The sequence below is a fragment of the Sandarakinorhabdus sp. genome (assembly GCF_987265915.1).
In genome coordinates this window covers 920,972-974,339 of sequence record NZ_OZ503948.1, presented here as the reverse complement: position 1 = coordinate 974,339, position 53,368 = coordinate 920,972, and the positions used below count along the sequence as shown (strand labels likewise).

The following is a 53,368-nucleotide window of genomic DNA, read 5'->3' as shown; positions in this document are numbered from 1 at the left end:
GCGCCGCATCGAGAAGCCGACCATGCCAAAGCCAGCGAGCAACATGGCCCAGGTTGCCGGTTCCGGCACGGCGCCAATGCCGCCACCACCACCACCACCGCCACCGCCACCACCACCGCCACCGCCACCACCACCGCCACCGCCACCGCCACCGCCACCGAAGCTGGCGAACAGTTCACGCGCGTTGTTGACAGCAAAAATCACACCTTTGCCGCTGTCGGTGAGGTACAAGCGGTCATTCTTGCTATCATAGGCCGTGCCGGTGATCAGTGTGTTGTCGCCAATCAGGTCGCTGAACACATAATTCACATCGGAGAATTCGCCCTTTTCGAAATTAAACGCCTGATTCACCAAGCCTTGCTTCGATGATGCGCCAGTGTACAGCGTGCCGTCCATCATGAAGGCAAAGCCCAGGCTCTTGGCTTCAAATTTCTGGGTGTTTTCGATGTCCAGGCCCTTCATCTTGAACAGCAACCAGGTGTTGCTGTCGTGGGAGCCCAGAACATAGGTGCCCGTATTGTCCTGAAGCCAATTGAGCGAAGTAAGACCGCCCCAATCAAAGGTTGCGGCCTCCTTGTTGGCGCCGAGATCGGGCATGCTGTCCCGAAACCCGTTCAATTCGCCGCCTTTGCCGCTCCATGCGGCCACGGCGCTGTTGCCTTCCGCCTTTTCACCAAGGGCGTAGCCATAAAGCTGATAGTCCTGCGCAACCATGTAGGTGCCCGCCAGGCCCGCACCCTGCAAGTCGAAGCCGACGGTCGGCTTGTTGGCATCGAAATATTTGGCGCTTTCGTAAACATCAACTTTGCGGTCTTCCGGCAAGTTGCCGTAACGCTGATACACAAGGCCCGTTGCGCTATCGAAGGCGATTGCCGCTGTCTTGGCGCCGATTTCACGCACCTTTTCAACAGCAATTTCCTGACTTTTGCCCGCATTTTCTTTTACTGCTTGCGCCGCAGCCGCTTCAGCTTTCTCAGCGTGCGCTGGTGCCAGAGCAAATTCCTGAGCGAGCGCTGGCATCGCCAGCATGACTGTGGCGAGGCTGACCATGGCAAACCGCGCGCGCTGATACCGTGTGTTGATCATCGACTTGAACCCCTGGAGTTGCAGGCAGCGCCTGTGGCCATCGTGAATGTCGCCATGTCGCCCGCCCGCGCCAAACAGCGCTGCCCCGGAGCGTCATGTCTTTGTTAACGATTTGTTAGGGAGAAATTAAGTCAACGTCAAGGAATTTTTTACGATTCCGTCATTTTCAATTCACGGTGCCGGTCGACCAAAACGTCGCAGCCGGGCGCGCGCCGCAGCGGCACCCGCTGCGGTTGGGGATATGATCGATCATGTTCGTGGATCAGGCGACGGCCGGTGCCGTGGCAGTGGCCTGCGGATCGGGCGGCGCCGGGCTGCGGATGTTCCTACCCGCCAATCAGCGCTTTCACGGCCAGGAACAGCACCGACGGCCCCATCAGGCAGCCGAGGCCGGTGTAGAAGGTGGCCGTCATCGCGCCATAGGGCACGAGCTTGGGATCAGTCGCGGCCAGGCCGCCGGTCACACCGCTGTTGGTGCCCATCAGCCCGCCATAGACCATCGCGCTGGCTGGATTGTCCAATCCGATGCGCCGCGCCACCAGCGGGGTGGCAATCATCACCAGCACCGCCTTCACCAGGCCGGCCGCAATGCTGAGCGAAATGATGTCGGAGGCCGCCCCCAGCGAGGCGCCGGTCACCGGCCCGACGATATAGGTGGCAGCGCCGGCGCCAATCGTGGTGATCGCCACCGGATCGCGCACGCCAAAGCCATAAGCCACCACCGCCCCGCACACGAACGAGACCACGACGCCGAGCGGGATGGACAGCGCCGCCACCCAGCCGGCGCTGCGCAGATCGGACAGGCGCACCCCAAAGGCCGTGGCGACGACGGCAAAATCGCGGAACATCGATCCGCCCAGCACACCGACTCCGGCCAGCAGCGGCCAATCCGCCACGCCCTTGGCGCCGCCGGTCTGTTCGCCGGCCACCCAGGCCAGCAGCAGCCCCATGGCAATGGCGATCGCCGATCCGTGCAGCAGCCCGCGGGTAAGATGGCGGGCGATCGTATAGGCCAGCGCCATCACCAGCCCGACGAACAGGAATCCGACGAGCAGGCCATTGGCGGCAGCGAATTTTTCCAGCCCGATCATTTGCGAGACAAGCGCGCCAGCACCGGCACCAGCGCAAAGCCGGCCACCACCGCCGCCACACCCGCCAGCATCGCCATCGCCCCGCCCGACACCGCCGCCGCCACATTCTGCTGCGCCGCCATGGCGACGATGATCGGGATATACATCAGGCTCCAGAAATCGACGCCGCTGCCCGCTGGCGTGCCCGGGCGCAGTGGCGCACCGCGCACATTGGTGCAGGCGATCATCAGCAGCATGGCGATGCCGACGCCGCCGACATTGGCTTGCAAGCCCAGCGCCGCGCCGAGCAGATCGCCGACATAGAGCCCGACCAACGTGCAGCCGGCCAGCACCGCCACGCCATAGACGACCATCAGGCGAGACCCGGCGGCAGGCGGCTGAGCACCGGCCGCATCGCCTGTTCATAGGCATGCGCCAATTTCAGGCAGGCCAGATCGGCGCCGCGGCGGCCGATGATCTGGATGCCGGCGGGCAGGCCATCGGCAGAGAAGCCGGCCGGTGCCGCCAGCGCCGGCAGGCCGGTCATCGTCACCAGGAAGGTACCGAGCATCCATTCGTGATAGGTGCGCATCGTCTGCCCGTTCACCTGCGTGGGCCAGAGCTGCTCAACCGGGAAGGGCAGCAGCTGCACCGCCGGGGCGATCAGGAAATCATGGTTTTCGAACAATTTGTCCACTGCGCGCGTCCAGGCGGTGCGCACCGTGGAGGCATTCAGCACAGCCGCGCCGGTGATATTGCGGCTGTTGGCAATCTCCCAATGCGCCTGCGGCCCGATCAGATCGCGCGTCGCCGGATTGTCGGCATAGCGTTGCAGGCCGGTGCCCGATGTCCAGCTGCGCAGCAACATCAGCGCCTGCCACACCGGCTCGATCGCGTGATCCACGCGGGCTTCATCCACAACGCAGCCCAGGCTGCGAAACGCCGGCAGTGCGCCCTCGCAGATGCGCATGACGGCCGGATCATGCGGCACGCGCCCGCCCCAATCGCCGAGCCAGCCGATGCGCGTGCCCTTGTGGTCTGCCCCCAGCGGCGCGGCAAAGCTGCTTGGTTCCACCGGCAACGACCCCAGCACGCCGGGATGCGGTCCGGCCATCACCGACAGCACCAGCCCCAGATCAGACACATGCCGCGCCATCGGGCCGGACGTGCTCATCTTGGAAATCCACTGCTCGCCGCCTTCCGACGGGATGGTGCCCAGCGTGGTGCGAAACCCGAAGACATTGTTCCACACCGCCGGATTGCGCAGCGAACCGCCGAAATCCGATCCATCGGCGAGCGGAACCATGCGCAAGCCCAGCGCCACCCCCGCCCCACCGCTGCTGCCACCGGCGGATTTCGCCGTATCCCAGGTGTTGCGGGTGGGGCCATAGACGCGGTTGATGGTGTGCGATCCCAGGCCGAATTCCGGCGCATTGGTCTTGCCGATGAACAGCGCGCCGGCGCTGCGCAACCGCTGCACCATGATGCCTTCGCTGGTCGGGATCATGTCCTTGTTGACCAGGGAGCCATTGGTGGTGCGGATGCCGATCACGCCGGCCAGATCCTTCACCGCCCAGGGCATGCCGAAGAGCGGCCCGGGCTTTTCACCAGCCACCAGCCGCGCATCCATGGCGCGGGCCTGGCCCAGCAATTTGTCCCCGTCCTGCAGCGCCACCACCGCATTGTGCGCCGGATTGTGCCGCGCGATCTGCGCCAGCACCGCCTGCAGCGTCTCGACGGCGCTCACCTTCTTCGCCGCGATCATTCCGGCCAGATCGCGCCCTGGCATGGCCAGCAGCGGATCAAGCGGCGCGGACTTGGCCTGCGCCACCCCCGGCGCCAGTGCCAATGCGCCCGCGCCACCCGCAATCTGGGCCAGAAACTGCCGCCGCGTACCGGAAAATCCGCTCATCTGCCCCTCCTCGCGCCCCCCGGCGCTCCACCCCAACTTGTTGCCGAAGCCCGGCGGGCTGGCAAGCGGCCCGAATGACGGTGCTGCATCACTTCGCCGCCGCTTCGATCGCCTCCATATCATCATCGCTCAGCCCGAAATGATGGCCGACCTCGTGCACCAGCACATGCGTCACCAGCCCCTCCAGCGACTCTTCGCCCTCCGCCCACAGGTCGAGCAGCGGCCGGCGATAAAGGAAGATCATGTCCGGCAGCGCGCCCGACGGCTCATCGCCCTTCATGCCGACAGGCCGGCCCCAATAGAGGCCGAGCAGGTCCCACGGCGTTTCCAGTTCCATTTCGGCCATCACGTCATCGTCGGGGAAATCCTCGACGCGCAGGATCAGGCTGGCGAGATGCTGGCGGAACAGCAGCGGCAGGCGCTCGACCGCGGCTTGTGCGAGGGCTTCGATGTCGGCAAGGGACGGGGCCATTTGCATCTGCCACCCTTAGAAAGGATCATTGCCATGGTCGAGAGACTGGACTCTGCCGCACGCGCCGCGCTGGCCATCGATGTGCCCGGCTGGCGGCTGGACGGCGAGCATATCCGCCGCAGCTATCGGTTTCGCGATTTCAGCCAGGCCTGGGGGTTCATGAACCGGGTGGCGCTGTTGGCCGAGGCGCAGGGCCATCACCCGGAATGGTTCAACGTGTACAACAAGGTCGATATCGCCCTGACCACCCATGATGCCGGCGGGCTTTCGGCGCGGGATGTGAAACTGGCGCAGGCCATCGACGCGCTGGTGGGCTGACGGGGGGTCGGCTGAAGCGCCATACCCCGGAAACAGGAAGGCCGGCACCTTGCGGTACCGGCCGGCCCATGGTCAGGCTGCTCGGATCAGCCTTCGGCCAAGCGCTTGTTGCTCAGCCTTCGGGCTCGACGGTCGGGGCGCCGGGACCGTTTTTCTTGATCGATTCAATGGCATTCACCGCCGAGGCCTTGGATGAATAGCCCTGGGTCGAGAACATCACTTCGCTGTTGTACATGAAGCGGACCCGATACTCGCCGGCCTTGTCCTTATAAAGTTCGAACTTGTGGGCCATATGCCGCTCCTCCCCTGTTTCAAGCAAAGGCTATTACGCGATTCCGGCGGCGTCAACCGGGTCCGGCGAGGCCATGGATCACGCAGGCCTGCGCGGTCAGTTCACGCAAGGGGGGCTGCAACGTCACCTGCACGGCCTCGGCGCGATCTTCCAGCGACGGCGGCGCGGGCGGCGGCGGCGCGGCCATGGCCATGCGGCTGCCGGTGACCATGATCGGCGGCGCGTCCACATCGGTGGCCGCTGCGGCGCCGCCATAGCTCGGCCAGCCGGCGAGCACCTGCGTGGTACAGACGCTGCCCGACGGATCGATGATCTTCACTGGCCCCAGCCGCGCCCCGGCCGCAGCGCTGGCCTGCCGGGCCCGGCGGGCGGCATCCTTGACCGCCGCTTCATAGAGCCAGCTTTTCAGCTCGTTGTCGGGTTGCAGACTGAAGCTCGGCCGATCGATGGCGGACGGTTGCGCGGCCACCGCCAGCCGATAGGCGCGCTCCAGCAGTGCCATGTCGCGCACTTCGATGGCGAGGTCAGCGGTCACCTCATAGGCATCGATGCGGTCGGCGCGTTGATTATCGACCAAAGTGCCGTCCTTCTGGCGATATTGATCATAGAGCGGCCGGGTCGAAAGGCTGGTGTTCAGCCGCACCCGCTCTGCCCCCAGCGCGGCCAGCGCCGCATCAAGTTCGCGGGCCTTCGCGGTGGCGGCACTGGTCGCGGCCGCCGCGGTTTTTTCCACCACCGAGAATCGCACCGCAAAGCGCGCGCGATTCGCGGGCACCTCGGTGCGGACATGGCCCATCGACGCAATCACCGGCTCCTTCATCCACCACGGGGCGGGGATATAGGGCTGGCCGATGGTGGCGGGCGGGGTCTGCGCCAGCGCAGGCGCGGCGATCAGGGCGGCGAGGAGGAGGGCGTGTCTCATGCGGGGCAGCATGGCGCGGGGATGGTTGCGCTTTGATGAATGAATATCCCCCCTCCTCTTCAGGAGAGGGGCCGGGGGTGGGGACGTGCCGCCGGGACCGAATTCAGGCCTGACGAGCGCGGCCGGCGGCAAAGCCGCCGAGTCCGCTGGGATGGTCAAGGAAGAAAGAAAGAGCGCGGCAAAGCCGCGCCGTCAGACGACACAAAAAAGGCGGCTGGGGGGCCGCCTTTTTCGGTCGCTGGCCGATCTTGCCGGAGTCGGAAAATAGCTGCGCTATTTTCGCGCCCGGCTGCGATTATCGCGGCGCCATCCTTATCGCCCCGTCCAACCGCACATCCTCGCCGTTGAAATAGGAGTTCCGGCACATCTCCACCGCCAGTGACGCATATTCCTCCGGATTGCCCAGCCGCTTCGGGAACGGCACCTGGGCGCCCAGCGCGTCCTTCACCGGCTGCGGCGCACCTTGCAGCAGCGGCGTGTTGAAGATGCCGGGCAGGATGGTGTTCACCCGGATGCCTTCGCTGGACAGATCGCGGGCGATGGGCAGGGTCATGCCGACAACGCCGCCCTTCGATGCCGAATAGGCGGCCTGGCCGATCTGGCCGTCTTCGGCGGCGACGCTGGCGGTGTTGACGATGGCGCCGCGCTCGCCATTTTCCATCGGCGGCAGGCTCAGCATGCCGGCAGCCGATTTGGCGATGCAGCGGAAGGTGCCGACCAGGTTGATCTGGATGATGCGGTCAAACGCTTCCAGCGGGAAATGCTTGATGCTGCCATCTTCCTTCGACCGGCTGGCGGTCTTGATCGCATTGCCGGTGCCGGCGCAGTTGATCAGGATGCGTTCCTGGCCGATGGCGGCGCGCGCCTTGGCGAAGCCGGCATCGACAGAAGCCTCATCCGTCACATTCACATTGCAGAACACACCGCCCAGTTCGGCGGCGACCGCTTCGCCTTTTTCGGCGTTCATGTCGAAAATCGCCACCTTGACGCCATGGCTGGCCAGCAGCCGCGCCGTGGCTGCGCCCAGGCCAGAGGCCCCGCCGGTGATCACGGCTGACAAACCTTGCAGATCCATTTCAAACTCCCCGTTTTGTTGATCCCCCTGGTTATGGGCAGCAGCGCCGGCCCACGCAACCTTTCCAAACCGCCAGCCCGATCAGTGCCGCGCCTGCCGCCTGATCTGCGCCTCGCGCACCGCAAGATAGATGGTGGAAGCCAGAATCAGGGCGCCGCCGGCCAGGGTAAGCAGATCATAACGCTCCCCAAACAACAGCACGCCAGCCGCGGTGATCAGGCCAAAGCGCACGAAATCCAGCGGCAGCACCGCCGAGGCTTCGGACAGCGAGAAGGCGCGGGCCAGGGTCAATTGGCCCGCCGCCGCCATCGCGCCGATGCCGGCCAGCAAGGGCCACACGGCCGGCGGCGGCGGTGTCCACACGAACAGCGCAACGCCCAGACTGGGCAGGGTGGTGAGGATGAAGGTCCAGGCGGCGACGGCGCGGCTGTCGTCCACGCCGACCAGCGTGCGCATGGCGACAATCGAATAACCGGTGGACACTGCCGAAATGATCGCCGCAAGAATGCCGGCGGTCATCGGCACCGAACCGGGGCGCAGCACCAGCAACATGCCGGCAAAGCCCACCGCCAGCGCCGCGACCCGCCGCGCGCGGATGACTTCGCCGAGCATCAGCACGGCCCCGATCGTGCCGAACAGCGGCGCCGTGTAGTTGATGGCCAGCACATCGGCGAGCGGGGCATTGGCCACCGCATAGAAGGTGCCCATGGTGGCGATGAAGCCCGATGTCGCGCGGCCGAGATGCACGCGCAGCCGATCCCGGCGAATCAGGCCAGGCGTGCCGAAGATCATCGGCATCAGGAACAGCAGGCCCAGCGCGTTGCGGAAAAACACGATCTCGAAACTGTGCAACTGGCGCGCGGCATAACGGATCATCACCCACATCGCCGCAAAGGCGAAACAGGACAGGACGAACCAAAAGGGACCAGAACGAAAGAGGCGCTGCACCCAGCCGGGTTAGGCCGCGAAGTCTCAGCCGTCCAGCAGGCGTGCCAGGGTGGCGACGTCGCTGTCGATCTCCGGGTCCTTGCCGCGCAGCTCCTCCACCTTCTTCACTGCGTGCATCACCGTGGTGTGATCGCGGTTGCCAAAGCGGCGGCCGATTTCCGGCAAGGAGCGCGGCGTGAGCTTCTTGGCGAGATACATGGCGATCTGGCGCGGCCGGGCGACTTCACGCGACCGGCGTTCCGACAAGAGGTCGGTCATCTTCAGCCCGTAATAGTCCGCCACCTTGCGCTGGATCTCATCGATGGTGAGTTTCTTTTCGTGGGCGCGCAGAAGATCGGCGAGGGTTTCCCGGGTGAATTCCAGCGTGATCGGCTTGTTCACCAACAAGGCGAAGGCGGTGACGCGATTGAGCGCGCCTTCCAGCTCGCGCACATTGGCAGTGATCTTGCGGGCCAGAAACTCGATCACATCATCGGGCACCGCCACGCGATTGGCCAGCGTGCTGACCTTGGCGTGCAGGATGTTCAGGCGCAGCTCGTAATCGGCCGGATTGATATCGGCGACCAGGCCCCAGGCCATGCGCGACAGGATGCGATCCTGAATGCCTTCCAGGTTCTGCGGGCTACGATCGGCGGTGATCACCAGGCGTTTCCCGGCGCCGATGATCTCGTTCATCGTGTGGAAAAATTCTTCCTGCGTCGATTCCTTGCCGGCGATGAACTGCACATCATCGATCATCAACAGATCGACCGAGCGCAACCGCTGCTTGAAGCTGATCGTGTCCTTGGCGCGCATCGCGGCCAGGAATTCCACCATGAATTTTTCGGCCGACAGATAGGCGACCTTGGCGTGCGCGTGGCGCGCCAGATAGGCATTGCCGATGGCGTGCATCAGATGGGTCTTGCCCAGCCCGGTGGTGCCATGCAGGAACAGCGGGTTGAAGCCCGGCGCACCCGGCTCGGCCATGGCCAGCGCCGCATTGTAGGCGAGCTCGTTCGATTTGCCGACGACGAAATTGTCGAAATTGTAGCGGGGATCGACGGGCAGCGCCTGGCGCACCACCGCCGGCGCGGCAGGCTTGGCGGCGGGGGCGGCAGGCGGTGCGGCGGCGGCAGCGCCGCCAACCTCGATCAGCACGCGGCGAAGCGCCGGGCGCTGGACGGCCCAATGGCGGCGGAGCAGATCGGCATAATGGCTGGTCACCCAATCGGCGGCAAAGGCCGTCGGTGCGGCGAGCCTCACCGTGTCGTCATCGGCAGCCAGCAGGGCCAGCGGCGCCAGCCAGGCATCGAAGCTGTGATCCCCGGCATCCTGGCGCAGCGCGATGCGCACGCGGCTCCAGAGCTCGCCTGCCAGCGCACACGGCAGATCGCGCGCTTGCAGATCCACCGCGTCGCCGTTGCCAAGCGCGGTCGACTCACGCCCGGCCGGAACCACCGGCATGGCAGATGCAGACGTTGCTGATGCAAAAGACGACAACACGCATTCCACCCTTCTGCCGCCTCCGGCCCTGCCAACCAACTGTTCGGGGCACCCGTTGGGGCACCCGTTCGTTTCATCGTCCGTCCGCACACTGCGCCATAGCTTGCAGCGAGGGCGCAAACCGCCATCCGCGCCCGGATCGGGGCACAGCCGATATCATGTCCATGCGATTGACCCTGATGGCGATGGGGACGCCGGCCGGGTCAAACCGAGGGTCAATTAAGCAAGCGTCCGGGGTGCCGGCAAGCAGCCAATTTGCATCCGGCTCCAAATAAAAGGATTGACAGCCATGTGACAGCCCCTCCTTCGAGAGGCTTCCAAGCATCTGGAATCACGCGCCGAATCGGATGGACGGCGCGGGCTTCGCCGGGCTGTCCGAACCGCCAAGTGCTTGGTTTTTTGTGTCAAAGCAATGACGCTTTCGTGACAGGCAATTTGTCGGCGGCGGCGGCGCCCTGCGGGGGATCATCAGCGCAGCAGCGCGCCCGTTCCGGGAACGTTCCGGCCTTGGCCACCACAAAGGCGATCAGCGCGGCGCGAATCGGCCAAGCCGGCCAAACCCCCCGTAGCGATTCGGGCGGCGGTGCGCCGAAACGACAACGGGGCCCGCCGCAATGGCGAACCCCGTCATGGATCGATGTGGCCGCAGCGCTGCGTGCGCTGCGCGCACGTCAGGCGGTGAGCGCCTTCACCCGGCTGGCAAGCCGGCTGATCTTGCGCGACACGGTGTTCTTATGCAGCACGCCCTTGGCAACGCCGCGCATCATTTCGGGCTGGGCCGCCTTCAACGCTTCGGCAGCGGCAGCGCCATCGCCGGCGGCCAGGCTCGATTCGACCTTCTTCACGAAGGTACGGATGCGGCTGACGCGCGCCTTGTTGATGGCGGCGCGGCGGTCGTTGCGGCGAATGCGCTTTTCAGCCTGAGGCGTGTTGGCCATTGGTGTCCTGCAATATCATCTGTGAAACTTGGTTCTGCGGTTGGCCCATACCGGACAGACCGCATCGACGTTCACCACACGGGTACACGCCGGAAGCCGAGCGCAATAGGTGAGGCTTGCCACATCGTCAAGTGATTCACGCCGCAGGCTGGCAGGCCGGGCAGAAGAAGCTGGACCGGCCCGATTGCACGATGCGCGCCACCGGCGCGGCGCACCCTGCGCACGCTTCGCCTTCGCGGCCATAGACGGCAAAATCCTTCTGGAAATAGCCCAGCGTGCCATCGGGCGCCGCATGATCGCGCAGGGTGGAACCGCCGGCTGCAATCGCCTCCATCAGCACCGCCGGAATCGCTGGCGCCAGCCGCTGCAGCTGCGCGGCCGTCACCTTGCCGCCCGGCGTTTCGGGGTGGATGCCGGCGCGGAACAACGCCTCACACACATAGATATTGCCCAGGCCCGCGATCAGCCGCTGATCGAGCAATATGGCCTTGGCCGGAGCCAGCCGGTCGGCAAAGATGCGGGTGAGCAGCGGCAGACCAAAGTCCGGCCCCAGCGGCTCCGGGCCGATCCCGGCCAGCAGCGGGTGCGCGTTCGCCATCGCCGTTTCCACCAGATCAAGGCTGCCGAAGCGCCGGGCATCGTTGAACGCCACGACGCGGCCATTGCCGGTTTCGAAGACGATATGGTCATGTTTGCCGATCGCATCAGGATCGACGCGCATGCGGCCCGACATGCCCAGGTGCAGCACCAGCGTGTCACCGCGATCGGTCTCGACCAGCCCATATTTGGCGCGCCGGCCCAATCGCACGACGGTCGCACCGGTCAGCCGCTGGCCGAGCGCCTCGGGCAGCGGCCGGCGCAGATCGGGGCGGTGTGCGACCACCCTTGTGAAGACCTGCCCCTCCCACACGGGTGCGAGGCCGCGCATGACAGTTTCGACTTCAGGGAGTTCCGGCATCCCCGCGACATAGGCGGCGTTTGCATGGCCGCCAAGCCTCGGCTAAGCCGCGCCTTCGAAAAGGACAGGTGATGAGCGAGACCGTCAGCTTCGGTTACGAAGAAGTGCAACCCGAGGAGAAGACCCGCCGGGTGGGCGAAGTCTTCCGATCGGTCGCCAAGCGCTATGACATCATGAACGATCTGATGTCGGCGGGCATGCACCGGCTGTGGAAGGATGATTTCGTCCGGCTGGTGAACCCGCGCGCTGGCGAGGATATCCTGGACATGGCCGGCGGCACCGGCGACATCGCCTTTCGCATGGAGGCATCGGGCGCCAATGTCACCGTCGCCGATATCAACCCGTCCATGCTGGACGTCGGCATGGAGCGCGCCGCCGAGCGGGGCCTGACCAGCCTGATCTGGCGCGAGCAGAATGCGGAAAGCCTGGATTTTCCGGATCGCAGCTTCGATGCCTATACGATCGCCTTCGGCATCCGCAACGTCACCGACATTCCCGCCGCCCTGGCCGAAGCCCACCGCGTGCTCCGCTATGGCGGGCGCTTCTTCTGCCTCGAATTTTCCACCACGACCTGGCCGGGCTTTGCCGACATCTATGATGTCTATTCCGAAAAGCTGGTGCCGCGCATCGGCGAGCTGGTCGCCAAGGATGGCGATTCCTATCGCTATCTGATCGAATCGATCCGCCGCTTCCCCAAGATGCCGGAATTTGCCGCGATGATCCGCGCGGCCGGCTTTGCCCAAGTGAAATATCGCCCGATCCTGGGCGGTGCGGTTGCCATCCACAGCGGCTGGAAGATCTGATTACCCGATGCTGAAGGCCATCAGGCATCTCGGCCGGCTCCTTGTCTGGGGCCGGCGCATGGCCCGCCACGGTGCGCTGCGGCCCTTCGAAGACGCGCGGCTGCCCTTTGCCATCCGCCTTGTCGCCCGCATCGCCCGATTTGGCAGCGGCGCACCCACAACGGCGGATTTTGCCGGCGGGCTGGCGGCCGTGGGCCCCGCCGCCATCAAGCTGGGCCAGGCACTTGCCACCCGCCCCGATCTGATCGGGCTGGAGGCGGCCGCCGATCTCGCCCGTCTGCAAGACAATCTGCCGCCCGTGCCGTTCAGCGCCATGGAAGCCCAGATCAACGCCGCATGCGGCGGCCGCTGGCAGGACAAGTTCCAAAGCATCGAGCCGGTCGCCGTCGGCGCGGCCTCGATTGCACAGGTGCACCGCGCCGTCACCAGCGACGGCCGCGCGGTTGCGCTCAAGCTGCTGCGCCCCGGCATCGAAGCCGATGTCGCGTCGGCGCTGAAAACCTATGAATGGGCCGCCGGGCACCTCGAATCGCTGGGCGGCGAATTCGCCCGGCTGCGCCCGCGCGCCATCATCGCCACCTTCAAAGGCTGGATCGACGCCGAACTCGATCTGCGCCGTGAAGCCGCCAATTGTTCGGAAGTGGGCGAGATCCTCGCCGGCGAAGTCGATTTCGTCGTGCCCGCAGTCGATTGGCAGCGTTCGACGCGCAAGATGCTGGTCATAGACTGGATCGATGGTGTCAAAGTGTCGGATCGGGCCGCCATGGCCGCGCTCGACATCGATCGGGCGCATCTGGCGCGGGTGCTGGTGCATGGCTTCCTGGCCCAGGCCATCGCCAAGGGCTTTTTCCACGCCGATCTGCACCAGGGCAATTTGTTCATCATTCCGCCAAGCGAGGCTTGCGACCATGCCCGCATCGGCGTGATCGATTTCGGCATCGTCGGCCGCATCAACCGCCGCGCCCGGCTGTATCTCGCCGAAATCCTGCACGGCCTCGTCACGGGCAACTATGCCCGCGTCGCCGAAATTCATTTCGAAGCCGGCTATGTGCCGCCGCACCACAATCCGGCGGCCTTTGCCACCGCCCTGCGCGCCGTGGGCGAACCAATCCGCGGCCGCCAGGCCAAGGACATCGCCATCACCGGGCTGCTCGAAGGCCTGTTCTCCATCACCCGCAGCTTCGAAATGCCGGTACAGCCGCACCTGCTGCTGCTGCAAAAGACCATGGTGATGGTCGAAGGCGTCGCACTGACCATCGATCCGCAGGTCAATATGTGGGAAGTCGCCGAACCCTATGTGCGGGATTGGGTGCGCGACGAGATGGGCCCCGAGGCGCTGATCGCCGATACATTGGTGCTCAACCTGCGCGCGCTGAACCAGTTGCCGCGCCTCTTCCGGCAATGGGTCGCCGCCAACCCCATGCCCGGCGCCGCGCCGCCACAGGCGCCGCTGCCGCCACTGCCGGCGCGAACGCCGGGGTGGAGCACGGGCTGGCTGCTGCTGGCGGCGGGCGTTGGTGCGGCGGCGGTTGTGCTGCTTGCCTGACCGGCCGGCTCGGCGTATGTCGCCGGCCATGAAAGCGACCGTCACCGTCACCCTGAAAAATGGCGTGCTCGATCCCCAGGGCCGGGCCATCGAATCGGCCCTGAAGGGGCTGGGCTTTGACGGCGTGGGCGATGTTCGCGCCGGCAAGATCATCGAGCTGGAGCTGGCCGACGGCACCAGTCGCGAGACGGTGGAGGCCATGGCCAGGCAGTTGCTGGCCAACACGGTGATCGAGAATTTCCGGATCGACATGCCGTGAAGGCCGCCGTCATCGTCTTCCCCGGCTCCAATTGTGACCGCGATCTGGCCGACGCCATCGCCAAGGTGACCGGCCGTGCGCCCGCCATGATCTGGCACCGGGAAACCACCCTGCCCGATGGCCTCGATTTCATCGGCATCCCCGGCGGTTTTTCCTATGGTGATTATCTGCGCTCCGGCGCCATGGCGGCGCGCTCGCCGGTGATGAAGGCCGTCGTCGCCGCTGCCGGCCAGGGCCGCGCCGTGCTGGGGATCTGCAACGGCTTCCAGGTGCTCACCGAAACCGGCCTGCTGCCCGGCGCGCTGATGCGCAATGCCGGGCTGAATTTCCTTTGCCGCGATGTGCGGCTTACGATCGAAAACAGCCAGTCGATCTTCACCAGCCACTATGCCGCCGGGGACGAGATCGTGCTGCCGATCGCCCATCATGATGGCAATTATGTCGCCGACACCGCCACGCTCGACCGCCTCGAAGCCGAAGGCCGCGTCGCCCTGCGCTACGCCGAGCCGGTCAACGGCTCGGCCCGCAACATCGCCGGCATCCTGAACGATGCTGGCAATGTGCTCGGCATGATGCCCCACCCCGAACGCGTCATCGAAGCCGAACAAGGCGGCACCGACGGCCGCCGCCTGTTCGAAGCCGCCCTGATGGCGCTGGCATAATCACCTCTCCCCCTGGGGGAGAGGTCGACTCGCGCGAAGCGCGGCGGGTGAGGGGTAGGAAGCAAAAGGGGCCTCCGGCGGGCAGGGGTGACCCCTGCACCCATTAATTGGAACAGACCAAACTCTGTTCCCCAATTGACGGTGTACGTTCTTTACCCACTGTTGTTTACCTTAAGATTTCTCTGCGAAATCATACAGTTGTTTTCAGTTTTTAGTATTGGGGAACGCCGGCGCATTTGCATTGTGGTTGACAGAGATCTAAAGTGGCATCATATTTCGTTGGATTCGGGAGTATGTTATGAAAAGAAAATCACACTTGATGGCCGCATTGTCTTTCGCAGCTTTCTCGGGCCTTCAATGCCCAGCTCAAGCTGTTACTCTACAGCTCTCTTCTTCAGCAATTCTCTATCCGCGTCAACTTGGTCAGCCTGCATCTCCAGTAAATCCTCTTTCAATTTCGTTCGATATTTCTTTTGACGAAAATTTGAATTACTCTCCCACCTCAACTGGACTCATTGTAAACAGTTTAAATATTCAAACTGGATATCCCATAAAATTTTCATACGGTATAGTGAACTATATAACGAACGATGAAGGTAATCAAGTTGCAGGTCTAGGCTTATTGAATGTTGGCAATGTCGATATACAGCAGTTCGGTTTATCCAATTCTTTTCAATTTAGCTACTATACGGATCGCGGCGTGCCGTTTCAACTTTTTATAGCTACTTTTGGCACTGTTGCGAATTCCCAGTATCCTTCTGGCTACCTGTACTCGTCAGAGAATCTTGGCCTTCCCACCGTTGGGGTACCGGAACCCTCAACTTGGATGCTTATGATTTTAGGCTTTGGGCTGACGGGTGTGCAGATACGGCGTGAGAATCTGCCGCGGATGCTACGCAAATACTCCCTTTAAGCGTATCACGCTCTACAGTATTGTGGAGGTTGTTATTCGTAACGCGAATATTCGTCGTTCGGGTAGCATGAATTTAAAGCGCAGGTTGCAGAACCCAATTGTTGGGCGTTCTGCTGTTCATCAAAATACGGTTCTTGAAGCATAAGGATCATTTACCCGTCACCCTGGCGAACGCCGGGGCCCATCGCCCCCGCTTTGACCATGACGGCTTGTTGGGGCGATGGGTCCCGGCTTGCGCCGGGATGACGAACATTGGATGTTCGCGGCAACTCCTGCCGGCAGAGGCCTCCATGCATACCCGCAGACAAATGCTCGCCCTCACCGCGGCCGTCGCGATCGCCCCGCGCGCTGCCGCGCAAACGCCGCCTGATCAACTGGTCCTGCTCGGCACCGGCGGCGGGCCGACGCCAAAGGCGCTGCGCGCGGCACCGGCGATGGCGCTGATGATCGGCGGACAGTTGCATGTGATCGATGCCGGCAATGGCGTCGCGCGCCAAGCGGCGCTGGCCGGGCTGCCGCTGAAAAATCTCGCCCATGTGTGGATCACGCATCTGCACAGCGATCATGTCGCCGACGCCTTCACCATGCCCTGGCTGGCGTGGAGCGGGGCCTTGACGACGCCGGTGACGGTGCATGGCCCCAAGGGCATGCAGCAGATGGCGCGCGATTGGCTGCGCTTTGCCCGTGTCGATATCGAAACCCGCATCGCCGATGAAGGCCGGCCCGATCTGCGCAAGTTGATCAGCGTTGCCGAGGTGGCGCCCAAAGGCAACGACAGGAAAATCATGTTGCTGGATGCGGGCGGCCTGAAGGTGACGGCGGCGCGGGTGGAGCATCCGCCGCTGTTCGACAGCTTTGCCTATCGCTTCGACTGGGCCGGCAAATCCGTGGTGTGGTCTGGCGATACGCGGCCGTGCCAGGCGCTGATCGATCTGGCGCGCGGCGCGGACATCCTCGTGCAGGAGGTGCTGTATCTGCCGGCGATGGAACGGCTGATCGCCACCGAATCGAATGCCCCCAGTTTGCGCGCCCACCTGCTCGCCAGCCACACACCGGTGGAGCAGGCCGGCGAACTGGCCGCGGCGGCCGGCGTCAAGCGCCTCGTGCTCAGCCATTTCGTGCCCGGCGGCGACGCCAGCGTGCGTGATGAAGACTGGGCGAACGCGGCCAGGCGGGCCTTTTCCGGCGAGGTGATCGTGGGGCGCGATCTGCTGCGGGTGGCGCTGTAGGCCGGCCAGCGTCTGTCCTACACCGCCGGATGCTGCCATCATGGCGCTGCCCGGTGATGGTGTGTGGGCGAGGTTTTTTGGTCAAGCCAGCAAATTCAACGCTGAAACCCGCCGGATTCGGCAAATCGGTCAAAACTGCCGACCGGAAACCGGCCGCTCTTTCAAAATCGAATATGGTCAGGCGCGGTCAAACCCGCGTCTTGAACGGCGTGAAATCCGTGCCGGTATCGAACACATCGAGGCCCTCGACCGCCTTGAACCACGCCACCACGCGATAAGTGACCGGGGTGAGCAAAATCTCCCACACCACTTTCAGCACATAGTTGGTCAGCAGCACCTGGATGACCAGCGATGTCTCCCAGATGCCGGCGAAGGCCAGCGGGTAGAACAGCAGCGAATCGACACCCTGGCCGACCACTGTTGACCCGATGGTGCGTGTCCACAGCATCTTGCCCTTGGTGAGCAACTTCAGCCGGGCCAGCACGAAGGCATTGGCCATTTCGCCGGCCCAGAAGGCGATGATCGAAGCGATGAAGATGCGCGGCACCTGGCCGAACACTTCGGCGAGCGCACCCTGGCCCTTCCAGGTCGGATCGGGCGGCAATTCCACCACGACGAAGCTCATGGTGGCGGCAAAGATCGAGGCGGCAAAGCCTACCCACACCACGCGGCGGGCGCGGGCAAATCCATAAACTTCGGTGAGCACATCGCCGAGCACGTAACTCAGCGGAAAGAACAATATGCCCGCCCCGAAGGTGACCGTGCCCCAGACCGGCAGATCGAGCTGCGCCGGTTTGCCGGCGCCGATCAGGTTGGAGCAGATCAGGATCACGGCAAAGGCCGCCATCGCCAGATCATAGTAACGCAATTGCCGCCCCGAAATGGCATCGGCCGATACGGCGCGCACACCGGCGGGTTCTTCGGCCTGCGCCAGCAAGGCGCGATCATCGGGGCTGGTCGTCATGGCCCTGCACCATACAGGCTGGCGCGGCGGGGAAAACTACGCATGTGACGCAGGCACGATGTTCTAATTATGTTCTGCTTGTGTTATGCGAAGCCATGGGTGAGTCGCTCCCTCTCCGCTGGCTCTATCTCGATCTCAACAGCTATTTCGCCAGCGTTGAGCAGCAGTTGAATCCGGCGTTGCGCGGGCGCCCGGTGGTGGTGGCGCCGGTGATGACCGACAGCACCAGCGCCATTGCCGCCAGTTACGAAGCCAAGGCCTATGGCATCCGCACCGGCACCAAGATCTGGGAAGCCAAGGCCAAGTGCCGCGACGTGGTGATCGTGCCGGGCCGGCATGATGAATATGTGCGCTATCACCACAAGATCATCGCGGAGGTGAACCGGCATGTGCCGGTGACCAACGTCTGCTCCATCGACGAGGTGGCCTGCCGCCTGATGGACAATGAAAACAGCCCGGACGCCGTGCGATCCCTCGCCGCGCGGATCAAGGCCGGGCTGGCCGCCAATGTCGGGGCGTGCCTCACGGCGTCCATTGGCGTTGCCTCCAACCGGCTGCTGGCCAAGATGGCGGCCGACATGAAGAAGCCCGACGGGCTGACCATCCTGAGCGAGGATGTGCGCGCCGCCCGCCTGTCGGCGCTGCCACTGTCCGACATTCCCGGCGTGGGGCGCGCCATGGAAAAGCGCCTCGCCGCTGCCGGGCTGGTGACGATGGCGCAATTGCTGGCGATGACACCCGCCCAGGCCCGGCAAGCCTGGGGCAATGTGTGGGGGGAACGGCTGCACCTGTTGCTGCATGGGCACGAAGTCGCCGATGTCGTGCACGACCAGAAAAGCATCGGCCACAGCCATGTGCTGGGGCCGGAGAAACGGCCGCTCCCCGTGGCGCGATTGGTGGCGCGGCGGCTGGTGATGAAGGCCGGCACCCGCCTGCGCCGCGCCGAACTGCGCACCAGCTGGATCGGCCTGTATGTGAAGGGGGAGACGCGCGGGACGAAATGGAAGGCCGGCCGCAAGCTGCCCCAGGTGATGGACAGCCTCAGCCTGGTCGAGGCGATGGACGGTCTGTGGGCGCAGATGGAACGCGAATTTCCCCATCATCGCCTGTTGCAGGTGGGGGTGGTGCTGGCCGATCTGTCCCCGGCGGCGGCGGCGCAGGCCGATCTGTTCGATGCCGGCGCCTTGCTGTGCGCCCGCACCGACGAACGCCGGCTGGCGCTGTCCCGCGCCATGGACAAGGTCAACACCCGCTTCGGCCGCGATGCGGTCACCCTTGGCCACGACAACCGCGGCGTCACACGATCGCGCGGGCCGGCCATCGCCTTCACGCGGATTCCGGACATCGCCGAATTTCATGAATAATTAACTTGATTTATGATTAACAACTTTTAAGGTAACGATCGTCAATACTAAAGGAGCGTGCGGCAGATGATGAAGCATATTCGGCTACTGGCTGGCGTGACAGCGGTGGCGACGGTGGCACCGGCGCAGGCGGCGGTGATTCTGGACCAGTTCATGCCGATTGTATCAAATCAAGTAAATTTTGGGGCAGTCTCGGGCGTGTCCGACGAATGCACGGCGAACTGCTTCGTTCCGGATGGCTGGCTCCTTGATGATTTCACGCTGAGCGGCACGAGGGTTCTGACCAGCGTTTCGGCGCTGATCTTCAGGCAAGGCGCCCCAAATCTGGACGGCATCGATTCATGGCAGGTCGGCTTTTTCACATCGCCATCGGCAGCGCTGACCAGCAATGTCGGCGATGCCGGCCACGCATCGGTGGCCGCCGGCAATTATCTGACCGTGGCTGGCTTCGGCTCACCCTATTTCAATCAAGGCGTCCTTGGCGAAGTGACCCTGCCGATCAATGTCACTCTGGGGCCGGGCAGCTATTGGCTGGGGGTCAGAGCCCGGAACAGCGATCCTTCCAGCCCGGTCTCTGTTGTGAACAACTTGGGTTTGGTGGGCCAATCCGGCAGTTCCGTGGCCATCCAGGCCGGCTTTCAATTCAACGTGGGTGGTAACGCCTTTTACCGATTGTCTGGCACGGCCGTGCCGGAGCCGGCCAGCTGGGCGATGCTGATTGCCGGGTTCGGCCTGGTGGGCGCGGCGGCGCGGCGGCGGCGGATCAGTGGAGTTTCAGCTTCGGCCTGACCACCTGGTTGACGTGGCCGACCAGCATCAGGAACAGGCCCTTGAACCAGCCGTGGATGGCGACCAGGTGCATGCGGTAGAGTGAGGTATAGACGAACCGCGCCAGCCGGCCCTCGATCGCCATCTTGCCGCCGACCAGATTGCCCATCAGGCTGCCCACGGTGGAATAGCGGGCAAGGCTGACCAGCGAGCCTTTGTCTTGATAGACAAAGGCCTTCAGCGTCCGGCCCGCCACCAGTGCCTTGATGTTGTGGAACACCGTCTGCGCCATCTGGTGGGCGGCCTGGGCGCGCGGCGGGATCGGGCGGGCGGCACCCGGCGGCGTGTAGCTGCAGCAATCGCCGATGGCGAAGATGCAGTCATCGCGCGTCGTCTGCATCGTGTCCTTCACCAGCAACTGGTTGTTGCGCGTCGTTTCCAGCCCGCCGATCTCGTGCAGGAACGCCGCGCCCTTCACCCCGGCCGCCCACACGCGGATATCGGCGGGGATGATGGTGCCATCCTTGATGTGGATGGCATCCGGCGTGGCGGCGACGACCTGGGTGCCGGACAGCACCTTCACCCCCAGATTCTCCAGCTCGCTGTGCGCCGCCGCCGCCAGCTTTTCCGGCAACAGCGGCAGGATGCGCGGGCCGGCCTCCAGCAGCGACACCTGCAAGCGATTGCGATCGAACACCTCCAGGCCATAAAAGCCCAGCGCATCGGCCGCCGAATAAAGCTCCGCCGCCAGTTCGACCCCGGTGGCGCCGCCGCCGACGATGACGACCTTCACCGACGCATCGCACGCCGGATCGGCCACCATCATCCGCGACACGCGCAGGCACTGGTTGAGCAATTTGCGGCGGAAGCGATCGGCATCGGGCCGGCTTTCCAGCGCCAGGCAATGATCCTTGACGCCGGGGATGCCGAAATCGTTCGACACGCTGCCGACGGCGAGCACCAGATAATCATAACGGATGCGGTGGCGGCCGATGACTTCGCTGCCATCGTCATCCTTGATCGGCGCGATGATGATCTGCTTCGCTTCGCGGTCGATGGCTTCCAGCGCGCCATCGAAATAGCGGTAGCCCCAGCGATAGGCGTGGCCGCGATAGCCGACCTCATCGAGATTGGCATCGAGGCTGCCAGCGGCGACCTCGTGCAGCAGCGGCTTCCAGATGTGGGTGGGGTTGCGATCGACCAGGATGATATCGAAATCGGCGCGTGGGAAATGCGCGCCGAGCTTGGTCACCAACTCAAGCCCGCCAGCGCCGCCGCCAACGACAACGATCTGCGTTTTCTTTCCGTCTGCCCGTGTGCGCGGCATGGCTGCCCTTCATTGCTGCTGCACCGCGTCTTAGCGGCCACAAGCGCAGAGCGGAAGGTGCGGATGGCGCAGACAGGCATTGGACACGACCACGGTCGCTCGATAGCTTGCGGCAATGACCGTTGCACAAAGCCAGACGCATGATGAAATCGTTGCAACCGGCCGTTGCTTGTGTGGCGCAGTGCGCTTTCACCTGCGGGGCGCCTTACCACCGGTTGGATTTTGCCACTGTTCGCAATGCCGTCGCGTTTCAGGCACGGGGTCCAATGCAGTGGTCAACATCCGCCGGGAGCGTTTTGTTTGGGAGGCTGGTGAGGTGGAGCTTAGGCGCTTTGCCACCGTTACTGGCTGGAGCAACGTGTTTTGCGGCCAATGCGGGTGCCCGATGCCGCAACCCACAAGCGATGGCAAACGCATGTTCGTGCCCGCCGGTGCATTGGACGGCGATCCGCCGCTGACCATATCGGGCCATATCTTCACGGACTCCAAACCGGCATGGGTAACCATCTGCGATGACGCGCCCCAGTTTGCCGGGAAGCCTGCCGATTAAGCGTTCGTCATGGAAATCATGCCATGCCGGCATGACAAATCGGCGGGCGGCCGCTATGCGCCGGCCATGAGCATGATCACCGCCGAAATCGTCGCCGCCCATGGGTTCACGCCGGACGAATATGACCGCGTGCTGGCCGCCATGGGCCGGGAGCCCAATCTGCTGGAGCTCGGCATCTTCTCGGTGATGTGGTCCGAACATTGCAGCTACAAATCCAGCCGCATCCACCTCGCCAAGCTGCCGACGAAAGCCCCGTGGGTGATCTGCGGGCCGGGCGAGAATGCCGGCGTGATCGACATCGGCGACGGCGACGCGGCCATCTTCAAGATGGAAAGCCACAACCACCCGAGCTTCATCGAGCCGTACCAGGGCGCCGCCACCGGCGTCGGCGGTATCCTGCGCGATGTGTTCACCATGGGCGCGCGGCCGGTGGCCAATCTGAACGCCTTGCGCTTTGGCGCCATCGATGCGCCGCGGATGCGCCACCTGGTGAAGGGCGTCGTCGCCGGCATCGGCGGTTATGGCAATTGCGTGGGCGTGCCGACCGTGGGCGGCGAGACAATTTTTCACCCCAGTTACAACGGCAACATCATCGTCAACGCCATGACCGTGGGTGTCGCCAAGGCCGACAAGATTTTTTACAGCGCCGCCGCCGGGGTCGGCAATCCGGTGGTCTATGTCGGCAGCAAGACCGGACGCGACGGCATCCACGGCGCCACCATGGCATCGGCCGAATTCGACGAATCCTCCGAAGAAAAACGCCCGACCGTGCAAGTGGGCGACCCGTTCACCGAGAAATTGCTGATCGAGGCCTGCCTGGAACTGATGGCGTCGGATGCAATCGTGGCCATTCAGGACATGGGTGCCGCCGGCCTGACCAGTTCGTCGGTGGAAATGGCCAGCAAGGGCGGGGTGGGCATCCGCCTCGATCTTGATCGCGTGCCTTGCCGCGAAACCGGCATGACGCCCTATGAAATGATGCTGTCCGAGTCCCAGGAACGCATGCTGATGGTGTTGAAACCCGGCCGCGAGGATTTCGCCGCCGCGATCTTTCACAAATGGGAACTGGATTTCGCGGTGATCGGCGAAGTGGTGGACGCAAAAGCGGGGGGCGGCGATCTGACCATGACCTTCCATGGCGAAGTGGTCGGCCGCATCCCGCTGGATCCGCTGGCCGATGCCGCGCCGAAGTATGACCGCCCGCATGTGCCGACGCCGAAGCGCGAGCCGCTGGCTGATGTGCCCGAAAGCGCCGACATCGCGGCCGATCTGCTGACATTGATGGGTAGCGCCGATCTCTGCTCGCGCCGCTGGATCTGGGAGCAATATGACAGCCAGGTCGGCGCCGACACGCTGCAGCGCCCCGGCGGCGATGCCGCGGTGGTGCGCGTGCACGGCACCAAGAAGGCGCTGGCCATCACCACCGATTGCACGCCGCGCTATTGCTTTGCCGACCCGGTCGAGGGCGGCAAGCAGGCCGTGGCCGAAAGCTGGCGTAACCTGATTGCCGTGGGCGCCAAACCGATGGCGATCACCAATTGCCTGAACTTCGCCTCCCCGCAGAATCCGGTGATCATGGGGCAATTGGTCGGCTGCATCGAGGGCATGGCCGAAGCCTGCCGGGCGCTGGATTACCCGGTCGTGTCGGGGAATGTGAGCCTTTACAACGAGAGCCGCGCGACCGGCGGCGGCAATGCGATCATGCCGACCCCGGCGATCGGCGGGGTGGGGCTGCTCAGCGATTATGCCGGGCAGATGACGATGGGCTTCAAGGCCGCGGGCGAGGCGATCTGGCTGGTCGGCCCCACCGGCGGCCATCTGGGCCAATCCCTGTGGCTGCGCGAAATCCATGGCCGCGAAGAGGGCCCGGCGCCGCCGGTTGACCTCGCTGTCGAACGCGCTGCCGGCGATCAGGTCGCAGCGCTGATCGCAGCCGGCACGGTGACGGCGGTGCATGACTTGGCAGACGGCGGCCTTGCCGTGGCGCTGGCCGAAATGGCCTTGGCCAGCGGGCTGGGCGCCATCGTGGAGTTGACGCTGGCAGCAGCCACGGCCTTTGGCGAAGACCAGGCGCGCTATCTCGTCACTGCGCCGGCCGGTGTGGCGATTGCGGGCGCAGCGCGCATCGGCACCGTGGGCGGCGACGCACTTGTGCTCAACGGTTCGGCCGCGCCGCTGGCCGCGCTGCGCGGCGTGCACGAAGCGGCGCTGCCGGCAATGATGGCGGGCTGATTTCCCTCCCCCGTTGGAGCCGCCTCTTGCATCGCAGCGCAGCGGGGCCAGATTCAGCCCCATGAGCACACTCGCCCTTGCCGCCCCCAACGCCGCCGCTGCAAGGCTCCGAGTCGCGCGGCTGGAACAATTGCTCGAAGGCTTGATCCGCCTGCCGGTCATCGGCCGCCGCATCGGGCTGGACGTGCTGGTTGGCCTGATCCCCGGCATCGGCGATCTCGCCGCCGGTGCGCTCGGCCTCTATCTGATCTGGGAAGCCCGCAATCTCGGCGCGTCGAATGCCACGCTGCTGCGCATGCTGGCCAATGTTGGTATCGATACGGCATTGGGCAGCGTGCCCGTGGTTGGCGACGTGTTCGATGTGGTTTTCCGGTCAAACACCCGCAACTTCAAGCTGATCAAGCGCTTGCTCTGAGAGCTCGTCCTTGGGAAGTCGCCTTACCGACGCCCGGGGAAGCGCAGCAGCAGGGTGGCGGCCAGCGCCAGCAGCAGGATCGCCGAGGCTTCGAAGATGATGGCCTGAGGGGCCATTTCCTTACCCTGGAGGACGATCAGCCGGGCCAGCGCGGTGATGGCGATGAAAATCGGATAAACGACCGGGGCCGATTTGCCGATGTAGAAGGCGGCGATCATGCCGATCACTTCGGTATAAAGGAACATCAGCAGGATATCGGCAAGATTGACCGACTGCACCTGCCAGACGCGGAACAACTCGATGGCGACCGCGCCCAGCGTCAAAATGGCGATAAGGAACAGCAGGGCACGCTCGATGAAGCCGAAGGTCTGCAAGGCGCGAGTGCGCTCTTGCGCGGTCAGGCTTTCGGTGTGGGGCTCTGGCATGGTGGTATCATAACCCGGTGCGTTGGCAGCGCCTAACCGAAATCCAGCCCGATATCGGCGGCCGGCGCACTCTGGGTGATGCGCCCTACGCTGATGAAGGTCACGCCGGTCTCGGCAATCGCCCGGATCGTGTCCAGCCGCACGCCGCCTGAAGCTTCGGTCGGCACCCTGCCCGCTACGAGCGCGACCGCGGCCCGCAACGTCGGCACGTCCATATTGTCGAGCAGCAGCCGATCGGCGCCGGCATGCAGCGCCGGCTCGATCTGGTCGATGCGGTCCACCTCCACCACCACCCAGTGCAGGCCCGCGGCCTTGGCGGCGCGCACGGCCGACTCGACGCCGCCAGCCACCGCGATATGATTGTCCTTGATCATCACGCCATCATCCAGTCGCAGCCGGTGATTGGTGGCGCCGCCCATCCGCGTCGCATATTTCTCCAGCGCACGCAGGCCGGGCAGCGTCTTGCGCGTGTCGAGCAGCACCGTGCCAGTGCCGGCAATCGCCTCGACATAGGTGCGGGTGACGGTGGCGATGCCGGTCAGATGCTGCACCGTGTTGAGCGCCGAGCGTTCGGCGGCCAGCAGCGCGCGGGCATTACCCGAAATCCGCAGCAGCGCTGTGCCCGCCGGCACCGCCTTACCATCTGTCACCAGCCGCTCCAGCCGGCATTCGGGATCGAGCGCCCGGAAAAAAGCTTCCGCCAGCGCGATGCCGGCCAGCACCACGTCATCGCGGCTGGCCATCACCGCATCCAGCCGCGCATCAGCCGGAATCACCGCGTTCGACGTGATATCACCGCCAGTGCCAAGATCTTCGGCAAGGGTGGCGGCCACAAAGCCGGCAAGATCGAATTCAGCGATCATGGACAGCGAGTCTCAGCGGCATCACCGATCGACTGGCCGCGCTGGCGCAGGGCAGAGCCGCCGGCAGCATCAACGCCGTAGCGGGCGAGCAACGCCGCATAGGCTGGACCCTGATCGGGATCGGGCAGCCGGGTCAGCATGATCATGTGGAGGACATAGCGCCCGCCAGCATCCGCGGACAACGCCGCCGCCACACAGGCGCAATGCGCGGCGCTGCGCGCCTGGCGGCAGGCCGCGACAAAGTGCGAAGCTGGATCAGCACCAACAGCAGCGGGCGCGGCAGCCATTGCGAGGAGCAGTGACAGCATCAATCGCCCCTGATGGGAACAGCCGAAACTGCAGCGGACATTGCCAGCATCCGGTCAAGCGACAGCTTGGCGCGCACGCGCACGTCTTCCGGCACGTCGATCTGCGGGGTCAGATCACGCAGGCTCAGATAGAGTTTGTCCAGCGTGTTCAGCGCCATGAACGGGCACATGTTGCAGCCGCAGTTACCGTCGGCACCGGGGGCGCCGATGAACTGCTTGTGCGGCGCCGCCTTCTGCATCTGGTGGATGATGTTGGGCTCGGTGGCCACGATCACCGTGGGCTCGGGCGAGTTCAGCGCATAGTTCAAGATGCCGCTGGTCGCGCCGACATAATGCGCCAGCTCCAGGATCGGCGCCGGGCATTCCGGGTGGGCCAGCACCGGCGCCGCGGGGTGCAGCGCCTTCAACTTGAGCAATTCCGTCACCGAAAACCGCTCGTGCACGATGCAGGTGCCATCCCACAGCAGCATGTCGCGACCGGTCTTGCGGTTCAGCCAGGCGCCGAGATGCTTGTCGGGCGCGAACAGGATTTTCTGATCCGCCGGCAACTGGTTGATGATCTTTTCCGCCGAGGAACTGGTGACGATGATATCGCTTTCGGCTTTTACCGCCGCCGAGCAATTGATGTAGGTCAGGCTGAGATGATCGGGGTGAGCGCGGCGGAAGCGGGCGAAATCGTCGGGCGGGCACGAATCCTCAAGGGAGCAGCCAGCCTTCAGATCGGGCAGGATCACTGTCTTTTGCGGCGACAAGATCTTGGCGACTTCCGCCATGAACTTCACGCCGCAAAAGGCGATCACATCGGCCTCGGTGGCCGCAGCCTTGCGCGACAGATCGAGGCTGTCGCCGACGAAATCGGCAATGTCCTGAATTTCGGGGGCCTGGTAATAATGCGCCAGGATCACGGCGTTGCGTGTCCGCTTGAGGCGCAGGATCTCGGCCTTCACATCCAGCACTGGGCCCCCACCTTTTCCGTCGGCTCCCAGCAAATTCAAACGGGCATCCATCACGCGTCTCCTGTGCGGGACCAATTTTCGCCGCTGCGGGTCACCTGCCCGCGTGTTTCCAGATCGATCAGGTGCGCCAGCACGCTGCGCCCCGCCGCCGGGTGCAGCCGCTTGTCCACCATGGCATACATGGCGGCGACCATCTGCGGGATGGTCACCAGCCCTTCGCCGATCGCCCGCAAAATCTGCGTCTCGCGCTGGCGGCGGTGGGCGAGCAGATGCTTCACGAAACGCTGCGGTTCAGTCACCGGTTCGCCGTGCGTCGGGTGATAGATCGCGTCGTCGCGGCCGATCAGTTTCTGCAGGCTCGCCATATAATCGGCCATATCGCCATCGGGCGGGGCGACCACCGTGGTGCTCCAGCCCATGACATGATCACCGGTGAACAGAGCCTTTTCCTGCTCCAGCGCAAAGCACAGGTGATTGCTGGTGTGGCCCGGCGTTGCCACGGCGGTCAGGGTCCAGCCGGGGCCTGAGACGCTGTCGCCATCGCCCATCACTTGGTCAGGCGCATAGCTGGCATCGAACCCGGCATCGGCGCGCGGGCCGTCATCGCTGAGCACCAGCGGCGCACAGCCGACGATCAGCGCACCCGTGGCGGCCTTCAGCGCTGGCGCGGCCGGGGAATGATCCATATGCGTGTGGGTGATGACGATGTGCGACACCGTCTCGCCCGCCAGCCCATCCAGCAAGGCCGCGACATGCGCCGGATCGGCCGGGCCGGGATCGATCACGGCCACCGTGCCGCCGGGCTGCCCAACCACGAACGTGCCGGTGCCGGTGAAGGTGAACGGCGACGGGTTCTTGGCCAGCAGCCGGCGCACCAGCGACGATCGCGGCACCAGCAAGCCATAGGCAGCGCTGTCGGGGTGGGCGGCAAGATCCATACCCATCATGTGGCAGCGGCGGGCGGCAATTGGAAGAGGCCGCAACAGCCCGGCTTGATGCCGCAGCCTGCTTGCCGCATGCCTGCACGCACGAAAGGATTGGGCCATGCAGAGTTTTGATGTGGTGATCGCGGGCGGCGGCCATGGCGGCGCAGCACAGGCGGCGCAATTGCGCCAGCGCGGCTTTGCCGGCAGCATCGCCATGCTTACGGCCGAACCGGAGCTGCCCTATGAGCGGCCGCCCTTGTCCAAGGAGTATCTGGCCGGCGAAAAAAGCTTTGATCGCATGTTGCTGCGCCCGCCGGCCTTCTGGGCCGAACGCCATGTCAACATCATGACCAGCACACGCGTCACGGCGGTCAATCCGGCGGCGCAGCTGCTTACGACCAGCGCCGGTCCGATCCACTATGGCAATCTGATCTGGGCCGCGGGCGGCGATGCGCGGCGTTTGACCTGCGCCGGCCATGATCTGGCCGGCATCCATGCCATCCGCACCCGCGCCGATGTGGATGCGCTGAAGGACGAGTTGCAGGCCGGCCCACGCCATGTGCTGGTCATCGGCGGCGGCTATATCGGTCTCGAATCGGCGGCCGTGCTGACCAAGCTTGGTCACCACGTCACCCTTTTTGAAGCGCTCGACCGGGTGCTGGCGCGCGTCGCCGGGCCGGAATTGTCCCATTTCTATGAAGCCGAGCACCGCGCCCATGGTGTGGTGATTGAAACCGGTACCAGCGTCACTGAAATCACCGGCAGTAACGGGCGCGCCACCGGTGTCACGCTTGGCGATGGCCGCCATGTTGCGGGCGATCTGATCATCGTCGGGATCGGCATCGTGCCGGCCGTTCAGCCGCTGATCGCGGCCGGCGCGCGCGTTTCCAACGGTGTGTGGGTGGACGATCATTGCCGCACCAGCCTGCCCGGCATCTTCGCCATCGGCGATTGCGCGCTGCATGCCAATGCATTCGCCGGCGGCGCCGAAATCCGCCTCGAATCGGTACAGAACGCCGCCGACATGGCCGCCACCGTCGCTCGCGCCCTCACCGGCGATGCCGCCCCCTATCATGCCGTGCCGTGGTTCTGGTCCAATCAATATGATCTGCGGCTGCAAACCATGGGCCTCAGCCTGGGCTTTGACGCCACCGTGCTGCGCGGCGACCCCGCCACCCGCAGCTTTTCGCTGATCTATCTGAAACAGGGCCGCGTCATCGCGCTCGACTGCGTGAATGCCGCGCGCGACTATGTGCAAGGCAAGGCATTGGTCGAACAGGGGGTGGTCGTGCCGGCTGATGCGCTGGCGGATACGACAACACCGCTGAAAAGCTGGCATCCTTGAGCCCGCAGGTCGATATCGTGGCCGCGGGTGTCGAGGCGCAACCGGCCATCGAAAATCTGATGCAGCTGTATATACACGACATGTCGGAGCTGTTTGCCGGCACGCCGCGCTGTGAAATCGAAACGGATGGGCGGTTTCGCAGTTCCACCGACCTGGACAAATGGTGGCAGGATGTGGATCACATCGCCTTGCTGGTGCGTGTCGATGGCCGATTGGCGGGCTTTATCCTGCTGAATGCAGTCGCGCACAGTGGAACGCTGGCTGATCACAACGTGGCAGAATTCTTCATTGTGCGAAAACATCGCCGGTCCGGGGTGGGCATTGCGGCAGCCCACGCGATGTTCAGCCGCTATCCGGGCAAATGGGAAGTCGCCGTGATGCGCGCCAACGTCGGTGCCTTGGCGTTCTGGTCACGCTGCATCGCCGCCCACCCCGCCGCCAGCGCGATCACCCGTGAAGATTGCAAGGATGAGCGCTGGAACGGGACCCTGTTTGGCTTCAAGATTGTTGCGGACTGATCGTTCCATGCGCCGCAGCCTGGGCCATGACGTCGCCGTACTGCGCGGCGGCCCGGCCACCCGCAGCTTTTCCCTCATTCGTCTGAAACAGGGCCGCGTCGTCGCGCTGGACTGCATGAATGCCGCGCGCGATTATGGACAGGGCAAGGCGCCGGTCGAACATGGGGTGGTCGTGCCGGCTGATGCGTTGGCCGATGTGACGGTGCCATTGAAAAACTGGTATCCGGCATGAGGGAGAGCGGGCAGATGGCGATTTCACGGCGGGGTGCATTGGGGCTGGTGGGGGCAGCAGCGGCCGCAGCGCCGACAAGCGGCATCACGATCAGGCCCATGCTTGCTGATCCCGCAGGTTTTGCGCCGGCACCGGGGATTGCCCATCTGAAATACAATGAAAACCCAATGGGTCCACCGCCATCGGCATTGCAGGCCATGGCCGATCTGGCGCGCAGCAGCTGGTATTATGCCGATGATGCGGAGCCGCGGCTGGCGGCGATGATTGCGGCGCGGTTTGGCGTGACGCCATTGCAGGTGGTGCTCGGCCATGGCAGTTCGGAGGTCATCACGTCGGCGATGCTGGCCTGGGGAAAACGCGGCACCATCCTCATACCGGCGCTGCAATTCGATGAGCCGCTGATCTTTCCCAAGGCCCAGGGGCTGAATTTTCGCCGGGTTGCCATGGCGCCCGATCTGGGCATTGATCTTGCGGCCCTGGCCCGCGCCGCGGCCGCGCCCGACGTGGCGATGGTCTATCTGTGCAATCCCAACAACCCGACCGGCATGGTGTTGCCGGCGGCCGAGCTTGCAGCCTTCGCGCGCAGCCTGCCGCCGCGCGTCACATTGCTGGTCGATGAAGCCTATATGGAGCTTGCCGATGATCCGGCCGGCACCAGCATGCTGCCGCTGGTGCGAACGGCCGCAAACATCATCATCAGCCGCACCTTTTCAAAACTGTTCGGCATGGCAGGGCTGCGCATCGGCTATGCCATTGCGACAGCCGAAGCCGCGACTGTCCTGAAACAACATCGGCTGACCATCAGCCTGAATGCGCCAGGGCTTGCCGCCGCCATAGCGGCCTGGACCGACACGGATTTCCAGCAGCGGAGCCGCACGCAGATCATCGCGGCGCGGAAGCTTTTGCAGGACGCCGTGATGCGCGCTGGCACGGTTGCCCTGCCCAGCCAGACCAATTTCCTGTTTGTGAAAGTGGCCGATGCAAATCGCTTCGCCACCGCCATGGCGCAGCGCGGGATATTGGTGCGCGGCGCGTGGGAACCGGATTGGCCGACCTGGTCACGCGTGTCGACCGGGCGGCTGGCCGATGTCGAACGCTATGCCAAGGCGCTACCAGAGCTGGTGAACTTCTAACGCTGGCGCAATGATCCTCCCCAAGCTGGCGGTTTGCGCGACGTGCCAAGCCGGGATAGCGTGAAACAAACTGGTCTTGGGAGTTTTCGCCATGGGCGAGCCATATGATTTCATCATCGTCGGTGCTGGCTCTGCTGGCTGTGCGCTGGCCAATCGCCTGTCGGCCGATCCCGGCACGCGGGTGGCGCTGCTGGAAGCGGGCGGTAACGACAACAACATGCTGATCCAGATGCCGGCCGGCATTGCCCAGATCATCCCGCCTGAAAAGCCCAGCCCCTATGATTGGGGCTTCTGGACCGAACCGCAGGCGCATCTGGACAACCGGGCGCTGTATTGGCCGCGGGGTCGCGCGCTGGGCGGATCATCCTCGATCAACGGCATGGTCTATATCCGCGGCCATGCCAGCGATTATAACCGCTGGTCCCAACTCGGCCTGACCGGCTGGGGCTGGGACGATGTGCTGCCCTATTTCCGCAAAAGCGAAGACAGCGAGCGCGGATCGGATGAATTTCACGGGTCCGGCGGCCCGCTGCACACCAGCCGCAAGGGCGCGCTGCCCAACATACTGAATGAAGCCTTTGCCCAGGCCGCGGTGCAGGCCGGCTATGGCCGCACCGATGATTTCAACGGGCCGCAGTTCGAAGGCGTCGGCCAATATGATGCCACCATCAAGGGCGGCGAGCGTTTTTCGGCGGCAAAGGCCTATCTCACCGACGAAGTGCGCAAGCGGCCGAACCTGTCGATCATCACCAGCGTTCAAGCCCGGCGCGTGCTGTTGGAAGGCAAGCGCGCTTTGGGGGTGGAGTATAGCCAGGCGGGCACGACAAACCGCGCCCTGGGCCGGGAGATCATCCTGAGTGGCGGCGCCGTGAACAGTCCGCAGCTGCTTATGCTGTCCGGCATCGGTCCGGCAGCGCATCTGCGGGAATTCGGCGTGGATGTGGTGGTGGACAGCCCCGATGTCGGCGGCAATCTCCAGGATCATCTGGATGTGATCGTGCAATGGCATTGCAGCCAGCCCATCACGCTCAACAGCAATTCCAAATTCATCAACAAGATGCTGGCGCTGGGCAAATGGGCCTTCGCGCGCACCGGCAATGGCGCCCACATGCCCACGCCCATGGGCGCGTTCCTTTCCACCCGTGAAGGGCTGGCGGCGCCCGATATCCAGATGCATTTCATGCCGGTGATCGGCAATCCGCACGGCCGCGGCACCATGGGCGGCGGCCATGGCTATCAGCTGCACGTCTGCCAGCTGCGCCCGGAAAGTCGCGGCACTATCCGCCTGAAATCGCCCGACCCGCTGGCGTACCCGGCCATCGATCCCAATTATCTCAGCGCGCCGGAAGATGTTGAAACGCTGGTGAGCGGGGTCGAAATGGCACGGCGCATCGGTGGCCAGCCGGCGTTCGCCCCCTATAATGCCGGCGAGGCCTGGCCAGGCCCGGACGTGACCGATCGTGCTGCACTGCTGGCGAAAATGCGTGGCTGGGCCGAGACCATCTATCACCCGGTCGGCACGTGCCGGATGGGCGTTGACGATACTGCCGTGGTCGACGGCCAGCTCCGCGTCAACGGCGTGGAGGGCCTGCGCGTGATCGATGCCAGCGTGATGCCCTATCTGGTATCGGGCAACACCAACGCGCCGACCATCATGATCGCCGAAAAGGCGGCCGACATCATCGCCGCGCGCACCAAGCTGGAACGCAAGCTGGGCCTCGCCGCATGAGCGGCACTTTCAAGGCTGCCGGCGTGAGCGATTTCACCATCCCGGTGAACGAGGCCGAATCGCAGTGGATTCGCGAGCGCGTCGCCGCCTATCGCTGGTTTGAAGAACCGCCGAACGCCGGCTGGCGGCACGGTGCCAACCGCGATTATATGCAGCGATTGCAGGCGCATTGGCTGGAGCGCTTCGACTGGGTCGGGGCCGTTGCGCACCTCAATCGCCTGCCGCAGGTGCGGGTGAAAGTGGGCGAAGATGGCGGCCAGCCCTTTCACCTGCACGCCGTCCATCGGCGATCCAGCCGGCCGGACGCGCAGCCGCTGTTGATCGCCCATGGCTGGCCGGGATCGATCCTGGAGTTTGATGCCATCATCGAACGGCTGGCCGAACCGGAGGATCCGGCACAACCGGCCTTTCACGTCGTCGCGCCGTCGCTACCCGGCTATGCGTGGTCAGACCGCCCGTCGGCGCCGATCGGCCCGCGCGAAGTTGCCCGCCGCTATGATTCCCTGATGCCGGCGCTGGGTTATGACCGCTACATTTATCAGGGCGGCGATTGGGGCTGTGTGATCGGCGGCTGGATCGGCCTTGATTCGGCGCGGGTGGAAGCGATCCATCTGAACGGCTTCGGCCTGCGTCCGGCCAACATGGCGCCCACCACCCCCGAAGAGGCGGCATGGCTGGCCAAGGCCGTGGCCGTGCGCGATACCGAAACCGCCTATCTGCAGTTGCAGGGCACCAAGCCGCAAAGCCTGGGCTTTGCGATGATGGATTCGCCGATGGGCGTCGCGGCCTGGTTTGCCGAAAAATTCGTTGGCTGGAGCGATGTGACCGGTGACTACACCGATCCGCCCTTCACCATGGATCAGCTGCTTACCAACATCATGATCTACCTGACGACGCGCAGCTTTCTTACCGCGACGTGGATCTATCGCGGAATGTTCCTGGAAGGCGGCTTTGCAATGCCGGCCGGGCGTCGTGTGGAAGTACCCACAGCTGTGGCGGCTTTCCCGCGCGATCTGCTGGCCTTTCCGCCGCGCGCCATGGTGGAGCGCGGCTATAATGTCGCGCACTGGACGACGATGCCACGCGGGGGCCATTTCGCCAGCCTGGAGGAACCGGAGCTGTTCCTGGCGGACGTTCGCGCCTTTGCCGGGGCGCTGTGAACCCGATCTGGGAGGTTTCGCCGGGGCTGACCGACTATCCGGCGGCGCTGGCACGCATGCAGGCGATTGCAGCCGGCATTCGCGCTGGCACCGAATCCGAACGCATCTGGCTGGTCGAGCACGCATCGATCTATACCGCCGGCACCAGCGCCAATCCGGCCGAACTGGTGGAACCTTCGCGATTTCCAGTGTTCGCTGCCGGGCGTGGTGGCCGCTATACCTACCATGGGCCGGGGCAACGCGTGGTGTATGTGATGCTGGATCTGGCGGCGCGCGGCCGCGACGTGCGGTGCTTCGTCGCTGCGCTGGAACACTGGCTGATTGACGTATTGGCCGATTCTGGCGTGCTGGGCCGGGTCATTTCCGGCAAGATCGGCGTGTGGGTGGACACTGAAGCTGGCCCTGCCAAGATCGCCGCCATCGGAGTTCGCGTGCAACGTTGGGTCAGCCTGCATGGCGTGTCTATCAACGTATGCCCAGATTTGGCTGATTTTTCAGGTATTATCCCGTGCGGTCTGTCAGATCCGGTCACCAGTCTCGCGGCACTGGGCCGCCCAGCCAAACTGCCGGCCATCGACGCCAGCCTAGCCCGACACCTTCCGTCCTTGCTGACGCGGCTCGTCGCATGATCAACTTCCCACGCAACGTCTCTCTTGCAGGATTTCGCAGGCCTCGCTAATGCATACCTCAGTTGGGGGATTAAGGCCGTGCCAACCCAACTCGTCCTGGGTTCAGGCGACACCGTCCAAGGAGTTTGAACATGACCATCATCGAAAAGCTGAAGACTGCCTCCATCATCGCTGGCGCTGCCCTGCTCGTCGTCGCTTGCGGCGAAAAGAAGGCTGAAGAAGCCGCTCCGGCCGCCGAAGCTCCGGCTGCTGAAGCTCCGGCTGCTGACGCCGCCACTACGGAAGCCGCTCCGGCTGCTGACGCCATGGCGCCGGCTGCTGACGCCGCTGCTCCGGCCGCTGACGCCATGGCGCCGGCTGCTCCGGCCGCTGCTCCGGCTCCGACCGAAGCCAAGTAATTTCGCCTTTTCTGGCAAATTGCTATAGGAAGGGCCGTCCCAGTCGGGGCGGCCCTTTTTCTTTGCAAAGGATGACAAATGAGCCTGGAACAGATCACCGAACAAATGACCACGCGCATGGGCGCCGGTGGGCAGTTCAAAAAATCGGTGAAGTTCGATTTCGGCAGCGACGGCCTGGTGCGGATCGATGACACGGTCAGCCCGGTCGTGGTGACCAACGAAGACGGCGCGACCGCCTGCACGATCAAGGTCACCATGGCCGATTTCATGGAAATCGCCACCGGCAAGCAAAATGCCCAGATGGCCTTCATGATGGGCAAGCTGAAGATCGAGGGTGACATGTCGGTTGCCCTTTCGCTGGGCAGCATTCTCGGCTGATTCGCGCGCCGCCGGGCTGGCCCCAGGGCATGGCCCGGCAGCACTGCTCCCACAACGGAACCAAGATGACCCATCGATTTACGCTGTGGTTGACCGGATTGAGTCTGATACTGGCCGGGGCCGTTGACGCCGCGCCAGCCAAACGCCGACCAGCGCGACGACCGGTCCCTAAGGTTACGCCGAAAACGGCTGTTACCACGCCGTCCCTGCCTTTCACCCCGGGGATCATGGTGCCCAAGGCGGTGGTGTTGACCAAGCCAACCCCAATCGAAGCCCGTGCCCATGCAGTCTGGATGCTGCGCGCCGCACTGAATGTCGCCGCCCTGCAGTGCCAGTATTCGCCGTTTCTGCGCACTGTGGACAATTACAACCAGATGCTACGCAAGTTTGGGCCCGAATTGACTGCGGCGCAGGCAACGGTGCTCGGCCATTTCAACCGCACGGCGAAGCGTGGTGGCGCGGCCAGCTTTGATCGCTACAACACCCGCAGCTACAACAGTTTTTCAACGCTCGATGCGCAGTATAATTTTTGCTGGGCAGCAGGCCAGGCAGGCGCGGCGTTGCGCGTTGCCAATGTCGGCAGCATGGCCAGCGTGGCCGAAGCCTTGGTGCCGCAATTGCGCGCCGCCTTGCAGTTGGTGCCGCCAGCAGCGGGGCTGATGGTGCCGCCGCAGCCACCTTTGCCGGATTTCCGTATCGCCGAGAGCTTGGCGACAGAGGCAACTGCCGGCCAAGATTGAACCCGCAATTCGAAACGAAGCACGGCCGCGCTCAACCAGGCGCGGCCGTTTTCATATCGGCTCGACCACCGGATCTCATGTACATATGAAAAAGGGGCGCGACGATTGCTCGCCACGCCCCTGATTCTTGTGCCCGTGGGCCGCTTACTGCGGCTGGCAGGGGCCAGTCGGAGCCGGAGCCGGCGCACCACTGAAGCTGATTTCCACGCGACGGTTCTGCGGTTCACGCACACCATCGGCGGTATCAACCAGCGGACGGCCTTCGCCGAACGCTTCGGTCGCGATCGCATCGGCACCAACGCCCTTGCCGGCCAGATAGGCCTTCACGGCATCAGCACGGCGCTGCGACAACGCAACGTTGTATTCGTCCTTACCCGACTTGTCGGCGTGACCGGCAAGCGCAATCCGGGTCTGACCGGTGGCCGCATATTGCTCAGCCGCACGATCCAGGATCGTCGCTGCTTCGGCGGTGATTGCCGATTTGTCCCAATCGAAGAAGACCAGGAACGGACCCGGAGTCACAGCTGCAACCGGGCACGGCGGCAACGGCGGCGGGGGCGGCGGCGGGGGCGGGGGAGCCGGCGGCGCTGGCGGCGGCGGCGGCGGGGGCGGCGGTTCAGCTTCGAAGAAGTTGTAGGTCAGCGTCAGCAGCACACTGTGGCTGCGGAAACGCGTATCGACCGGACGACCGTTTGTGGTGAACACATTCACGTCGGTGACGTTCATGTAGCGATACTTCAGGCCGATATCGACATTGTCGCTGATCGGCTTGTACACGCCGGCCAAGAAGTTCCAGGCAAAGGCCGTGTCAGAGTCGTTCACAAACACTTCGCCGGGCGAGCGGATGCGGCCGAATTCCTTGATCCGTGCGATACCGGCACCGGCACCGACATAGCCGCCGGCATCTTTGCCCTTGCCGCCGAAATCGACGAGGCCGTTCAGCATGAACGCCAGCGCCGTCGCCGAACCACCGGCATTCTGGTACGTGCCGATCGGCGGCGCGCCCAAGATGCTCGCGCCTGCCGCGTTGGTGTAGCGGATCGGCGGCGTGGTTTCGTTGACGAAGGTGGTGCGGTTCTTGCCGCGGATGTAGTTCAGAGCGAATTCGGTGCGGAAGCCACCGAAATCATAGCCGATGTTGCCGCCGGCGTCGAAACCGGGGAAATAGACCTGCTTGATGGCATTGCGGGTGGGCGCAGCGCCAGTGGCAGTTGCAATATCCAGATCCTGATTCTGAATCAGGTTCACGCCTGCTTCCAGACCAATATACCAAGCCTTGTCCTTCGCCGCGGCTGCGCTGGACAGCGCCGTTGCCGCGAGAACGAGGCCGATCGCAAACTTGCGCATCGTTTTCCCCTTTTGCCTGCCAGCACCATACCGGCTTCCCATTTCCTCTACTCTAGCGTAGCAATGGCATGCAAGTAGGGATTGCCCCCCAGTGTTGCCGCGGGGCCACAGGTAATAGCGGAAAAACCGCCGCTTACCGCGGTTCAGATCAGCAGCCCCTGCTGTTGCAGGGCCGCCACGAGCTCAGCAAACGCCGATCGCACTTCACTGTCAACCATCGCACCACCAATGGGCAAAGCAGGAGCAACCGACGCATTCACGCGCCGCAGCAATTGCCAGTCATCCGCGTGCACCACCACAACGGCATCGTCGGCAACCAGTGCAATCTGCCCATCGCGCGGTGCCTGCGCCAGCCAGCCACTGCCTTGCCAGTGCATCAGCGTGCCGGCCGGTTGGCCCCATGCGACCGTGCCCGTGGTCGGTACGATATGGCATTCACCCACCATCGGGCTGGCCGGCGGTGTGGCAGCGCTGCGCGAAGCAACCACGAGCGCTACCAGCCGATCAATCGCCAGCAGCGCATCATTGTGGGTCACATCCTTCTGGCTTTGTCCGGCCGCCAGCAGCGGCAGCGCCAGGCGCGGGGTATCAGGCATGTCAGTCTCCCGATCAGCTTATGGCAAATGTGGCCGTGCGGCCCGGTGCGGTGCCAAGTTGCGTCACCGCCAGCCACAAGGGCCCTGCCCGATCCGGGCAGTTCCAAGCCGGCGCGGCCACCTCGGCCTCTGCGACCACACCGCCGACATCGCGCAATTGCACCCGAAATGCGCTGCGCACCTCGCCGGGCGGAACGTCCACCAAATCGGGCCAGCCAAAGCCGGCGCGGCTTTGCGCGATCCAGGTGAATTGCAACGCGCCATCACGGCGCGTAGCGCGCAGGTGCACCGGCGCCAGCGGCTGCAAGCCAGCACCGCCCACCATCACGCCGACCGGTGCAGTCGCTGCATCGCCAACCCCGCCAGCACGGAGCAAAACCGTCTGGCCCAATTGTTCCAGCGACAAGGGCAGCGCCAGCAGCGCAGCGGGATCGAGCATCACAAAGCGCTCGCCTGCCACATGCCCGGCAACTGCCCATTCTGTACCGCGCCGGCCGCGCAGCAAGCCCGACAGGCGAAACCGGCGCGGGGCCAGCGCCTGCACCGTGCCGAACTGGATCAGCTCATCGCCCAACAACGCCAGATTGGCACCGGCCAGCACGGACGGCTCCGGCCGGCTTTCCAACCACATTGTGTCATTCAGCAATTCGACGTCGATGCTTGAGCTGCGGTCCCAGCCGGCGGGCAGTACCGAGGGCAGCAAACTCACCGCTTGCCCCATCACCGCCGGCATCGGCAGCATGCCGGCATCCTGCCAGCTGATTCCGCCATCCAGGCTGATCAACACCGCAGCGCGGCGCCAGCCGGCACCTTCGGCGGCCCCGGCCAGCCACAGCCGCGGCGATAGAGGCAGCTCTCCGGGCAACGGCGGCAGATCCAGCGCCATCAGGCGCGTCGGCCCGGCCGGCCGATCATCATGATCAAGCACGCGGCCGGCATCGCCAGGAAGCAGTGGCGCCGGCATGGCCGGCACCCGCACCAGATCAATCGACAGCACAAAGCCAGCAAAGCGCACTTCGCTCACCCGCCAATCGCTGGCGTCGATGCGCAACACATCGCCCGGCTGCACCCCCAGAAACCGCCACGGCAGATGCAGCGTTCGGCGCTGGCGGGAGGCCGTCAGCCGCAGCAACCGATCCTGGCCCAACTGCTTCGCCGCCGACGCCGTCAGCACCAAGGGCAGCGCCAGACTGTCCACGCGCGCGCCGGCCCGATGACGGGCGCGTTGCAGCCCAGGCTGATAATCGCGGGCCGCATCGAAATAGCCCAGTTCCACGGCATCGGCCGCTGCGTGGCTGGCCGCACGGCGCTGGCGATCGCGGGCCTGATCGCTGCCTGGCGCGCGGGCGTTGGCGGCATCGCTAGGCAGCATCACCACCGACGGCAGGCCCGGGCCGACAAGGGCGCTACCCGCCGCCAATACCGCGCCGGCCGCTTGCACCGCCGGTGCCAGCGCATCAGCAAGCGGACCGGACTGGCCGAGATAAAGGCCTTCCACCGCCGGAAAATCACCCTGCGCCGGCAACGCCAGCCCGGCCAGCGCCGCGACATCGGCCATGGCCGTGCCAAGATCGATCGGCTGCGCATCGGCAAACACTTCGAACGCCAGATTGGGCAGACGATTGCCAAATTCGCCCAGCAGCACATCATCGAATACCGCCACGGCCAGGCCGCGAAACGCTGGCGCATCTTCTTCTGCCGCGGCAATCAGCGGATCAGGCAGCTGCCGTTCACTACCGGTCATCAGGCGCATGGTAACGGGTTGCAGCCATTGCCCGCCGGCATCGCGCAGTAACTTGCCATCGGCCCACACCCGGCCAATCCCAATGATCGGCCCGCGCGCCAGCAGAACGGCAAAACTGGCCGAATAGCTGGGGCCGCTGTTGCTCGCGCTGCGCTTGCCACCACGCGCCGCCGTTTCCCGAATCGGGGCCGCCCAGATGATGTTGCCGGCCAGGCGCATGCGACCGCGCACCACGGCGATCGGTTCGCCATAGCTGGCGGCCTGCACTTCGGGCGGGGCGGCGCGCGCACCGCTCCGCTGCCGACCACCCGCCAACCGCGTGTCGATCACGCCGCCCAGCAATGTGCCGATGATGCCGCCCACCGGGCCGAGCACGGCGCGGCCGACCACGCCAAGCACCAGACTGGCCATCAAACGCCTCCTTCAACGAACGCCGGGAAAGGCCCAGGCCGCCACCACGGCCCAATCATCTGGTGCCGGGCCTTCCACCACGCGTCCCAGCCCGGCGTGGGCGTGAATGATGCCGGTATCGCTCATCACCGCGAGATGGCGGTGGCCGGCGGCGAGGCGATATTCGATCAGATCGCCCGGCCTGGCGCGCTGCATCCCGCCCCGCACCCGGCGCAAGCCGAGCGCGCGGCAGGTGGCGGCCAGCAACACGCCATGATCGCCGCCCAGTGCATAGGCCGGCAACGCCGGCAGCATGACACCCGCACCCGCCGCCGCCAGCAGCGCGACACCGATGCAATCCAGGCCCAGGCCGGACACACGGCCCTGCGGGCGGAAGCGCGTGCCAAGGCCAGCGCGGGCCGCGACCAGCGCCGCGCGGCGGCGGCGGGAGAGGTTTGCGGGCGCACGCATCACAGCTGATACCGGGTAAGCAGATCGGCGCCCGGCACATGCGGTTCGCCGCGGAAATTGACCGCGTTGCCAAACCGGTCGCGGCAGGTGGCAAAGCGCTTGTCACACCCCTCCCGCAGCAGCGCACGCGTGCCGGTGGCCAACCCAAGTGGTTCGTCGAGCAGCAGCCAGCCATCATCATCGGCAATCAGTCGGCGTTCCAACCCGGCCGCCGGGCCATCCAGCACCAGCAGCGTGCCCTGAGCCTGATCGCCGGCCACGATGCCATCGGCGCGCACGCGATCGGGCTGGGTGCCAGCCAATGTCACGATCCGCTCACGCCCGCGCAGGCTGACCCGGCAGCGCGCGTCGCCCAGCTCGGCACGGCATTCCGGCGAGCAGGTTTCGACGGCACTGGCCGCCAGCGCGGCGCCGGGGCCAACCAGTTCAGCGGTGAATCCGGCATCGGCGCCGTCGCCCACCGTCACCTCGCCCAGCGTGCCCGCGGCGAGGCTGTGACGGCCAGCGCCGGGGTCACGCCAATCAACGAGCAGCAGCTGAAGCCGCGCACCATCCCAGCGGCCGGCCAAGAGATCGGCGGCGGTGAGCGCCCCGGCCGACAACGCGCCCGCCACCTCCATGGCGTCGGCCTCCAGCCCGTCGCCCAGCACCACGGCCGATGGCGTCATGCCCGGACGCGCCTGATGCAACAGGCCATCAAACTGCAACGGCCGATCGTGGCTGGTGAAGCCCAAAGCCACGCCATCGCGGCGGACCAGGCGCCAGCACAGGGCCAGATGGGTGAGTTCAGCGTCAAGCATCGCCATCCTCGCGCAGTTCGATCAACGGCACGCCGGGCAGTTCGCCCGCGCGCCAGCCAGCGATCGATACGACCAGCCGATCGCTGGCGAAGCGCACCGGCACGTCAAAGCGATACCCGGCGGTCACCACCGCGCCGCCCGGGGGCGGCGCTGCAAAATCGATGTGGCCGCCGGCCTGCAGCGTCCACCCGGATTGTGCCACGCCGTTGACGGCCACCACGACCGATCCGGGCCACGGCCGGGTGATGCGGCGGCGCTGCGGCGGGTCATCGGCCAGGCCATCATCGCCATAAAGTTTGACCAGCGCAAAACGGGTGGTGGCGCCATCGCCGCTGCCCAGCGGTTGATCGGTCGCCGCCGGATCGCCGCCGTCGGCCGCCGAGCTGTTGTCGAGCGGATCCAGGAAGCGGAAACCGTGTGCCTGGCCGCGTCTGGCCCGGAAAAAGGCCAGCAGCTGCGCCAGATCCGCTTCGGATCGCACCCCGAGCCCGGCATCATATTCCAGCCGCGCATCGGCCCACTCGGCATTGCGCTGCTCCGCGCCCGATCCCGTCACCACCACCTGCGTGGAAAAGGCCGGGCCGCCCGCCGCCCCGAAGCCGAGTTGCAGGGGAAAGCGCACATCGTGGAACGCCGGCATGGCCTCGTCTCCATAGGCAAGGGTGAAAGGCGTGAAACCGTCGCGCGCCACCTGCGGCCAGGCCCAGATGAAGATTTCAGCGGCGGCTGACTGTGCGGCTGCGGCCGAAATCAACGGCCACTGCGCCGGCGCATCAGCAACGTTCAGCACAAAGCCCGCCAGATAATGCTGGCTCGATAGCGGATAGGCGAGGCGCGCGTTCACCGCGCTGCGCGCGCGCACCTGCCCAGCCTGGTTGGCGCTGGTGACGAATGTATAGTCTTCAAGCTGCAACACGTCGAAGGCCGGGTACGCCCAGGCCGCCGGCAGATTGGCGCGCGCCAGATCGGGGCGATCATCGAGCAGCACCTGAGGCGCATAGAAAAGCAGATGCGTGCGCACATCGGGCGCCAACGCGCGCGCCGCGCTGACCATGCCGGCAGTCGCTTCGGCCAGCCGTGCCCCGCACCAATCCAGATAGGCCTGCTCGGCCGGTGATTTTGCGCCCCTGATATCGGCGATGGCCGGCGGCGGCTGCCCGGTTTCAGCCTGCCAGCGCGCGGTGGTGGCGGCATCATAAAGGCAGGGCCGTGCATCCGGGCCGACCCACCACCACGGCTCCCCCACCTGAAAGGCCGGCCCCATGCCTGCCGGCACCAGTGCCACCGCCGCGCCCACCACGCTGCGCAGCCAGTCTTGCGCCGCCGCGCTGCACGGCGATAGTAGCGCCGACGGTGGCACCCAACCGGTCAACCCGATGTTGCCATCGCTGTCGCGCTGCGCCCAGTCGGCCGGGCAATGCGCCGCAAACAACTCCATCGACAGCGACAGGATCGGTGCAAAGCCCAGCGCGTGGGCGCGGGCCAGGAAATCCGTGTGCCAAGCCAATGCCGGCCCACAAAGCGGCCGTGCCGGATCGACCAGATAGGCACCGCCTTCGGGGTGGAGCGCCATGAAATGGCTCATCCCCAGATAATGGATAATGGCCCCGCGCCAACCGAGCAGCAGCGCCTGATCCAGAATTCGTTCGGGCGTCTGATTGTAGAGATCGTCATAGGCGGTACACAGCCGCCAATCATGCGGCGGCAGCGACGGCCGGCCGGCTTTGAGAACCGCGCCCGCACCATCCACGGCCAGTGTTGTCAGCCGCACCTCGGCGTGCGCCACCGCGGCCAGCGGCGCATCGCTGCCATCATAGCCGGTTGGCACCAGGCTGATGAACAGCCGGTCGATATCGCCGGCCCACACCGGAACGGCCTCAGCCGGCAGCAGGAAACCGCTGGCCAGGTCATCGAAATCCAGGCTGATCTCGGCATCGGTGGGTGTGCCGATGGCATAGTTCCACAACCGCACATACCAGGTGCGGGGCAAGCCATCGGCATCGCGCCCTTCGATGGTGAGCACCGGGCCGTTGACCGCATCCAGCGGCAACATATCGCCGCTGGATTGCCAGCGAAACCGCCATAGCAGCCCGCGATAATCGCGGCGCGTTTCCAGCGCACATAATTTGTGGCTCCAGCGATCGGCCGATTCCCAGATCAACCCGGCCAGATCGCCCCGGCGCTGGAATTCCAGCGCCACTGTCACCGTCTCCGCGCCTTCCGTGACCACGCTTGCCATCATCGGGCGCGGAAAATCCACCAGCCACCAGCGCGGATCAAACCGCCGGACGCAACGCGTGGCGCCCTGATCGGCGGCACTGGCCAGCCACCAGCGCATCATGGCCGCACCTTTTCCAACGCACGCGCCACGGCGCGCGCCACCTGGTTGCCGGTCTGCTGCATCACGGCCGGCCCAGCGTCACGCGGCGCCGCGACATTCACCGTGATGTTGACTGGCCGCGCGCCGCTGCTGCCATTGGCCTCCACCCGGCCGGCTGCCGTCGGCACGAACAGCTCCGGCCCGCGCTCACCGACCATATAGGCCCGCCCAGCGCTCACCGAACCGCCGGTGGCGCGCCCCGGCAGGCCGAGCAGCCCGCCGATGAGGCCGCCGCTGCCGCTCCCGCCGAAGATCGCTCCGAAATCCAGCTTCAGCGCTTGGCTCGCAATATCGCCCAGCACCGAAACACCGATCCGGCGCAGATCATCAAAACCCAATTTGCCATCGGCCAGTGCGCGGCTCAGCGAGCGGCTGAGCCCGGCACCGGCGCGGTTCAGACCGGCCGCCAGCGGGCCATCGAGGGTGCGCTGCACTTCACCAACCCCGGCCAGAAAGCCGCCGGTATCGGCACGCAACTTCACCACCAGCTCATCCACATCATCCATCGGGGAATGCCTCCATCAAGGCCGCAAGTTTGGTTGCATCGGCCGGGGCCAGGGGCTTTTCATCCAGGCCAAGCGCCGTCACCAGTTCCGCCGGCGTCGCCGCCCAGAACTCGCCCGGCCGCCAGCCCAGCACGGCCGCCGCGACATGCGCTGCCCGCCGCGCGGCGCCCGAAAAATCCAGGGGGGCAATCATCATCGTCCCGCCAATATCTGGCCCAGCAGCACCCTCAGCGCCGGCGCCGCATTCACCAACCCACCGGCCACCAGCGCGTCGGCAAAGGCGCCGCGATCGCGCGGCTGCGCCAGGCAATGCCAGAACAGCCCGACCAGTTCGGCCAGTGTCAGCTGCCCCGCCGCGGCGCGTTCACACAGAGCAAACAACGGCCCCAGCTCGGCCTCGGCCGCCACCAGTGCGGCAAATGTCGGCCGCAGCTGCAGCCGCTCGCCGCCGATCACCAGCGCGGCTTCGCCCCTGATGACATTGGGCACTGCGTTGGCTGTCACGCCGCTGACGGCGTCGCTCCTCACGCCGCCACCACGGGGCCGCTGCTTTCCAGCGCCAGGCTGTAGGTGCGTTCCCCATTGAAATCGCCGGCATAATCCAGCCGACTGATCTGGAAGCGCCCGGTGATCGTCTCGCCGCTTTCAAACTGCACCTGATAATCATCGATCACCCCGGCCAGCGCGCTGGCCTTCACCCGGGTTTCGGCGCTCGATCCGGTGAACACGCCTGATCCGGACAGCGACACCGATCGCACGCCGGCGCCCGACAACAGCTCCCGCCAGCCGCCCGATCCCTGGTTGGTCACCACCACGCTTTCGGTGGCCAGCGTCAATTGCGTCGTGCGCAGGCCTGCCACCGTGACGAACACCGGCGGCACTGCGCCATTGCCGACCTTCAACAGGAAAGCGGCGCCCTTTTCCATTGCCATGCTGATTGCTCCTAAAGTGCGTGCGTGAACACGCGGATTTCGATGCTGCCCGGTCGCCAGCCATCCTGCGGCGCGCCAACACCAGTGCGCAGCAGATTGACCAGCACGATGCGCTGGCCATCGCGCACCCCGGTCAACCCGCGCAGCCGCGCTTCGGCCATCCCCACCAGCGCGCGCAGCCGCGCCGCGCCGGGACGATCATCCCAGATTGTCACTGCCAGGCGCGTGTTGTGGCCGGTCTCGGTCTTGCTGCTCCAGTCGCTGACCAGATCGGGGCCGATCACGGCATAGGGGGCCGCAGCTTCGGCCGGCGGGCCATCGAAGACACCGTTAAGCCCCGGCAGATCGACGAGCGCCGCCACCACGGCCTTCTGCACCGCCAGGCTGGCGCTCATGGTCCATCTCCCCGATCGATCCCCGGCCACATCAGCCCGGCATCAGCCACCCGGCTCCGGCTGCCATACCGCCACTGTTGCAGGCCAGGCCCCAGCAACCGCACACTATCGCCATCGCGGCTCACCACACCTTGCCCCGCCCAGCGCCGCGCCACCCGCGCGCCCAACCGCGCCACCGCCGCCGCGGCGAGCCCCGGCAGGCGCCGTCTCAACAGCGTCGCCGCTGCATCACCCATCATGGCGCGCGCCCTTCGCACAATAGTGTCGCGAGCCCCGGCATGGCCGGATCGCGCGCCACCGCCAGCACGGAGAGGCTGGCTCCGCGCCAACGCAGCCGCACATCAAGCCCCAGATCGTCGGAATCACGCAGCAGCACCCGCCAGCGCTGCCGCGTGCGCGCCGCCTCACCGCCCTCGGCCGCAGCCAATGGACTTTCAACACGCAGTTCGGCATGCGCCCGGCCAAGCCTGATCCACGCCCCCGCATCATCGCCGATCTCATCGCGTGCCGGCTGCCAGCGTTCGATCACCACAGCCTCGGCCAGCCGGCCAGAAACTTCCCGCGCCATCTCAGCCATGCTCAACCCCCCAGGCTCATGCGCCGCCACGGCCGCCACAGCGCTGCGACAGCGGCCGGTGGCGGGCCGGCGTCGGCCGCATCGCGATGGCTGAACAAATGGCTGACCAGCCGCACGATCCCGGCCCGCAAGGGCTCCGGCACGCCGTTCCAATCCTCGGCCAGCCCGGCGCGGAACCGCACCATGCTGCGCTGTTCCGGCAGGCGCACCAGCCGCACCCAGCCTGTACCATCGGCGGCGATATCGCCTTGCCAGTCCGCATCCGGCAGTGACGCTGCACCAGCATAAACGCCCGAGATCGCCACACAGGGCGGCGCGCGCAGCCGCTGCCAGGCCAGATCGGCCACCAGCATCTGCTCGCCTTCGCGCGCGATCAGCCATTGGCCGATGAAGGCCTCGCACAGGCCCATGGCGGCGCGAATATGGCCGGCGACAACCGCATCCTCATCATCACGATCCAGCCGAAGCGCCGCCTTGCACTCGGCAAGGCCCACAACCAGCGGCCCGGCTTCCAACGCTATGGCCATCACCGTTCCTCCACCCGCACAACCAGTGTGCGTTCATCGCTGCTGCCGTCGTTCAGGGTCACGCGATTGGTCACCCTGCAGATCTGGCCTGCCGTGCCGCCGCCGAGCGTGATCGCAGTCCGCCCGGCATCGATGCGGGCGCCCGCCAGCGTCAGCCCAGCTGCCGGCAGCACGCTCCAAACGGATGTGACGATGGCGCGACCAGCCAGATAGCCAGCGTCCCAATCAACCGCATGGTCGACCACCGCGCCGGGGTCTTTCAGAAACAAAGTCATCACAGGGGCCTTTCGCGTTGGGGCCTTTCGCTATTCGGTGGCGCGACGCGACAACGTCACACCGGCGCTGCCGCCGTCACCGTCCACGCCGCCACATTGACCGCACCGCCAGCCAGCACCGGCTGCGGCGGACAGGTGGTGACATAAAGCAGCCGCCCGCCCGCTCCATCGACCAGGGCAACATGATCGGCCGTGCCAGTGGCCAGGGCCACCAGGCCTTCGCCTGCCGCCACGGTCAGTTGCCGGCCGCCGCCCGGCGCAGCGGCCTTGGCAAAATCCGCCGGCCGCAATGCGGCTGTGGCCAGTGGCGCCGCCATGGCGGCGGTGAAATCAGCCGGTTGTCCTGCCAACACCACCAGCGCATCTGCACTGGCCAGCACATCGAGGCCGGCATCGAGCACCGGCTGGGCTGCAAATCGCGCCATGAACACCCTCCCAGATTGGATCAATCAATCGCCGCGCACCGCCAGCGTTCGTCGGGCGAGCACCAGCAACGCAGGCAGCAGCACCGCCGGACGACGGGGCGGGAAAACCTGCGCGCCGCCATCGGTGATCGACAGCGCCACTGCCTGTGGCACCACCAACGCCGGCGCAGCCGACAGCAGCACCAGCCTATGCGTCAGGATCATGCCCAGGCTCCCTCAGCTTGCCGTGATCGCCAGCGTCTTTTCGCGCAGCACCGTCACGCCATCGGCGGCGATCATCTGCACCGTCACGTTGCGGGTGCCCGTCCACCGCTCGGTGGCCAGCAACTTGGCCGTGCCGCGCGCGGTGACGGCCACACCTGACCCGTTGGCGCTGGCCAGCGGGTTGCCGGCGGGTGTGGCCAGATTCACGCCGCCGCGATAGGTCTGGTCATCATAGAGCAGCCCATCCAGCTTGCGTTCGGTCAGCGTTTCATCAAGGTCGCCATCGGCCGGGCTGAACGGCCAGGCGCGGGCGTAATCGACACGCACGTTGCTCGCCGGCCATGCGCCGCCGGTACTGGTCAGCACGGCGCGGGTCGCGCTGGATGCCAGCGCGACTGTGAAGCCCGTCTTGGCGAACGTCACACCGCCATCGGTGCTCACCCAGAACTGGTTGCCGATGCTCGCGCCGTTCAGCGTCCGCACGGCACGACCGAGTTCGATCTCGATCACGGTGCGGGCATCGTCGCGGAACCAGGCCGCCACCACGCGCGGGCCGTGGGCCTTGATGGTGCGGTCAAACGCCCAGGCCGCCCCCCGCCCCAATCCCCGCCCCAATCGCGCCTGCGCAACCTGGTTCTGATCGCTTACCGGGCTGCCGCCCGTGCCGGCCGTCGCGCTGCTGTGGTAGGCGGCATGTAAGCTGCCGCCGCCACTGCTGGTGGCGGGCTGCGGGTTGCCGTCCATCACCGCATCGGGCCAATAGGGGCCAAGAATGCCTCGACTGCCCAACTCCGCCACAAAGGCGACATGCTCGGCGCGCTTGGCCACGGCCCCACTGGTATCGCTCGCGCTGCGGTGGCCGCGCCACGGCGGAAACACAATCCACGGTGCGGAAGCCGCGTTGCTGAATCGGTCGTCCACGCCGCTGCGATACAGCGCCCGGCTGCCGACCCCGCTGGCGACGCTGCTCATTCCCGGCGTCCACATGATGGCGTGCAGATCAACATAGCGCCCGACTGCCGCAGCATAGGTTTCGACCACGCCGCTGTTGTTGCCACCGGCCGCGCCAGCCACCTGTCCGATGGTGCCCATGAACTGGAAACTGCTGTGGCCCGTCACGCCGGCCTGATAGGCTGTGGCGTTGTTGGCCCAATCCGCCATCGCCGTGCCGTTGATTGCCATGTTGATAATCAGCAACGGATGACCGGGGTTGGCGGTATTCCATTCGTTCAGCAACGCCACCATGCCATGCCCCACGGCCGGGGTGGCGTTGCTGAGCAAGCGCGTTTGCACCATTGTCGGCTGCGCGTAGGTGGCCGCCACGCCTGCCGTTTGATTGGTCAGCTTCACTAGCAAGCCTTGCGCGCCGCCGGCCACGCTGAGTCCCAGAAAGTTGGTGCCCGGCCCGCTGATGTGCGAGATCGCCAGTTCCATGCCTGATTGGCCGTGATGCAGCACTGCGGTCCCGACGAGGAAATCCGTCATGGTTGTGCTGCGGCTGACATCATTGGTGTCACGCACGTGCAGATCGAACACGCCCACCGGCAGCGTGTCGGTCGTGCTCCAAGTGCCGCTGCCAAACGTGCCGACCGCTGCCCAGTCAAAGCCCGAAACCGGCGTGTTGGTGCCCGCCAGCACCCAGCGGCGCTGCATCGCCGTGGTTCCGGCCTGGTAGGTGCCGCCAATGGTGAACGGTCGCGCGCCGCGCCCGCCGTGGAACTTCACCGCCGGTTCGGTGATCGTCGGATTGGGCGTCCAGTGGACCGGAGTGATGGAGCCGACATCTTCCAACCCGTCTGTCAGGCTGTTCCAGTTGGTGGCCACCAGCGCGTTGATGCCATCAGTGCCGTTGTTGGCGAGGCCGGTACTGAGGCCGGACAGAGTCCACCAGAACGCCAAATCGGCCTTCGCGGCACTGCGCAGATTGGCATAGCCCAGCGTACCGGCATTCTGCGCGGCGATCAGGCTGGCATAGCTGTGCAGCGTAGTCGGAGCGCCCGCACCCGCCGCAAGCGCCAGCAGCGCATCATGGTGCGGGCGGTTGTTGGTGGTGTCCCACGGAAAATCACCTTTGATGTGGGCGAAGTTCTCCATCGCCAGATTGACCGGCGAGCGCACAGTGCTCCCTGCCGGCCGGCTGTTGAAAATCTGCGACAGCAAAATGCCACCGGTGGCGCTGATATAGCCTGCCGTCAGTGGCGTGGCGATGACCTGGCTTGATGCCCCACCGCCCACTTGCACCCGCGCCGCCCAGCCCTGCCAGACCGGGGCAGCATCGGTGCCGGTGTTCTGCACGCCATAGGCCAGCAAATAGACATCACTGCCGTTGGCGGTGAGCGCCGAAACGCTGGTGAAATCCTGCGCGGCGGCGGCGTAGGCGCTGATATTGGTTGATCTGGCATTGATGCGCGGTCGCAGTTGCAGCGCGCCCAGACCAGCATTGTTGCCGCCTACAGACAAGGCGCTGTCATTACCCCCAGTGAAAGCGCCGCTGCCTGTGGCGTCATGACCCCATAGCGGATAGGCCCCACCGTTGGTGAAGCCAGACGACGGCAGCCGCACAAAGCATAGCTGGGCAAAGCCCACGGCCTTGCCCGCCGTCCCCGCCACGGTGATCGCCGTGGTGAAGTTGCGCTTGGTGATGGCGCTGGCGGGCCGCAGATCGGTCGCCGAAATGGCTTTGATGCGGATCGCCATCAGCCGTTCACCACAGCCAGGCCGGCCGGTTCATTCACCAAGCGAAAGGTGACGCCGGCAGGCGCGTTGGAAAGAATCAGATCACCGATGGCAACAGTGCTCCACTGGGTCGTAACACTGGTGGCTGACAGGCTGAAGTCGGGCGCGCCAGACGCCGCCCGACGCGCACCGCCGCCAATCCGCCCGACGCCGCCCACGCCGCCGCCGATGAACATCATGGTGCCACCGGCATGATCGACAGGCTGCCATCGGTTGCACCGTCGCGGACGAAGCTGATGAACTGGCCGCTAGTGATACGCAGATGGAATTTCTCGTCGGCGGCCAAGGGAATCGATCCGGCGCCAACGGCGGCGGTCACGCTATTGTCTCCCACCCGGATGAATCCACGCACGGATGCATGCAGCAGCACTTCGGCGGTGGAGACAGCCGTTGACCGCTGCGCACCCGCGCCGCTGGTGGTCAGGCGCTGGCCCGCGGCAAAATCATAGGCGCGCGTCGTGCTGGCCACCGACGGCACCGTCAACACATCGACATCGCCGATATTGTTGGTGCCGGCCGGCAGCGCCGCACCGATCGTGACTGTGGTGTTTTCAAGCGCCGCCAAGGTGGGCGCGTCCAGCGCGACGGTTGGCGTTGCCGCAAAGGCCGGCAGCGTGCCGCCGATCTGCACCGGCAGCCGCGCGCCGGCGCTGTCGGCAACAACCATCGCTGCGCCATCCGCGCCAAACGCCAGCTTGGCATAGGGCCAATGCACGCCGGCCAGTTCATCGGTTGCAAACGCCAAGCCAATGGCCGGCGCCGTCACATTGTCAGGCATGGTGATCTCCACTGTGGGGCCGGCACGCGGCCGGCCCCCCTGGCTTGACTCAGGCGGATGGAATCAGGCGGAAAAGCGCATCAACTTGATGGCGCGGCTGTCGAGGACCGCCCCACCCACACGCCGCGTCGCATAGAAATGCACATAGGGCTTGTTGCTGTAGGGGTCCTTCAGCACCGTGGTCTCGGCGCGCTGGGCGATCAGATAGCCGGCCTGGAAATTGCCGAAGCCGATCGACAGGCTGTCTGCCGCAACGTCCGGCATCGCATCGACCTCGACCACGCGATAGCCCAGCAGCGTCTGCGGCTGGTCCGGTCCCAGGCCCGGCTGCCAGATGAAGGCGCCATCGCTGGTCTTGAACTTGCGGATGCGCGCCAGCGTGGCGCTGTTCATCACCCACACCGCGCCCTGACGATAAGGGCTGGCCAAGGCGTGCACCAGATCGATCAACCGATCCTGCGGATTGGACGCGGCAAAACTTCCCGCCGCGCCGGAGGTCACGAACTGCAAGGTACCGAATGCACGGGCCGCATCGGCGGTAGCGGCGACCGGTGCGGTCAGGAAGCCGCGCGGCTTGTTGACGCCATCGCCGGAGACGAACGCCACACCTTCGGCACGCGCGAATTCGCGGCCGATTTCCTCGCCCAGCCAGTTTTCCACGTCGAAACTGGCATCATCCAGCATCGCCTGGCTGGCCGCCGGATTGGCGTAAAGCTCACCCATCGGCGGTGCGATTTCGGCAAAGTCCGGCGTTTCGGTTTCGGGCCGGCCTGCAGTTTCCGCCACCCAGCCCGATACCACGCCGCTGGTGGTGAACAGCCGGCGGTAATTGGCCGAACCCACCTCCACCACTTGCGCAATGGCGCGGATGGGTGAGGCAGCGGCCAGCACCCGGCCGATCACGTCATCGATCTCGCGCGGCACCGCCAGCCCGCCCTTGGCCGGCGCAGCGATCGTGGCGGCCTTGGCCTCCAGCGCCGGGCGGGTGATGGTTTCGGCCGTCTCGAACAGGGCCGTCAGGCCTTCAGACTTAAGTTCCAGCATCGTCATTCTCCTCTTGCCAACCCAAAACCTGGGCCTCCCGCTGCATCGGGAAGGTCACCAGCGACACTTCAACCAGCTCCAGTCGCTCCAGCCGCCGACCGCTCCTGTTTCCTGAGCGAGTGGGGCTTGCGGCTTTCACCCGGTAACCAAAACTCAATCCTGTGATGGCGCCGGCCTTCACCAGCGCCGCGGCATCTGCGCCGCGGCCGGTGCCGACGATCTGTGCCGTGATGCGCAGACCGCGTTGATCTTCGGCAAGAGCTTCAACGAAGCCGATTGGTTCACCGGGCAGATGCTGCCACAGCAGCGGAATCGGCGCGGTCGCATCGGCAAAGGCGCCGCGCGCCACTACATCGCCGCCGCGATCGGCCACATCGAACACGCTGGCATAGCCAGCGAGACGAAGCGCCCTCATGGCCGTTCCCCGCGCACCAGCCCCAACTTGAACGCCAGCCCGAACAGCAATAGCGCCACCACAGAACGCACCACCCAGCCGACAAGGCTTTTCAGCGCGGAGCTCTTCACATCGCGCCAGCCCTGCACCAGCTGGCGCAATTCCTTGATGTCACCGCCGGCGCCGTCGTCCATCAGCCCGATGCTGCGCAGCGCGCGCGCGGCACCGGTCTCGGCCGCTTCCTCGATGATTGCCTGCAGTGTCACCCGCGCCGCGCCTTGGGCTTCGGCTTGCGCCACCAGCCCTTCCAGGATGCCCGTCATGCCATATCCCCTTCCAAGCCAAGAATGCGCCGTTTTTCAGAGCTTTCGAGAAAGTCCGCCGCGCTGACGCTGGCCCACAGCCGCTCGCGGTCCTCGGCCAAGGCCGTGATGCCATCCAGGTCCACACTCAACGCCAGCCCAGGCCACCACCAGCCCAGATGGGCGGCCAGCGCGCCGAGCACACGGCCCAGCAGCGGTAACAAGGTCAGCCGCCACAGCGCGACATTGGCCTCCCGATAATTGGCGTGTGTGTTGTCACCCTTCATGCCCAGCAGCAGC

64 protein-coding genes and 1 pseudogene (2 of these 65 cut by a window edge) are annotated in these 53,368 nt (G+C 65.4%); 22 read left to right on the top strand and 43 right to left on the bottom strand.

Translation table 11 applies throughout. The annotated features are described in order from the left end of the window. From AC6UUM_RS04610 to AC6UUM_RS04590, 5 genes and pseudogenes are all read right to left on the bottom strand, one after another. Positions 1 to 90: pseudogene (locus tag AC6UUM_RS04610) on the bottom strand (PEPxxWA-CTERM sorting domain-containing protein) (its annotated part extends 27 nt beyond the left edge of the window); the annotation flags it as partial. A gap of 1,322 nt (positions 91 to 1,412) precedes the next feature. Then, positions 1,413 to 2,177 (bottom strand): malonate transporter subunit MadM, encoded by a 765-nt coding sequence (gene madM, locus AC6UUM_RS04605; RefSeq protein ID WP_500804164.1) that lies wholly within the window; start codon positions 2,175 to 2,177, stop codon positions 1,413 to 1,415. Further along, positions 2,174 to 2,530, bottom strand: coding sequence for a malonate transporter subunit MadL (gene madL / locus AC6UUM_RS04600; RefSeq protein WP_500804163.1), 357 nt, complete (start codon positions 2,528 to 2,530; stop codon positions 2,174 to 2,176). The genes madM and madL overlap by 4 nt, the downstream gene beginning before the upstream one ends. Beyond that, positions 2,530 to 4,068, bottom strand: coding sequence for an amidase (locus tag AC6UUM_RS04595; RefSeq protein ID WP_500804162.1), 1,539 nt, complete (start codon positions 4,066 to 4,068; stop codon positions 2,530 to 2,532). The genes madL and AC6UUM_RS04595 overlap by 1 nt, the downstream gene beginning before the upstream one ends. An 88-nt stretch (positions 4,069 to 4,156) precedes the next feature. Then, positions 4,157 to 4,540, bottom strand: a complete 384-nt coding sequence (locus AC6UUM_RS04590; RefSeq protein WP_500804161.1) for a metallopeptidase family protein — start codon at positions 4,538 to 4,540, stop codon at positions 4,157 to 4,159. A gap of 33 nt (positions 4,541 to 4,573) precedes the next feature. Between AC6UUM_RS04590 and AC6UUM_RS04585 the strand changes: the two genes are divergently transcribed. Further along, positions 4,574 to 4,858: a 4a-hydroxytetrahydrobiopterin dehydratase gene (locus tag AC6UUM_RS04585; protein ID WP_500804160.1), complete on the top strand. Its 285-nt coding sequence runs from the start codon at positions 4,574 to 4,576 to the stop codon at positions 4,856 to 4,858. Between the two features lie 112 nt (positions 4,859 to 4,970). On the opposite strand, the gene AC6UUM_RS04580 is transcribed toward AC6UUM_RS04585, so the two are convergent. From AC6UUM_RS04580 to mutM, 7 genes are all read right to left on the bottom strand, one after another. Next, positions 4,971 to 5,150, bottom strand: a complete 180-nt coding sequence (locus tag AC6UUM_RS04580) for a YegP family protein (RefSeq protein WP_500804159.1) — start codon at positions 5,148 to 5,150, stop codon at positions 4,971 to 4,973. Between the two features lie 52 nt (positions 5,151 to 5,202). After that, positions 5,203 to 6,072 (bottom strand): SIMPL domain-containing protein, encoded by an 870-nt coding sequence (locus tag AC6UUM_RS04575; RefSeq protein ID WP_500804158.1) that lies wholly within the window; start codon positions 6,070 to 6,072, stop codon positions 5,203 to 5,205. A 295-nt stretch (positions 6,073 to 6,367) separates the two neighbouring features. Continuing rightward, a complete protein-coding gene (locus tag AC6UUM_RS04570; protein WP_500804157.1) occupies positions 6,368 to 7,147 on the bottom strand; it encodes an SDR family NAD(P)-dependent oxidoreductase in 780 nt (259 codons plus the stop codon). A gap of 81 nt (positions 7,148 to 7,228) precedes the next feature. Continuing rightward, entirely contained in the window at positions 7,229 to 8,095 is an 867-nt protein-coding gene (locus tag AC6UUM_RS04565; RefSeq protein ID WP_500804156.1) for a DMT family transporter, read from the bottom strand. Positions 8,096 to 8,119: 24 nt separating this feature from the next. Next, positions 8,120 to 9,538 (bottom strand): chromosomal replication initiator protein DnaA, encoded by a 1,419-nt coding sequence (gene dnaA / locus AC6UUM_RS04560; RefSeq protein ID WP_500804155.1) that lies wholly within the window; start codon positions 9,536 to 9,538, stop codon positions 8,120 to 8,122. A gap of 710 nt (positions 9,539 to 10,248) precedes the next feature. Further along, the gene (gene rpsT, locus AC6UUM_RS04555; RefSeq protein ID WP_353200739.1) at positions 10,249 to 10,515 is read right to left on the bottom strand and encodes a 30S ribosomal protein S20; all 267 of its coding nucleotides are present in this window, start codon (positions 10,513 to 10,515) and stop codon (positions 10,249 to 10,251) included. A gap of 136 nt (positions 10,516 to 10,651) precedes the next feature. Further along, the gene (gene mutM, locus AC6UUM_RS04550) at positions 10,652 to 11,473 is read right to left on the bottom strand and encodes a bifunctional DNA-formamidopyrimidine glycosylase/DNA-(apurinic or apyrimidinic site) lyase (RefSeq protein WP_500804154.1); all 822 of its coding nucleotides are present in this window, start codon (positions 11,471 to 11,473) and stop codon (positions 10,652 to 10,654) included. A gap of 71 nt (positions 11,474 to 11,544) precedes the next feature. Here mutM and AC6UUM_RS04545 point away from each other — a divergent pair, with 71 nt between their 5' ends. The 6 genes from AC6UUM_RS04545 to AC6UUM_RS04520 all read left to right on the top strand — a co-directional run bounded on the left by AC6UUM_RS04545 (position 11,545) and on the right by AC6UUM_RS04520 (position 16,885). Then, positions 11,545 to 12,276 carry a class I SAM-dependent methyltransferase gene (locus AC6UUM_RS04545; RefSeq protein ID WP_500804153.1) on the top strand — a complete coding sequence of 244 codons (732 nt, stop codon included), beginning with the start codon at positions 11,545 to 11,547 and terminating at the stop codon, positions 12,274 to 12,276. A gap of 7 nt (positions 12,277 to 12,283) precedes the next feature. Beyond that, a complete protein-coding gene (locus AC6UUM_RS04540) occupies positions 12,284 to 13,822 on the top strand; it encodes an AarF/UbiB family protein (protein WP_500804152.1) in 1,539 nt (512 codons plus the stop codon). Positions 13,823 to 13,850: 28 nt separating this feature from the next. Next, positions 13,851 to 14,081: a phosphoribosylformylglycinamidine synthase subunit PurS gene (purS, locus tag AC6UUM_RS04535; protein ID WP_353200743.1), complete on the top strand. Its 231-nt coding sequence runs from the start codon at positions 13,851 to 13,853 to the stop codon at positions 14,079 to 14,081. After that, positions 14,078 to 14,743 (top strand): phosphoribosylformylglycinamidine synthase subunit PurQ, encoded by a 666-nt coding sequence (gene purQ / locus AC6UUM_RS04530; protein ID WP_500804150.1) that lies wholly within the window; start codon positions 14,078 to 14,080, stop codon positions 14,741 to 14,743. The genes purS and purQ overlap by 4 nt, the downstream gene beginning before the upstream one ends. A 319-nt stretch (positions 14,744 to 15,062) precedes the next feature. Beyond that, positions 15,063 to 15,656, top strand: a complete 594-nt coding sequence (locus tag AC6UUM_RS04525; protein ID WP_500804149.1) for a PEPxxWA-CTERM sorting domain-containing protein — start codon at positions 15,063 to 15,065, stop codon at positions 15,654 to 15,656. 308 nt (positions 15,657 to 15,964) lie between these two features. Continuing rightward, on the top strand, positions 15,965 to 16,885 hold the full coding sequence (locus AC6UUM_RS04520) for an MBL fold metallo-hydrolase (protein ID WP_500804148.1): 921 nt from the start codon (positions 15,965 to 15,967) through the stop codon (positions 16,883 to 16,885). Positions 16,886 to 17,072: 187 nt separating this feature from the next. On the opposite strand, the gene AC6UUM_RS04515 is transcribed toward AC6UUM_RS04520, so the two are convergent. Beyond that, positions 17,073 to 17,849 (bottom strand): queuosine precursor transporter, encoded by a 777-nt coding sequence (locus tag AC6UUM_RS04515; RefSeq protein ID WP_500804147.1) that lies wholly within the window; start codon positions 17,847 to 17,849, stop codon positions 17,073 to 17,075. 95 nt (positions 17,850 to 17,944) lie between these two features. Between AC6UUM_RS04515 and AC6UUM_RS04510 the strand changes: the two genes are divergently transcribed. Both AC6UUM_RS04510 and AC6UUM_RS04505 read left to right on the top strand, forming a co-directional pair. Then, positions 17,945 to 19,213 (top strand): DNA polymerase Y family protein, encoded by a 1,269-nt coding sequence (locus tag AC6UUM_RS04510; RefSeq protein WP_500804146.1) that lies wholly within the window; start codon positions 17,945 to 17,947, stop codon positions 19,211 to 19,213. Positions 19,214 to 19,279: 66 nt separating this feature from the next. Continuing rightward, complete coding sequence (locus AC6UUM_RS04505) at positions 19,280 to 20,002, top strand: PEPxxWA-CTERM sorting domain-containing protein (protein WP_500804145.1); 723 nt, start codon at positions 19,280 to 19,282, stop codon at positions 20,000 to 20,002. Here AC6UUM_RS04505 and AC6UUM_RS04500 read toward each other — a convergent pair. Beyond that, the gene (locus AC6UUM_RS04500) at positions 19,977 to 21,308 is read right to left on the bottom strand and encodes an NAD(P)/FAD-dependent oxidoreductase (protein ID WP_500804144.1); all 1,332 of its coding nucleotides are present in this window, start codon (positions 21,306 to 21,308) and stop codon (positions 19,977 to 19,979) included. The two genes, AC6UUM_RS04505 and AC6UUM_RS04500, sit on opposite strands and share 26 nt — an antisense overlap. 115 nt (positions 21,309 to 21,423) lie before the next feature. Between AC6UUM_RS04500 and AC6UUM_RS04495 the strand changes: the two genes are divergently transcribed. From AC6UUM_RS04495 to AC6UUM_RS04485, 3 genes are all read left to right on the top strand, one after another. Next, positions 21,424 to 21,858, top strand: a complete 435-nt coding sequence (locus tag AC6UUM_RS04495) for a GFA family protein (protein ID WP_500804143.1) — start codon at positions 21,424 to 21,426, stop codon at positions 21,856 to 21,858. Between the two features lie 66 nt (positions 21,859 to 21,924). Next, complete coding sequence (gene purL / locus AC6UUM_RS04490) at positions 21,925 to 24,090, top strand: phosphoribosylformylglycinamidine synthase subunit PurL (RefSeq protein ID WP_500804142.1); 2,166 nt, start codon at positions 21,925 to 21,927, stop codon at positions 24,088 to 24,090. A 61-nt stretch (positions 24,091 to 24,151) separates the two neighbouring features. Beyond that, entirely contained in the window at positions 24,152 to 24,505 is a 354-nt protein-coding gene (locus tag AC6UUM_RS04485) for a DUF4112 domain-containing protein (RefSeq protein WP_500804141.1), read from the top strand. Between the two features lie 23 nt (positions 24,506 to 24,528). Here the strand turns inward: AC6UUM_RS04485 and AC6UUM_RS04480 are convergent, their stop codons facing one another. From AC6UUM_RS04480 to AC6UUM_RS04460, 5 genes are read right to left on the bottom strand one after another with little or no spacing between them, the layout of a single operon-like run. After that, positions 24,529 to 24,930, bottom strand: a complete 402-nt coding sequence (locus tag AC6UUM_RS04480; protein ID WP_500804140.1) for a phosphate-starvation-inducible PsiE family protein — start codon at positions 24,928 to 24,930, stop codon at positions 24,529 to 24,531. A gap of 32 nt (positions 24,931 to 24,962) precedes the next feature. Further along, positions 24,963 to 25,793, bottom strand: coding sequence for a carboxylating nicotinate-nucleotide diphosphorylase (nadC, locus tag AC6UUM_RS04475; protein ID WP_500804139.1), 831 nt, complete (start codon positions 25,791 to 25,793; stop codon positions 24,963 to 24,965). Continuing rightward, entirely contained in the window at positions 25,790 to 26,101 is a 312-nt protein-coding gene (locus AC6UUM_RS04470) for a hypothetical protein (protein WP_500804138.1), read from the bottom strand. Before AC6UUM_RS04470 ends, nadC begins: the two co-directional genes overlap by 4 nt. Further along, positions 26,101 to 27,108, bottom strand: a complete 1,008-nt coding sequence (gene nadA / locus AC6UUM_RS04465) for a quinolinate synthase NadA (protein ID WP_500804137.1) — start codon at positions 27,106 to 27,108, stop codon at positions 26,101 to 26,103. The genes AC6UUM_RS04470 and nadA overlap by 1 nt, the downstream gene beginning before the upstream one ends. Further along, positions 27,108 to 28,001: an MBL fold metallo-hydrolase gene (locus AC6UUM_RS04460; protein WP_500804909.1), complete on the bottom strand. Its 894-nt coding sequence runs from the start codon at positions 27,999 to 28,001 to the stop codon at positions 27,108 to 27,110. The genes nadA and AC6UUM_RS04460 overlap by 1 nt, the downstream gene beginning before the upstream one ends. Before the next feature lie 100 nt (positions 28,002 to 28,101). Between AC6UUM_RS04460 and AC6UUM_RS04455 the strand changes: the two genes are divergently transcribed. The 10 genes from AC6UUM_RS04455 to AC6UUM_RS04410 all read left to right on the top strand — a co-directional run bounded on the left by AC6UUM_RS04455 (position 28,102) and on the right by AC6UUM_RS04410 (position 36,245). Then, complete coding sequence (locus tag AC6UUM_RS04455) at positions 28,102 to 29,328, top strand: NAD(P)/FAD-dependent oxidoreductase (protein WP_500804136.1); 1,227 nt, start codon at positions 28,102 to 28,104, stop codon at positions 29,326 to 29,328. Then, on the top strand, positions 29,325 to 29,846 hold the full coding sequence (locus AC6UUM_RS04450) for a GNAT family N-acetyltransferase (RefSeq protein ID WP_500804135.1): 522 nt from the start codon (positions 29,325 to 29,327) through the stop codon (positions 29,844 to 29,846). The genes AC6UUM_RS04455 and AC6UUM_RS04450 overlap by 4 nt, the downstream gene beginning before the upstream one ends. 7 nt (positions 29,847 to 29,853) lie before the next feature. Continuing rightward, on the top strand, positions 29,854 to 30,078 hold the full coding sequence (locus tag AC6UUM_RS04445) for an oxidoreductase C-terminal domain-containing protein (protein WP_500804134.1): 225 nt from the start codon (positions 29,854 to 29,856) through the stop codon (positions 30,076 to 30,078). Next, entirely contained in the window at positions 30,075 to 31,211 is a 1,137-nt protein-coding gene (locus tag AC6UUM_RS04440; protein WP_500804133.1) for a pyridoxal phosphate-dependent aminotransferase, read from the top strand. The genes AC6UUM_RS04445 and AC6UUM_RS04440 overlap by 4 nt, the downstream gene beginning before the upstream one ends. A gap of 91 nt (positions 31,212 to 31,302) precedes the next feature. Next, positions 31,303 to 32,940 carry a GMC family oxidoreductase gene (locus AC6UUM_RS04435; protein WP_500804132.1) on the top strand — a complete coding sequence of 546 codons (1,638 nt, stop codon included), beginning with the start codon at positions 31,303 to 31,305 and terminating at the stop codon, positions 32,938 to 32,940. Continuing rightward, positions 32,937 to 34,100, top strand: coding sequence for an epoxide hydrolase family protein (locus tag AC6UUM_RS04430; RefSeq protein ID WP_500804131.1), 1,164 nt, complete (start codon positions 32,937 to 32,939; stop codon positions 34,098 to 34,100). The genes AC6UUM_RS04435 and AC6UUM_RS04430 overlap by 4 nt, the downstream gene beginning before the upstream one ends. After that, the gene (gene lipB, locus AC6UUM_RS04425) at positions 34,097 to 34,729 is read left to right on the top strand and encodes a lipoyl(octanoyl) transferase LipB (protein WP_500804130.1); all 633 of its coding nucleotides are present in this window, start codon (positions 34,097 to 34,099) and stop codon (positions 34,727 to 34,729) included. Before AC6UUM_RS04430 ends, lipB begins: the two co-directional genes overlap by 4 nt. 131 nt (positions 34,730 to 34,860) lie before the next feature. Next, positions 34,861 to 35,127 carry a hypothetical protein gene (locus AC6UUM_RS04420; RefSeq protein WP_500804129.1) on the top strand — a complete coding sequence of 89 codons (267 nt, stop codon included), beginning with the start codon at positions 34,861 to 34,863 and terminating at the stop codon, positions 35,125 to 35,127. 78 nt (positions 35,128 to 35,205) lie between these two features. After that, complete coding sequence (locus AC6UUM_RS04415) at positions 35,206 to 35,505, top strand: SCP2 sterol-binding domain-containing protein (RefSeq protein ID WP_500804128.1); 300 nt, start codon at positions 35,206 to 35,208, stop codon at positions 35,503 to 35,505. Between the two features lie 248 nt (positions 35,506 to 35,753). Then, on the top strand, positions 35,754 to 36,245 hold the full coding sequence (locus AC6UUM_RS04410) for a hypothetical protein (RefSeq protein ID WP_500804127.1): 492 nt from the start codon (positions 35,754 to 35,756) through the stop codon (positions 36,243 to 36,245). Positions 36,246 to 36,389: 144 nt separating this feature from the next. Here the strand turns inward: AC6UUM_RS04410 and AC6UUM_RS04405 are convergent, their stop codons facing one another. The 24 genes from AC6UUM_RS04405 to AC6UUM_RS04290 form a co-directional block, all read right to left on the bottom strand. Beyond that, on the bottom strand, positions 36,390 to 37,592 hold the full coding sequence (locus AC6UUM_RS04405; protein WP_500804126.1) for an OmpA family protein: 1,203 nt from the start codon (positions 37,590 to 37,592) through the stop codon (positions 36,390 to 36,392). A gap of 143 nt (positions 37,593 to 37,735) precedes the next feature. After that, on the bottom strand, positions 37,736 to 38,188 hold the full coding sequence (locus tag AC6UUM_RS04400; protein WP_500804125.1) for a DUF2793 domain-containing protein: 453 nt from the start codon (positions 38,186 to 38,188) through the stop codon (positions 37,736 to 37,738). A 13-nt stretch (positions 38,189 to 38,201) separates the two neighbouring features. After that, on the bottom strand, positions 38,202 to 40,343 hold the full coding sequence (locus AC6UUM_RS04395) for a GTA baseplate fiber-binding domain-containing protein (RefSeq protein ID WP_500804124.1): 2,142 nt from the start codon (positions 40,341 to 40,343) through the stop codon (positions 38,202 to 38,204). A 12-nt stretch (positions 40,344 to 40,355) separates the two neighbouring features. Further along, on the bottom strand, positions 40,356 to 40,793 hold the full coding sequence (locus AC6UUM_RS04390) for a hypothetical protein (protein ID WP_500804123.1): 438 nt from the start codon (positions 40,791 to 40,793) through the stop codon (positions 40,356 to 40,358). After that, complete coding sequence (locus tag AC6UUM_RS04385; RefSeq protein ID WP_500804122.1) at positions 40,793 to 41,593, bottom strand: phage/gene transfer agent baseplate hub protein; 801 nt, start codon at positions 41,591 to 41,593, stop codon at positions 40,793 to 40,795. Before AC6UUM_RS04385 ends, AC6UUM_RS04390 begins: the two co-directional genes overlap by 1 nt. Then, complete coding sequence (locus tag AC6UUM_RS04380; RefSeq protein WP_500804908.1) at positions 41,586 to 43,931, bottom strand: phage distal tail protein, Rcc01695 family; 2,346 nt, start codon at positions 43,929 to 43,931, stop codon at positions 41,586 to 41,588. The genes AC6UUM_RS04385 and AC6UUM_RS04380 overlap by 8 nt, the downstream gene beginning before the upstream one ends. Continuing rightward, complete coding sequence (locus tag AC6UUM_RS04375; RefSeq protein WP_500804121.1) at positions 43,931 to 44,479, bottom strand: tail tape measure protein; 549 nt, start codon at positions 44,477 to 44,479, stop codon at positions 43,931 to 43,933. Before AC6UUM_RS04375 ends, AC6UUM_RS04380 begins: the two co-directional genes overlap by 1 nt. After that, positions 44,472 to 44,675 (bottom strand): phage tail assembly chaperone, encoded by a 204-nt coding sequence (locus AC6UUM_RS04370; protein WP_500804120.1) that lies wholly within the window; start codon positions 44,673 to 44,675, stop codon positions 44,472 to 44,474. The genes AC6UUM_RS04375 and AC6UUM_RS04370 overlap by 8 nt, the downstream gene beginning before the upstream one ends. Next, positions 44,672 to 45,007, bottom strand: coding sequence for a GTA-gp10 family protein (locus tag AC6UUM_RS04365; RefSeq protein ID WP_500804119.1), 336 nt, complete (start codon positions 45,005 to 45,007; stop codon positions 44,672 to 44,674). Before AC6UUM_RS04365 ends, AC6UUM_RS04370 begins: the two co-directional genes overlap by 4 nt. Further along, positions 45,004 to 45,411 carry a phage major tail protein, TP901-1 family gene (locus AC6UUM_RS04360; protein WP_500804118.1) on the bottom strand — a complete coding sequence of 136 codons (408 nt, stop codon included), beginning with the start codon at positions 45,409 to 45,411 and terminating at the stop codon, positions 45,004 to 45,006. The genes AC6UUM_RS04365 and AC6UUM_RS04360 overlap by 4 nt, the downstream gene beginning before the upstream one ends. An 11-nt stretch (positions 45,412 to 45,422) precedes the next feature. Continuing rightward, positions 45,423 to 45,806 (bottom strand): tail completion protein gp17, encoded by a 384-nt coding sequence (gene gp17 / locus AC6UUM_RS04355; RefSeq protein WP_500804117.1) that lies wholly within the window; start codon positions 45,804 to 45,806, stop codon positions 45,423 to 45,425. Beyond that, positions 45,803 to 46,045, bottom strand: coding sequence for a hypothetical protein (locus tag AC6UUM_RS04350; protein WP_500804116.1), 243 nt, complete (start codon positions 46,043 to 46,045; stop codon positions 45,803 to 45,805). Before AC6UUM_RS04350 ends, gp17 begins: the two co-directional genes overlap by 4 nt. Continuing rightward, positions 46,042 to 46,383: a head-tail adaptor protein gene (locus AC6UUM_RS04345; RefSeq protein ID WP_500804115.1), complete on the bottom strand. Its 342-nt coding sequence runs from the start codon at positions 46,381 to 46,383 to the stop codon at positions 46,042 to 46,044. The genes AC6UUM_RS04350 and AC6UUM_RS04345 overlap by 4 nt, the downstream gene beginning before the upstream one ends. Before the next feature lie 2 nt (positions 46,384 to 46,385). Next, on the bottom strand, positions 46,386 to 46,910 hold the full coding sequence (locus AC6UUM_RS04340) for a head-tail connector protein (protein ID WP_500804114.1): 525 nt from the start codon (positions 46,908 to 46,910) through the stop codon (positions 46,386 to 46,388). Continuing rightward, positions 46,910 to 47,185, bottom strand: coding sequence for a phage fiber-tail adaptor protein (locus tag AC6UUM_RS04335; protein ID WP_500804113.1), 276 nt, complete (start codon positions 47,183 to 47,185; stop codon positions 46,910 to 46,912). Before AC6UUM_RS04335 ends, AC6UUM_RS04340 begins: the two co-directional genes overlap by 1 nt. 56 nt (positions 47,186 to 47,241) lie before the next feature. Continuing rightward, on the bottom strand, positions 47,242 to 47,610 hold the full coding sequence (locus tag AC6UUM_RS04330) for a hypothetical protein (protein ID WP_500804112.1): 369 nt from the start codon (positions 47,608 to 47,610) through the stop codon (positions 47,242 to 47,244). Between the two features lie 24 nt (positions 47,611 to 47,634). Further along, positions 47,635 to 47,814, bottom strand: a complete 180-nt coding sequence (locus AC6UUM_RS04325; protein WP_500804111.1) for a hypothetical protein — start codon at positions 47,812 to 47,814, stop codon at positions 47,635 to 47,637. Between the two features lie 12 nt (positions 47,815 to 47,826). Beyond that, positions 47,827 to 50,511 (bottom strand): hypothetical protein, encoded by a 2,685-nt coding sequence (locus AC6UUM_RS04320; protein ID WP_500804110.1) that lies wholly within the window; start codon positions 50,509 to 50,511, stop codon positions 47,827 to 47,829. Further along, positions 50,511 to 50,729 carry a hypothetical protein gene (locus AC6UUM_RS04315; RefSeq protein WP_500804109.1) on the bottom strand — a complete coding sequence of 73 codons (219 nt, stop codon included), beginning with the start codon at positions 50,727 to 50,729 and terminating at the stop codon, positions 50,511 to 50,513. Before AC6UUM_RS04315 ends, AC6UUM_RS04320 begins: the two co-directional genes overlap by 1 nt. Further along, the gene (locus tag AC6UUM_RS04310; RefSeq protein ID WP_500804108.1) at positions 50,726 to 51,328 is read right to left on the bottom strand and encodes a hypothetical protein; all 603 of its coding nucleotides are present in this window, start codon (positions 51,326 to 51,328) and stop codon (positions 50,726 to 50,728) included. Before AC6UUM_RS04310 ends, AC6UUM_RS04315 begins: the two co-directional genes overlap by 4 nt. 63 nt (positions 51,329 to 51,391) lie before the next feature. Then, on the bottom strand, positions 51,392 to 52,372 hold the full coding sequence (locus AC6UUM_RS04305; RefSeq protein ID WP_500804107.1) for a phage major capsid protein: 981 nt from the start codon (positions 52,370 to 52,372) through the stop codon (positions 51,392 to 51,394). After that, the gene (locus AC6UUM_RS04300; protein WP_500804106.1) at positions 52,359 to 52,754 is read right to left on the bottom strand and encodes an HK97 family phage prohead protease; all 396 of its coding nucleotides are present in this window, start codon (positions 52,752 to 52,754) and stop codon (positions 52,359 to 52,361) included. The genes AC6UUM_RS04305 and AC6UUM_RS04300 overlap by 14 nt, the downstream gene beginning before the upstream one ends. Positions 52,755 to 52,783: 29 nt before the next feature. Continuing rightward, positions 52,784 to 53,089 carry a DUF6127 family protein gene (locus AC6UUM_RS04295; protein ID WP_500804105.1) on the bottom strand — a complete coding sequence of 102 codons (306 nt, stop codon included), beginning with the start codon at positions 53,087 to 53,089 and terminating at the stop codon, positions 52,784 to 52,786. Beyond that, a protein-coding gene (locus AC6UUM_RS04290; protein WP_500804907.1) for a phage portal protein crosses the window boundary here: on the bottom strand, positions 53,086 to 53,368 show its end. 845 nt of this gene lie beyond the right edge of the window; 283 of the gene's 1,128 nt are visible here — the last part of the coding sequence; its start codon lies off the right edge, out of view — the gene reads right to left on this strand; the stop codon is at positions 53,086 to 53,088. The genes AC6UUM_RS04295 and AC6UUM_RS04290 overlap by 4 nt, the downstream gene beginning before the upstream one ends.

Coding starts and splice junctions, on each gene's coding strand:
- AC6UUM_RS04295 (WP_500804105.1), bottom strand. CDS start 53,089: ATGACGGGCATCCTGGAAGGGCTGGTGGCGCAAGCCGAAGCCCAAGGC.
- AC6UUM_RS04440 (WP_500804133.1), top strand. CDS start 30,075: ATGAGGGAGAGCGGGCAGATGGCGATTTCACGGCGGGGTGCATTGGGG.
- AC6UUM_RS04345 (WP_500804115.1), bottom strand. CDS start 46,383: ATGGCTGAGATGGCGCGGGAAGTTTCTGGCCGGCTGGCCGAGGCTGTG.
- AC6UUM_RS04540 (WP_500804152.1), top strand. CDS start 12,284: ATGCTGAAGGCCATCAGGCATCTCGGCCGGCTCCTTGTCTGGGGCCGG.
- AC6UUM_RS04335 (WP_500804113.1), bottom strand. CDS start 47,185: ATGACTTTGTTTCTGAAAGACCCCGGCGCGGTGGTCGACCATGCGGTT.
- AC6UUM_RS04480 (WP_500804140.1), bottom strand. CDS start 24,930: ATGCCAGAGCCCCACACCGAAAGCCTGACCGCGCAAGAGCGCACTCGC.
- AC6UUM_RS04510 (WP_500804146.1), top strand. CDS start 17,945: ATGGGTGAGTCGCTCCCTCTCCGCTGGCTCTATCTCGATCTCAACAGC.
- AC6UUM_RS04545 (WP_500804153.1), top strand. CDS start 11,545: ATGAGCGAGACCGTCAGCTTCGGTTACGAAGAAGTGCAACCCGAGGAG.
- AC6UUM_RS04460 (WP_500804909.1), bottom strand. CDS start 28,001: ATGGGTATGGATCTTGCCGCCCACCCCGACAGCGCTGCCTATGGCTTG.
- rpsT (WP_353200739.1), bottom strand. CDS start 10,515: ATGGCCAACACGCCTCAGGCTGAAAAGCGCATTCGCCGCAACGACCGC.
- AC6UUM_RS04515 (WP_500804147.1), bottom strand. CDS start 17,849: ATGACGACCAGCCCCGATGATCGCGCCTTGCTGGCGCAGGCCGAAGAA.
- AC6UUM_RS04445 (WP_500804134.1), top strand. CDS start 29,854: ATGCGCCGCAGCCTGGGCCATGACGTCGCCGTACTGCGCGGCGGCCCG.
- AC6UUM_RS04315 (WP_500804109.1), bottom strand. CDS start 50,729: ATGATGTTCATCGGCGGCGGCGTGGGCGGCGTCGGGCGGATTGGCGGC.
- nadA (WP_500804137.1), bottom strand. CDS start 27,108: ATGGATGCCCGTTTGAATTTGCTGGGAGCCGACGGAAAAGGTGGGGGC.
- purS (WP_353200743.1), top strand. CDS start 13,851: ATGAAAGCGACCGTCACCGTCACCCTGAAAAATGGCGTGCTCGATCCC.
- AC6UUM_RS04505 (WP_500804145.1), top strand. CDS start 19,280: ATGATGAAGCATATTCGGCTACTGGCTGGCGTGACAGCGGTGGCGACG.
- AC6UUM_RS04520 (WP_500804148.1), top strand. CDS start 15,965: ATGCTCGCCCTCACCGCGGCCGTCGCGATCGCCCCGCGCGCTGCCGCG.
- AC6UUM_RS04580 (WP_500804159.1), bottom strand. CDS start 5,150: ATGGCCCACAAGTTCGAACTTTATAAGGACAAGGCCGGCGAGTATCGG.
- AC6UUM_RS04430 (WP_500804131.1), top strand. CDS start 32,937: ATGAGCGGCACTTTCAAGGCTGCCGGCGTGAGCGATTTCACCATCCCG.
- dnaA (WP_500804155.1), bottom strand. CDS start 9,538: ATGCCGGTGGTTCCGGCCGGGCGTGAGTCGACCGCGCTTGGCAACGGC.
- AC6UUM_RS04325 (WP_500804111.1), bottom strand. CDS start 47,814: ATGATCCTGACGCATAGGCTGGTGCTGCTGTCGGCTGCGCCGGCGTTG.
- AC6UUM_RS04585 (WP_500804160.1), top strand. CDS start 4,574: ATGGTCGAGAGACTGGACTCTGCCGCACGCGCCGCGCTGGCCATCGAT.
- AC6UUM_RS04435 (WP_500804132.1), top strand. CDS start 31,303: ATGGGCGAGCCATATGATTTCATCATCGTCGGTGCTGGCTCTGCTGGC.
- AC6UUM_RS04360 (WP_500804118.1), bottom strand. CDS start 45,411: ATGGCAATGGAAAAGGGCGCCGCTTTCCTGTTGAAGGTCGGCAATGGC.
- AC6UUM_RS04525 (WP_500804149.1), top strand. CDS start 15,063: ATGGCCGCATTGTCTTTCGCAGCTTTCTCGGGCCTTCAATGCCCAGCT.
- AC6UUM_RS04590 (WP_500804161.1), bottom strand. CDS start 4,540: ATGGCCCCGTCCCTTGCCGACATCGAAGCCCTCGCACAAGCCGCGGTC.
- AC6UUM_RS04420 (WP_500804129.1), top strand. CDS start 34,861: ATGACCATCATCGAAAAGCTGAAGACTGCCTCCATCATCGCTGGCGCT.
- AC6UUM_RS04375 (WP_500804121.1), bottom strand. CDS start 44,479: ATGGATGATGTGGATGAGCTGGTGGTGAAGTTGCGTGCCGATACCGGC.
- AC6UUM_RS04400 (WP_500804125.1), bottom strand. CDS start 38,188: ATGCCTGATACCCCGCGCCTGGCGCTGCCGCTGCTGGCGGCCGGACAA.
- AC6UUM_RS04455 (WP_500804136.1), top strand. CDS start 28,102: ATGCAGAGTTTTGATGTGGTGATCGCGGGCGGCGGCCATGGCGGCGCA.
- AC6UUM_RS04320 (WP_500804110.1), bottom strand. CDS start 50,511: ATGGCGATCCGCATCAAAGCCATTTCGGCGACCGATCTGCGGCCCGCC.
- AC6UUM_RS04390 (WP_500804123.1), bottom strand. CDS start 40,793: ATGCGTGCGCCCGCAAACCTCTCCCGCCGCCGCCGCGCGGCGCTGGTC.
- AC6UUM_RS04595 (WP_500804162.1), bottom strand. CDS start 4,068: ATGAGCGGATTTTCCGGTACGCGGCGGCAGTTTCTGGCCCAGATTGCG.
- AC6UUM_RS04330 (WP_500804112.1), bottom strand. CDS start 47,610: ATGGCGCGATTTGCAGCCCAGCCGGTGCTCGATGCCGGCCTCGATGTG.
- AC6UUM_RS04470 (WP_500804138.1), bottom strand. CDS start 26,101: ATGCTGTCACTGCTCCTCGCAATGGCTGCCGCGCCCGCTGCTGTTGGT.
- AC6UUM_RS04395 (WP_500804124.1), bottom strand. CDS start 40,343: ATGGCCAGTCTGGTGCTTGGCGTGGTCGGCCGCGCCGTGCTCGGCCCG.
- AC6UUM_RS04485 (WP_500804141.1), top strand. CDS start 24,152: ATGAGCACACTCGCCCTTGCCGCCCCCAACGCCGCCGCTGCAAGGCTC.
- nadC (WP_500804139.1), bottom strand. CDS start 25,793: ATGATCGCTGAATTCGATCTTGCCGGCTTTGTGGCCGCCACCCTTGCC.
- mutM (WP_500804154.1), bottom strand. CDS start 11,473: ATGCCGGAACTCCCTGAAGTCGAAACTGTCATGCGCGGCCTCGCACCC.
- madL (WP_500804163.1), bottom strand. CDS start 2,530: ATGGTCGTCTATGGCGTGGCGGTGCTGGCCGGCTGCACGTTGGTCGGG.
- AC6UUM_RS04495 (WP_500804143.1), top strand. CDS start 21,424: ATGACCGTTGCACAAAGCCAGACGCATGATGAAATCGTTGCAACCGGC.
- AC6UUM_RS04350 (WP_500804116.1), bottom strand. CDS start 46,045: ATGATGGGTGATGCAGCGGCGACGCTGTTGAGACGGCGCCTGCCGGGG.
- AC6UUM_RS04310 (WP_500804108.1), bottom strand. CDS start 51,328: ATGCCTGACAATGTGACGGCGCCGGCCATTGGCTTGGCGTTTGCAACC.
- AC6UUM_RS04370 (WP_500804120.1), bottom strand. CDS start 44,675: ATGATGATTGCCCCCCTGGATTTTTCGGGCGCCGCGCGGCGGGCAGCG.
- AC6UUM_RS04380 (WP_500804908.1), bottom strand. CDS start 43,931: ATGCGCTGGTGGCTGGCCAGTGCCGCCGATCAGGGCGCCACGCGTTGC.
- AC6UUM_RS04405 (WP_500804126.1), bottom strand. CDS start 37,592: ATGCGCAAGTTTGCGATCGGCCTCGTTCTCGCGGCAACGGCGCTGTCC.
- gp17 (WP_500804117.1), bottom strand. CDS start 45,806: ATGAGCGCCAGCCTGGCGGTGCAGAAGGCCGTGGTGGCGGCGCTCGTC.
- AC6UUM_RS04575 (WP_500804158.1), bottom strand. CDS start 6,072: ATGAGACACGCCCTCCTCCTCGCCGCCCTGATCGCCGCGCCTGCGCTG.
- AC6UUM_RS04385 (WP_500804122.1), bottom strand. CDS start 41,593: ATGCTTGACGCTGAACTCACCCATCTGGCCCTGTGCTGGCGCCTGGTC.
- AC6UUM_RS04305 (WP_500804107.1), bottom strand. CDS start 52,372: ATGCTGGAACTTAAGTCTGAAGGCCTGACGGCCCTGTTCGAGACGGCC.
- AC6UUM_RS04340 (WP_500804114.1), bottom strand. CDS start 46,910: ATGGCCATAGCGTTGGAAGCCGGGCCGCTGGTTGTGGGCCTTGCCGAG.
- madM (WP_500804164.1), bottom strand. CDS start 2,177: ATGATCGGGCTGGAAAAATTCGCTGCCGCCAATGGCCTGCTCGTCGGA.
- AC6UUM_RS04500 (WP_500804144.1), bottom strand. CDS start 21,308: ATGCCGCGCACACGGGCAGACGGAAAGAAAACGCAGATCGTTGTCGTT.
- purL (WP_500804142.1), top strand. CDS start 21,925: ATGAGCATGATCACCGCCGAAATCGTCGCCGCCCATGGGTTCACGCCG.
- AC6UUM_RS04570 (WP_500804157.1), bottom strand. CDS start 7,147: ATGGATCTGCAAGGTTTGTCAGCCGTGATCACCGGCGGGGCCTCTGGC.
- AC6UUM_RS04415 (WP_500804128.1), top strand. CDS start 35,206: ATGAGCCTGGAACAGATCACCGAACAAATGACCACGCGCATGGGCGCC.